This is a genomic window from Rhizobium sp. Nf11,1 (assembly GCF_050587665.1).
GTDB lineage: Bacteria > Pseudomonadota > Alphaproteobacteria > Rhizobiales > Rhizobiaceae > Rhizobium.
This window is the reverse complement of record NZ_JBOBHU010000011.1, coordinates 113167-170837: the sequence shown is the minus strand read 5'-3', so window position 1 is coordinate 170837 and position 57671 is coordinate 113167. Positions and strand designations below refer to the sequence as shown.

The 57671-nt window shown below is 62.6% G+C and carries 46 protein-coding genes, 2 pseudogenes and 1 riboswitch (2 of these 49 only partly in view); of the genes and pseudogenes, 24 read left to right on the top strand and 24 right to left on the bottom strand.

What is annotated here, in order from left to right; all coding sequences use genetic code 11:
- Positions 1–402, bottom strand: the 5' portion of a protein-coding gene (gene hutC, locus ACQ7C1_RS18095; protein ID WP_085780927.1) for a histidine utilization repressor. 354 nt of this gene lie to the left of the window's left edge; only the first 402 of its 756 coding nucleotides appear in the window; its start codon is at positions 400–402; the stop codon falls past the left edge of the window.
- Positions 403–594: 192 nt separating this feature from the next.
- Here hutC and ACQ7C1_RS18090 point away from each other — a divergent pair, with 192 nt between their 5' ends.
- The 5 genes from ACQ7C1_RS18090 to ACQ7C1_RS18070 all read left to right on the top strand — a co-directional run bounded on the left by ACQ7C1_RS18090 (position 595) and on the right by ACQ7C1_RS18070 (position 5276).
- Positions 595–1437 carry a transporter substrate-binding domain-containing protein gene (locus ACQ7C1_RS18090; RefSeq protein ID WP_085780928.1) on the top strand — a complete coding sequence of 281 codons (843 nt, stop codon included), beginning with the start codon at positions 595–597 and terminating at the stop codon, positions 1435–1437.
- A gap of 105 nt (positions 1438–1542) precedes the next feature.
- Positions 1543–2268, top strand: coding sequence for an ABC transporter permease (locus tag ACQ7C1_RS18085; RefSeq protein ID WP_097598838.1), 726 nt, complete (start codon positions 1543–1545; stop codon positions 2266–2268).
- 10 nt (positions 2269–2278) lie between these two features.
- Complete coding sequence (locus ACQ7C1_RS18080; RefSeq protein ID WP_430959281.1) at positions 2279–2983, top strand: ABC transporter permease; 705 nt, start codon at positions 2279–2281, stop codon at positions 2981–2983.
- 26 nt (positions 2984–3009) lie between these two features.
- Complete coding sequence (locus tag ACQ7C1_RS18075; protein WP_430959280.1) at positions 3010–3786, top strand: ABC transporter ATP-binding protein; 777 nt, start codon at positions 3010–3012, stop codon at positions 3784–3786.
- Entirely contained in the window at positions 3783–5276 is a 1494-nt protein-coding gene (locus ACQ7C1_RS18070; protein WP_430959279.1) for an HAL/PAL/TAL family ammonia-lyase, read from the top strand. The genes ACQ7C1_RS18075 and ACQ7C1_RS18070 overlap by 4 nt, the downstream gene beginning before the upstream one ends.
- 13 nt (positions 5277–5289) lie before the next feature.
- Here ACQ7C1_RS18070 and ACQ7C1_RS18065 read toward each other — a convergent pair whose 3' ends face one another.
- Positions 5290–5832 (bottom strand): hypothetical protein, encoded by a 543-nt coding sequence (locus ACQ7C1_RS18065; RefSeq protein WP_430959278.1) that lies wholly within the window; start codon positions 5830–5832, stop codon positions 5290–5292.
- Between the two features lie 165 nt (positions 5833–5997).
- Between ACQ7C1_RS18065 and ACQ7C1_RS18060 the strand changes: the two genes are divergently transcribed.
- The gene (locus tag ACQ7C1_RS18060; protein WP_430959277.1) at positions 5998–6735 is read left to right on the top strand and encodes a phosphatase PAP2 family protein; all 738 of its coding nucleotides are present in this window, start codon (positions 5998–6000) and stop codon (positions 6733–6735) included.
- A gap of 81 nt (positions 6736–6816) precedes the next feature.
- On the opposite strand, the gene ACQ7C1_RS18055 is transcribed toward ACQ7C1_RS18060, so the two are convergent.
- The 4 genes from ACQ7C1_RS18055 to ACQ7C1_RS18040 form a co-directional block, all read right to left on the bottom strand.
- Entirely contained in the window at positions 6817–9378 is a 2562-nt protein-coding gene (locus ACQ7C1_RS18055; RefSeq protein ID WP_430959276.1) for a GcvT family protein, read from the bottom strand.
- A gap of 267 nt (positions 9379–9645) precedes the next feature.
- A complete protein-coding gene (locus ACQ7C1_RS18050; protein ID WP_430959275.1) occupies positions 9646–9885 on the bottom strand; it encodes a hypothetical protein in 240 nt (79 codons plus the stop codon).
- 11 nt (positions 9886–9896) lie between these two features.
- Positions 9897–10157: a hypothetical protein gene (locus ACQ7C1_RS18045; RefSeq protein WP_430959274.1), complete on the bottom strand. Its 261-nt coding sequence runs from the start codon at positions 10155–10157 to the stop codon at positions 9897–9899.
- Positions 10158–10493, bottom strand: coding sequence for a helix-turn-helix domain-containing protein (locus ACQ7C1_RS18040; protein ID WP_430959273.1), 336 nt, complete (start codon positions 10491–10493; stop codon positions 10158–10160).
- Between the two features lie 240 nt (positions 10494–10733).
- Here ACQ7C1_RS18040 and ACQ7C1_RS18035 point away from each other — a divergent pair.
- Positions 10734–11794, top strand: a pseudogene (locus ACQ7C1_RS18035) (class I SAM-dependent methyltransferase).
- A gap of 14 nt (positions 11795–11808) precedes the next feature.
- Here the strand turns inward: ACQ7C1_RS18035 and ACQ7C1_RS18030 are convergent.
- Entirely contained in the window at positions 11809–12651 is an 843-nt protein-coding gene (locus tag ACQ7C1_RS18030) for an AraC family ligand binding domain-containing protein (RefSeq protein ID WP_430959272.1), read from the bottom strand.
- A 244-nt stretch (positions 12652–12895) separates the two neighbouring features.
- Here ACQ7C1_RS18030 and ACQ7C1_RS18025 point away from each other — a divergent pair, with 244 nt between their 5' ends.
- The 6 genes from ACQ7C1_RS18025 (at position 12896) to ACQ7C1_RS18000 (ending at position 21946) form a co-directional block, all read left to right on the top strand.
- A complete protein-coding gene (locus ACQ7C1_RS18025; protein WP_430959271.1) occupies positions 12896–14362 on the top strand; it encodes an alpha-glucosidase/alpha-galactosidase in 1467 nt (488 codons plus the stop codon).
- A 121-nt stretch (positions 14363–14483) separates the two neighbouring features.
- The gene (locus tag ACQ7C1_RS18020) at positions 14484–16571 is read left to right on the top strand and encodes an ABC transporter substrate-binding protein (RefSeq protein WP_097598856.1); all 2088 of its coding nucleotides are present in this window, start codon (positions 14484–14486) and stop codon (positions 16569–16571) included.
- A 158-nt stretch (positions 16572–16729) separates the two neighbouring features.
- Positions 16730–17737 (top strand): ABC transporter permease, encoded by a 1008-nt coding sequence (locus ACQ7C1_RS18015; protein WP_430959270.1) that lies wholly within the window; start codon positions 16730–16732, stop codon positions 17735–17737.
- A gap of 1 nt (position 17738) precedes the next feature.
- Positions 17739–18875, top strand: coding sequence for an ABC transporter permease (locus ACQ7C1_RS18010; protein ID WP_183704557.1), 1137 nt, complete (start codon positions 17739–17741; stop codon positions 18873–18875).
- 10 nt (positions 18876–18885) lie between these two features.
- Positions 18886–20553, top strand: coding sequence for an ABC transporter ATP-binding protein (locus ACQ7C1_RS18005; RefSeq protein WP_430959269.1), 1668 nt, complete (start codon positions 18886–18888; stop codon positions 20551–20553).
- 22 nt (positions 20554–20575) lie between these two features.
- On the top strand, positions 20576–21946 hold the full coding sequence (locus tag ACQ7C1_RS18000) for an alpha-glucosidase/alpha-galactosidase (protein ID WP_430959268.1): 1371 nt from the start codon (positions 20576–20578) through the stop codon (positions 21944–21946).
- Positions 21947–22069: 123 nt separating this feature from the next.
- On the opposite strand, the gene ACQ7C1_RS17995 is transcribed toward ACQ7C1_RS18000, so the two are convergent.
- A complete protein-coding gene (locus tag ACQ7C1_RS17995; RefSeq protein ID WP_430959267.1) occupies positions 22070–23083 on the bottom strand; it encodes a methyltransferase in 1014 nt (337 codons plus the stop codon).
- Positions 23084–23283: 200 nt separating this feature from the next.
- On the opposite strand from ACQ7C1_RS17995, the pseudogene ACQ7C1_RS17990 reads away from it, so the two are divergent.
- Positions 23284–23679 (top strand): annotated as a pseudogene (locus tag ACQ7C1_RS17990) (enolase C-terminal domain-like protein); the annotation flags it as partial.
- Positions 23680–23739: 60 nt separating this feature from the next.
- Here the strand turns inward: ACQ7C1_RS17990 and ACQ7C1_RS17985 are convergent.
- Positions 23740–24039: a hypothetical protein gene (locus ACQ7C1_RS17985; protein WP_064695736.1), complete on the bottom strand. Its 300-nt coding sequence runs from the start codon at positions 24037–24039 to the stop codon at positions 23740–23742.
- A gap of 233 nt (positions 24040–24272) precedes the next feature.
- Between ACQ7C1_RS17985 and ACQ7C1_RS17980 the strand changes: the two genes are divergently transcribed.
- Positions 24273–26390 carry a carboxy terminal-processing peptidase gene (locus tag ACQ7C1_RS17980; RefSeq protein WP_430959266.1) on the top strand — a complete coding sequence of 706 codons (2118 nt, stop codon included), beginning with the start codon at positions 24273–24275 and terminating at the stop codon, positions 26388–26390.
- Between the two features lie 185 nt (positions 26391–26575).
- On the opposite strand, the gene ACQ7C1_RS17975 is transcribed toward ACQ7C1_RS17980, so the two are convergent.
- The 7 genes from ACQ7C1_RS17975 to ACQ7C1_RS17945 all read right to left on the bottom strand — a co-directional run bounded on the left by ACQ7C1_RS17975 (position 26576) and on the right by ACQ7C1_RS17945 (position 33145).
- The gene (locus tag ACQ7C1_RS17975; RefSeq protein WP_097598873.1) at positions 26576–26929 is read right to left on the bottom strand and encodes a cupin domain-containing protein; all 354 of its coding nucleotides are present in this window, start codon (positions 26927–26929) and stop codon (positions 26576–26578) included.
- On the bottom strand, positions 26922–27590 hold the full coding sequence (locus ACQ7C1_RS17970; RefSeq protein WP_097598874.1) for a cysteine hydrolase family protein: 669 nt from the start codon (positions 27588–27590) through the stop codon (positions 26922–26924). The genes ACQ7C1_RS17975 and ACQ7C1_RS17970 overlap by 8 nt, the downstream gene beginning before the upstream one ends.
- A complete protein-coding gene (locus ACQ7C1_RS17965; RefSeq protein ID WP_430959265.1) occupies positions 27590–29140 on the bottom strand; it encodes an ABC transporter ATP-binding protein in 1551 nt (516 codons plus the stop codon). The genes ACQ7C1_RS17970 and ACQ7C1_RS17965 overlap by 1 nt, the downstream gene beginning before the upstream one ends.
- Positions 29137–29838, bottom strand: a complete 702-nt coding sequence (gene biuH, locus ACQ7C1_RS17960) for a biuret amidohydrolase (RefSeq protein WP_088682443.1) — start codon at positions 29836–29838, stop codon at positions 29137–29139. Before biuH ends, ACQ7C1_RS17965 begins: the two co-directional genes overlap by 4 nt.
- Positions 29839–29939: 101 nt before the next feature.
- Complete coding sequence (locus ACQ7C1_RS17955; protein ID WP_221139141.1) at positions 29940–30866, bottom strand: ABC transporter permease; 927 nt, start codon at positions 30864–30866, stop codon at positions 29940–29942.
- A complete protein-coding gene (locus tag ACQ7C1_RS17950; protein WP_430959264.1) occupies positions 30866–31996 on the bottom strand; it encodes an ABC transporter permease in 1131 nt (376 codons plus the stop codon). The genes ACQ7C1_RS17955 and ACQ7C1_RS17950 overlap by 1 nt, the downstream gene beginning before the upstream one ends.
- Positions 31997–32017: 21 nt before the next feature.
- The gene (locus ACQ7C1_RS17945) at positions 32018–33145 is read right to left on the bottom strand and encodes a BMP family ABC transporter substrate-binding protein (protein WP_430959263.1); all 1128 of its coding nucleotides are present in this window, start codon (positions 33143–33145) and stop codon (positions 32018–32020) included.
- 338 nt (positions 33146–33483) lie between these two features.
- Here ACQ7C1_RS17945 and ACQ7C1_RS17940 point away from each other — a divergent pair, with 338 nt between their 5' ends.
- Complete coding sequence (locus tag ACQ7C1_RS17940; RefSeq protein WP_221112809.1) at positions 33484–34176, top strand: GntR family transcriptional regulator; 693 nt, start codon at positions 33484–33486, stop codon at positions 34174–34176.
- Positions 34177–34425: 249 nt separating this feature from the next.
- Here ACQ7C1_RS17940 and atzF read toward each other — a convergent pair whose 3' ends face one another.
- Genes atzF through ACQ7C1_RS17905 form a run of 7 tightly spaced genes read right to left on the bottom strand, consistent with a single transcriptional unit; the run spans position 34426 to position 44033 of the window.
- Positions 34426–36237 carry an allophanate hydrolase gene (gene atzF / locus ACQ7C1_RS17935; RefSeq protein ID WP_430959262.1) on the bottom strand — a complete coding sequence of 604 codons (1812 nt, stop codon included), beginning with the start codon at positions 36235–36237 and terminating at the stop codon, positions 34426–34428.
- Between the two features lie 3 nt (positions 36238–36240).
- Positions 36241–39780: an urea carboxylase gene (gene uca, locus ACQ7C1_RS17930; protein ID WP_430959261.1), complete on the bottom strand. Its 3540-nt coding sequence runs from the start codon at positions 39778–39780 to the stop codon at positions 36241–36243.
- 2 nt (positions 39781–39782) lie between these two features.
- Positions 39783–40433 carry an urea amidolyase associated protein UAAP2 gene (locus ACQ7C1_RS17925; RefSeq protein WP_430959260.1) on the bottom strand — a complete coding sequence of 217 codons (651 nt, stop codon included), beginning with the start codon at positions 40431–40433 and terminating at the stop codon, positions 39783–39785.
- A 10-nt stretch (positions 40434–40443) separates the two neighbouring features.
- Entirely contained in the window at positions 40444–41265 is an 822-nt protein-coding gene (locus ACQ7C1_RS17920; protein ID WP_430959259.1) for an urea amidolyase associated protein UAAP1, read from the bottom strand.
- Entirely contained in the window at positions 41262–42086 is an 825-nt protein-coding gene (locus ACQ7C1_RS17915; RefSeq protein ID WP_430959258.1) for an ABC transporter ATP-binding protein, read from the bottom strand. The genes ACQ7C1_RS17920 and ACQ7C1_RS17915 overlap by 4 nt, the downstream gene beginning before the upstream one ends.
- Positions 42083–42901, bottom strand: coding sequence for an ABC transporter permease (locus ACQ7C1_RS17910; protein WP_430959257.1), 819 nt, complete (start codon positions 42899–42901; stop codon positions 42083–42085). Before ACQ7C1_RS17910 ends, ACQ7C1_RS17915 begins: the two co-directional genes overlap by 4 nt.
- A gap of 58 nt (positions 42902–42959) precedes the next feature.
- A complete protein-coding gene (locus ACQ7C1_RS17905) occupies positions 42960–44033 on the bottom strand; it encodes a putative urea ABC transporter substrate-binding protein (RefSeq protein WP_097598886.1) in 1074 nt (357 codons plus the stop codon).
- 74 nt (positions 44034–44107) lie between these two features.
- A riboswitch (guanidine-I (ykkC/yxkD leader) is annotated at positions 44108–44219 on the bottom strand.
- Positions 44220–44540: 321 nt separating this feature from the next.
- On the opposite strand from ACQ7C1_RS17905, the gene ACQ7C1_RS17900 reads away from it, so the two are divergent.
- Both ACQ7C1_RS17900 and ACQ7C1_RS17895 read left to right on the top strand, forming a co-directional pair.
- Entirely contained in the window at positions 44541–47129 is a 2589-nt protein-coding gene (locus ACQ7C1_RS17900) for a caspase family protein (RefSeq protein WP_430959256.1), read from the top strand.
- A gap of 23 nt (positions 47130–47152) precedes the next feature.
- Positions 47153–47812 carry a tail fiber domain-containing protein gene (locus tag ACQ7C1_RS17895; protein WP_430959255.1) on the top strand — a complete coding sequence of 220 codons (660 nt, stop codon included), beginning with the start codon at positions 47153–47155 and terminating at the stop codon, positions 47810–47812.
- A gap of 70 nt (positions 47813–47882) precedes the next feature.
- On the opposite strand, the gene ACQ7C1_RS17890 is transcribed toward ACQ7C1_RS17895, so the two are convergent.
- Entirely contained in the window at positions 47883–49487 is a 1605-nt protein-coding gene (locus ACQ7C1_RS17890; RefSeq protein ID WP_430959254.1) for a hypothetical protein, read from the bottom strand.
- Positions 49488–49734: 247 nt separating this feature from the next.
- Here ACQ7C1_RS17890 and ACQ7C1_RS17885 point away from each other — a divergent pair, with 247 nt between their 5' ends.
- The 6 genes from ACQ7C1_RS17885 to ACQ7C1_RS17860 form a co-directional block, all read left to right on the top strand.
- Positions 49735–50325 (top strand): hypothetical protein, encoded by a 591-nt coding sequence (locus tag ACQ7C1_RS17885; RefSeq protein WP_430959253.1) that lies wholly within the window; start codon positions 49735–49737, stop codon positions 50323–50325.
- Positions 50326–50550: 225 nt separating this feature from the next.
- Entirely contained in the window at positions 50551–50928 is a 378-nt protein-coding gene (locus tag ACQ7C1_RS17880) for a hypothetical protein (RefSeq protein ID WP_430959252.1), read from the top strand.
- A gap of 199 nt (positions 50929–51127) precedes the next feature.
- Complete coding sequence (locus tag ACQ7C1_RS17875; RefSeq protein WP_430959251.1) at positions 51128–53089, top strand: DUF4384 domain-containing protein; 1962 nt, start codon at positions 51128–51130, stop codon at positions 53087–53089.
- 22 nt (positions 53090–53111) lie between these two features.
- Positions 53112–54728 carry a caspase family protein gene (locus ACQ7C1_RS17870; protein ID WP_430959250.1) on the top strand — a complete coding sequence of 539 codons (1617 nt, stop codon included), beginning with the start codon at positions 53112–53114 and terminating at the stop codon, positions 54726–54728.
- Positions 54725–57271 carry a trypsin-like serine protease gene (locus ACQ7C1_RS17865; RefSeq protein ID WP_430959249.1) on the top strand — a complete coding sequence of 849 codons (2547 nt, stop codon included), beginning with the start codon at positions 54725–54727 and terminating at the stop codon, positions 57269–57271. The genes ACQ7C1_RS17870 and ACQ7C1_RS17865 overlap by 4 nt, the downstream gene beginning before the upstream one ends.
- A 14-nt stretch (positions 57272–57285) precedes the next feature.
- A protein-coding gene (locus tag ACQ7C1_RS17860) for a serpin family protein (RefSeq protein ID WP_430959329.1) crosses the window boundary here: on the top strand, positions 57286–57671 show its 5' end (the start). It continues 796 nt past the right edge of the window; only the first 386 of its 1182 coding nucleotides appear in the window; its start codon is at positions 57286–57288; its stop codon lies off the right edge, out of view.

Genomic DNA, 57671 nt, shown 5'->3' with positions numbered 1-57671 from the left:
CGCGCCGATTTCAAGTTCCAAGCTGTCGGCGATCTCGGGAGAGGCGGTTTCCTGGGCAAGAATGACGACAGACGCCTCATGAACATGGCCACGTTCGGCGATCTCCTCGGCGATGTTGCGCACCTCGAACAGCGCCGAATAGCCCTTGCGCTCGGCGACGAAGGAGCCGACACCCTGGATGCGGACGAGTTCGCCCTCGTTGGCAAGTTCGCGCAGCGCCCGGTTGGCGGTCATCTTGCTGACGCCGAGCTCGACGACCAGTTCGTTTTCCGAGGGAACGCGGTATTTCGGCGGCCATTCACCACTGTGGATGCGGTCGAGGATCACCTGTTTGACGCCGGCATAGAGCGGCGTGCTGTCATTTCCTGCCAGGTCGCGTTTCATCTCGTCGGAACGCTTCATTGCCTATTCCTTTTGCACGGATGCAATTCGCCATATAAATCGACTTTTCTCTTGCATATCACAAATTTTTTCATATGGTACCATATACAACCTCCCGAACAGTCCTCGATGAAAAAATAGGACGGAACGGGCAAGCCGGCGGAGATCGGCGGTGCCGCAAGGTCTGTTTCAACTCCAGAGGAGAATTCATCGATGAAATTAAGCGCAATCCTTTTTTGCGGCGTCGCCGCCTTTTCCGCTTTCGCAGCTCCGGCTTTTTCCAAGGACTGGACGAAGGCGACCATCACCCTTGAGGGCGCTTATGCGCCTTGGAATCTCACCAATGCCGACGGTACGCTTGGTGGCTTCGAGCCTGAGCTTGCCAAGGTGCTCTGCGAGCGCGCCAAGATCGAATGCACGCTGGTTGCCTCCGATTGGGACGGTATGATCCCGGCGCTCAACGCCGGCAAGTTCGACGTCATCATGGATGCGTTGTCGATTACCGAAGAGCGGCGGAAGATTATTGATTTCACCATTCCCTATGCCGCGACTCCCGCCGCTTTCGCCACGGCCAAGGATAGCCCGCTCGCCAATGCCGCCGGCACCGGCGCCACGATCAAGATGACGCCCGGCCAGACCGGCGTGAAGGAGATCGACGCGCTGAAGGAACTCTTCAAGGGCAAGACCATCGGCATCCAGGCGGCGACCGTCTATGCCAAGTTCGTCTATGACAATTTCGGCGATATCGCCGAGATCCGTGAATACAAGACCGGCGCCGATCGCGACCTCGACCTGCAGAACGGCCGCATCGACCTCGGCTTCGACGACGCCGTCTATTTCGCCAATGCCTTTGAGGCAGCCAATGGCGCGCTTGCTTTCACCGGCCCGGAGATCGTCGGCTCGATCTGGGGCGAAGGCGAAGGCCTCGGCATCCGCAAGGCCGATACCGAGTTGCGTGACAAGTTCAACGAGGCGATCAAGTCGACGCTGGCCGACGGCACGGTTAAGAACCTTTCGATGAAATGGTTCAAGGTCGACGTCAGCCCGCAGCAATAAGCCTTACGGCCTCTTGGCCGCAGGTGCGGTCTCCGGCTTTAACGCCGGAGACCGCGTGTTATTCTCAAATCCATAAGACACTGCCGCGGACGGGGAACGGACGATATGGCAAGCTTGGAACTGCTCGGCTTCGGTTCAACCGGATGGGGCGCGCTGCTCATTCTCGCCGCCTTGATGACGCTCGCCGTCACGGCGACGGCGCTGGCGATCGGCGCTGTGCTGGGCGCGATCGTCGCCTTCGCGAAACTCTCCGGCAATCCGCTCCTCATCACGCTCGGCAATGTCTATACCACCGTGTTTCGCGGCGTGCCGGAACTGCTGATCATCTATCTCATCTATTTCGGCGGCTCCTCGGCCGTCACCTCGATCGGCAAGGCGATGGGCTACGAGGGTTTCCTCGGCCTACCGTCCTTTGCCGCCGGCGCGCTTGCCGTCGGCATCATCTCCGGCTCCTATCAGGCGGAAGTGTTCCGCGGCGCCTTCCTCGCCATTTCCAAGGGCGAACTCGAAGCCGCCTCGGCGATCGGCATGCACCGCGGGCTGCGCTTTCGCCGCATCATCATGCCGCAGGTGCTTCGCTTCGCCATTCCGGGCCTCGGCAATGTCTGGCAGCTCAGTCTCAAGGATTCGGCGCTGATCTCCGTCACAGGCCTTGCCGAGCTGATGCGCACCAGCCAGGTGGCGGCGGGCTCGACGCGGCAGTATTTCCTGTTCTTCATCGCCGGCGGCGCGCTCTACCTGATCCTGACCAGCCTTTCGGACCGCATCTTCAACGGCGCCGAACGCCGCGCCAATCGCAGCATGCCGGCATCGGCCATGGGCCAGGCGTAAGGAGGCGAAGATGGATTTCGCCTTTCTCGCCTCGACCATGGTCACATTGCTGAAAGCCGTGCCGACGACGCTGATCCTGTTTTCGCTGTCGATCTTCTTCGGCGGCCTGCTGGCCCTCGTCATTGTCTGGATGCGGGTCAGCGGCAACCGCCTGCTTTCGGGCTTCGCCAAAGGTTATATCTTCGTCTTCCGCGGCTCGCCGCTGTTGATCCAGATGTTCCTGGTCTTCTACGGCCTCGGCCAGTTCGGCGTCATCCGCTATTCCTTCCTCTGGCCGTTCCTGCGCGAGCCGATGGTCTGCGCCATCCTGTCCTTGGCGCTCTGCACTGCCGGCTATACGGCGGAGATCTTCCGCGGCGGCATCCGTGCCGTGTCGCCGAAGGAGATCGAGGCGGCGCGCTCGATTGGCATGTCTGGTTTCCTGCTGGTGCGCCGCATCCTGGCGCCGATCGCCTTCCGCCACGCGCTGCCGGCCTATTCCACCGAGATCGTGCTGATGATGAAATCGACGGCGCTCGCAAGCCTCGTCACCGTCTGGGAGGTCACCGGCGTCGCCCAGCGGCTGATCGCGCAGACCTACCGGACGATGGAGGTCTTCCTCTGCGCGGCGATCATCTATCTCGTTCTGAACTTCATCATCCTGCAGGGCATGGCCCTGCTTGAATATTCGCTCTCCCGACACCGCCGAGCGGCCCCGCAGCCGCTGAAGGCATAGGCGTTTTTGACCTGATTGGAGCAACCATGCCAGGCGTCACCCGACTTTCGGTTCGCAACATCCGCAAGAGCTTCGGCACCCATGAAGTGCTGCGCGGCATTTCCCTCGATGCCGAGGACGGCGACGTGATTTCGCTGCTCGGCGCCTCCGGCTCGGGCAAATCGACCTTCCTGCGCTGCATCAACCTGCTCGAAACCGCCAGCGATGGCGAAATCTGGGTCGACGGCGAGCATATCGAGATGGTCCACAAAAACGGCAAGACAAGGCCGGCGAGCCAGAAGCAGGTCGACCATCTCCGCTCCGAACTCGGCATGGTGTTCCAGTCCTTCAACCTCTGGTCCCACATGACCATCCTGCAGAATGTCATCGAGGGACCCATCCATGTGCTGAAGCGGCCGCGCGCCGAATGTATCGCCGAGGCCGAGGCGCTGCTCGAAAAGGTCGGCATCGCAGACAAACGCCATGCCTATCCCGCCCATCTCTCCGGCGGCCAGCAGCAGCGCGCCGCCATCGCCCGCGCGCTTGCGATGAAGCCGAAGGTCATGCTCTTCGACGAGCCGACTTCGGCGCTGGATCCGGAGCTGGTCGGCGAAGTCCTGCGCGTCATGCGCGCGCTTGCCGAGGAGGGTATGACCATGCTCGTCGTCACCCATGAGATGAGCTTTGCCCGCAACGTCTCGAACCGCGTCGTCTTCATGCGCGAAGGGCTGATCGAAAGCAGCGGCACGCCGGACGAGATGTTTGCCGGCGGCGCCACACCCGCCTTCCGCCAGTTCATCGGTCATTTCGGAACGGGTCGATGACGGTCGTCCTCGATAAGGTGCTGGGCTGGCGCGATGTTGCGCGCGTCGGGGCAGGGGAGGCGCTTGCGCTGTCGCCGGCTGCCTGGGCGCGGGTCGAAAGGGCAAGCCGGATCGTCGCGCGCATCGTCGAAACCGGCGTGCGCGCCTATGGCGTCAACACCGGCGTCGGGGCGCTGGCCGATACGGTGGTCGACCGCGCCTCGCAGAGCCTGCTGTCGCGCAGCATCGTGCTCAGCCATGCCTGTGGCGTCGGACCGCTTCTGCCCGCCCGCGAGGTGCGCGCCATCATCGCGGCCGAGATCGCCAATTTTGCCCACGGCCATTCCGGCGTGCGGCGTGAGATCGTCCAGCATCTTGCGGCCCTGTTGGAGCATGATTGCATTCCGGACGTGCCATCCAAGGGCTCGGCCGGTTATCTCACCCATAATGCCCATACCGCGCTCGTCCTGATCGGCGAAGGCAGCGCGACGCTTGCCGGACGGCGTATGAGCGGCGGCGAAGCGCTTGCGGCGATCGGGCTTGCCCCGCTGGTACTCGGCGCCAAGGAGGGTTTGAGCCTCGTCAACGGGACGGCCTGCTCCACGGGCTTGACCTCAGTGGCACTCTGGCGCGCCGAGCGGTTGCTCGACTGGGCCGATGCCATCGCGGCGCTGACGCTGGAAGCGGCTGGCTGCCAGATCGCCGCCTTCGACGAAGCCGTGCTGGCGCTTCGGCCATCTGCGGGAATTGAGAAAGTAGGCGCTGCGCTGCGCGCACGGCTCCAGGGCAGCGGTCTCATCGCCGCCGCCTTTAGCCGGCGCACCCAGGATGCGCTGAGCCTTCGTTCGGTGCCGCATGCCCACGGCGCCGCCCGTGATGTCTTCGACAATTCCGCCCGCATCGCCGATCAGGAGCTCGCTTCGGTAACGGACAATCCCGCCGTTTCAGGCACTCCGGAAGAACCCGTCGTCTCCTCCGAGGCGCATGCGGTCGCCCCGGCGCTCGGGCAGGCGGCCGACAGCCTCGCCGTTGCAATGGCGCAGCTCTGTGCGATCAGCGAGAGGCGCATGGACCGGCTGGTCAATCCACTGGTGAGCGGCCTGCCGCCGTTTCTGGCGAGCGATGCCGGCAGCCATTCCGGCTTCATGATCGCCCAGTATACCGCAGCGGCCCTCAGCAATGAAAATCGCCGCCTCGCCGCGCCCGCAGCGCTTGACGGCGGGCTGACCTCCGGCCTGCAGGAGGATTTCCTCGCGCATCCGACGGCTGCCGCCGGCAAGCTGCTCGCGGTCATCGACAATGCCGAATATATCCTGGCGATCGAGCTGATGGCTGCCGCCCAGGCGCATGATTTCCTGGCGGCGACGGCGCCCCGGGCGGCAGGCACGGATCTTGTCTATCAGGCCGTGCGGGAGCGTATCTCCCATTATGGCGACGAGCGGCCACTCAACGGCGATATCGAGGCCGTGCGCAGCCTGATCCGCGAGATAGCGCCGCCAGCGATGAATTGAATCGGGCGGACCGTCAGAACGGCTTGCTGGTTTCGGAATCCTGCTTCGGCTTCCCGCCGGCTTCAAGGCGTTTGAGGCATTTGCGATAGGTCGGGTAGAGCTGGTCAACCCGCGAGAGCGGCAGCGTCCAGTCGCCTTCGTCGCCGGCAAAGGTCAGTTGCACGTCAGGGGTTCCTGAAAAGGAATTCTTGATGATCTTCTTCAGTCCGCCGCTACCCTTGCTGCCTACGGGCCAGAGGCGAAGCGTGGTCTTGTCGAAGAACTCGGCGGCGATGACTTTCGTCATCATGCGATCGGTCAGCGTCACCTCGGTCGTGGTGCCAGCCGGAATGTCCCAGCTGTTCTTCGACACCAGCCAGAAGGTTTCGATGGCGCTCTGGCGGAACTCGACGGTCTTGCCGATCTCGCTGTCCCACAGCAGCCGGCAATAGGGAGGGCTCTCACTCGCATAGCCAACCGACCATTGTCTTGCGCCGCCCATCCATTCGGTCTCGCCAAGGGCTGTGACCGGCTGCAGCATGGCTGCCATCAAAACAGTCGCCGTCAGAATTTTCATCGTCGAAACCTCTCCAACGCAATCCCCCAGCCATAGCAAAAGAAGGTTGAGCGTTTGCTACCGCGGGTCCCCCGGCGGTCGCTAAATGCCGCAAGGCCTTGAATCCCGGGGGCGTATTGCCAATGTGGCAGGGGATCGACATGACGAAGGGAGTTGGCGACAGGCATGAGTGACGTTCAACGACGCAGGATTTGGGCTAGGCTCAACGCATATGAGCCGCTGGCACTGATCACGGTGGCATCGATCGCCGGCGGCCTCTTCCTGCTGCAGCGGCTGACGAGCGAGGTTATCGAGGGCGAGACTCTCCGCTTCGACGAGTCGATCCTGCTGGCGCTGCGACATCAGGGCGATCTCAGCATGCCGATCGGTCCCGCCTGGCTGACGCACGCCGTCGGCGACATCACCAGCCTCGGCGGCATCACCGTTCTGTCGCTGATGACTGTCCTCATCACCGTCTATCTCTTGCTCGACCGGCGCTGGCCGATCGCGATCTTCGTCTTTTCCTCGGTGCTGTCAGGGTGGCTGGCGAGTACGCTTTTGAAGATCCTCGTCGCGCGGCCGCGCCCCGATGTCGTGCCGCACCTCGTCGAGGTGAGCGATCTCAGTTTTCCCTCCGGCCATGCCATGGTCTCGGCGGTGACCTATCTGACGCTCGGGGCGCTGCTGGCGCGCACACAACGTTATCCCTCGACGCGGATTTTCGTCATGGGCGCCGGCGTCTTCCTGGCCGTCATCATCGGTTTGAGCCGGATCTACCTCGGCGTTCATTATCCGACGGACGTTTTCGCCGGATGGTGCGCCGGCGCGCTCTGGGCGCTCGGCTGCTGGCTGGTCTCGAAACAGTTCATTTCAAGCCGTCCCGTCGACGATAGCGTCGAAACTGCCGCTGGCGACAGCAAATAGCATTCAGCAAAATTCTGCTACAGCCGCTCAGCCTCATGCGTGTGGCACCGCGTGCCTGCGGCGCCACACGTGCTTGAGTGATTAGGTGCGCGGCTTCAGATTCTCCGGGTCATAGATCGGCTTGTAGCCGACGCCGACGACTTCCACCGGATAGCTCTCGGCAAAATACTCGACCTCAAGCTTGCGTCCGACCTGGCAATGCGACCACGGCAGATAGGCGAGGGCGATGTTCTTGCCGACCGTCGGGCCGTAGGCGATCGAGGTCGTGTAGGACCGGCGGCCAAGCTCGTCGACCAGAACCTCTCCCGTGGCGGGATCGACGACCGGCAGGTTGCCGACGGGATAGCGCTTCACGCCTGTTTTGTCGGTATTCTCGGTCATGACGAGCGTGCAGAGCATGGCCGGCTGGTGCTCGCGCGCTTTGTATTCCAGATGCTTTTCCTTGCCGCGGAAATCGGCTTCCTTGACCTTCGGGCGGGCGAGATCGGCTTCGATCAGGTTGTACTGGGTCAGGAGGTCGGCGTTCTGCAGGCGCAGGCTCTTCTCCATGCGGCGCGAGTTCGCATAGGTCTCGACGCCGAAAGCCATCACGCCGGTCGAGCGCAGCGCATCCCAGACGGCGAGGCCGTCTTCGTACTTCATGTGCAATTCCCAGCCCTGCTCGCCGACATAGGAGATGCGGAAGGCGGTGACTGTCTTGCCTGATATTTCGATCGGCTTGATCGCCGCAAAGGAGAAGTTTTCCTGATCGAGCCCGGCCGGATCGGCTACGACCGTCTTCAGCGTCTCGCGCGCGTTCGGACCCCAGATGCCGATCGTCACGAATTTCTCCGAGACATCGGTGACGGTCACGTCAAGGCCGCGGTCTTGAGCGACGCGCTTCATATAGTGCAGATCGCGCGGGCCGGCATCGGCGCCGTTGACGAGACGGCAGCGGTCGGCCATGCGGAACACGGTGAAATCTGCGCGCACCATGCCTTCGTCGTCGAGGAAGTGGGTGTAGATACCCTTTCCGATGTTGGCATCGCCGCCGATCTTGGCGGCGCACAGCCACTCCATCAGCTCGACATGATCAGGCCCCTCGATATCGACCATGTGGAAATGGCTGAGATTGACGATGCCGCAATCCTCGCTCATCGCCAGGTGTTCGGCATTCGAGACGCGCCAGAAATGACGGTTGTCCCATTCGTTCTCGCGAACCGGGACGCGGTCGGCGTATTTCTCCAGAAGGTGCTCGTTGGCGGCGTAGCCGTGCGCACGCTCCCAGCCGCCCAGTTCCATGAAGTAGCCGCCAAGCTCCTTTTCGCGCTCGTAGAAGGGCGAGCGCTTGATGTTGCGGCCGGATGCATAGGGTTCGCGGGTGTGAACCGCCGGGAAGTAGATCTTCTGGGCGGCTTCGAAGCAGCGGCCTTCGATAAATTCTTCCGTCAGCTGATGCGGATAGAAGCGGGCATAGTCGATGCTGTTGTGATCGATTTCGGTACGGCCATCGGTCATCCAGTCGGCGATCAGCTTGCCATAGCCCGGGCCGTCCTTGACCCAGATGGCAACGCAATACCAGAGACCGCGCACCTTCTGGCTCTCGCCGCAGGATGGGCCGCCGGCGGCGGAAACCTGCAGCAGGCCGTTGAAGGAGTGACCTTCGTTATAGCCAAGTTCGCCGAGGATCGGTGTCAGTTCCATGGCGCGCTCGAGTGGCTCGAGGATCTGTTCCATCTCGAGGTCGCGCTGCGACGGCGAAAGGCGTGCTTCGTGTTTTTCGAGAAGTTCGCGCGGATGGCACATGCGCGGATTGGTGGCTTCGTAATAGCCCCACTCGATCTGACCACCCTCGGTCGTCGCCGGGTCGCCGGTGTCGCGCATGTAGGCGGAGTTGCCCTGGTCCCGCAGCAGCGGGAAGCCGATTTCCTTGCCGGTGCCTTCGAACTCGTTATAGGGACCGAAGAAGGTGAGCGGATGGTCGACCGGCATGACCGGCAGGTCTTCGCCGACCATCTCGGCGATAAGGCGGCCCCAGAGGCCGGCGCAGACGATGACGTGGTCGGCCATGATGGTGCCGCGATGGGTGACGACGCCCTTGATGCGGCCGCCTTCGACGATCAGCGACTTCGCCGGGGTGTTGCCGAACACCTTGAGCTTGCCTGCCTTTTCGGCGGCGTCGACCAGCTTGCCGGCAACGGTCTGTGAGCGCGGAATGACGAGGCCGGCATCCGGATCGAAAAGGCCGCCCATCACCTGATCTTCCTCGATCAGCGGGAACTTCTCCTTGATCTCGGCGGGGCTGACATAATGGGCGCGGGTGCCGAAAGCGCGTGCCGAGGAAAGCTTGCGCTTGATTTCCTCCATCCAGGCGTGGTCGCCGGTTCGCGCCACTTCGAGGCCGCCGATGCGGGCGTAGTGGCCCATCTTCTCATAGAAATCGATCGAATATTGCGTCGTCCAGACCGACAGATAGTCGTGGCTCGTCGTGTAACAGAAGTCCGAGGCATGCGCTGTCGAGCCGATGTCGGTCGGTATGCCCGACTTGTCGATGCCGACGATATCGTCCCATCCGCGCTCGACAAGATGATGAGCGATGGAGGCGCCGACGATGCCGCCGAGCCCGATGATGACGACCTTTGCCTTTTCCGGAAATGCTGCCACGTGCTGTTCCTTCTATTTCCGCACGAATTAAAACTACCGAGCCGCGCTTGGCTTACGCTTCGCGTGAGATGCAGGAGTCATGTCAGCCTTGTGAGCGTGTCACATTTGCCGAAGCTGCAAAACCCCAGACCTCTCCCTCCCGAAGCTGGATAAGCCATTATGCATAAGGCTCACAATCGTCATTGGTCCTACGCCGTCGAGTAACGGCGTAATTGCGCCAGTCCGGATCGGGCTGAGGTTATTCCAGACAGAGTTCGCACGCCCCCATTACGGAGCTGAAATCGCCTGGAGCCGGTCAATGTCCCCCAGCACGATATCTTCGGAAACAGGTTCGCGATTGTGCAGTCGGAACCATTCGGCGGCGTCACGCACGCGATCTCCGTGCGGCGAGGGATAGGCCCCGAGCCGGAGAACCCACTCGCGCACGGTCTCGCGCTCCATCCGCCCGGCCCGATATCGCTCGCAGACGGTTTTCGCCGAGGCGACGAGATCATTGATGCTTTTCACCGGGCTGCCCCTCAATGCACGGAAGGTTCTTCATCGTCGAGGAAGGAGCGGATGCCGTCCCGCTCCACGACCGCCAGGAATTCGTCGAAGGCCTCGCGATCGGTCGCAAAGGGCTCCTCCCAGCGGATCAGATCCTCCGCCTGGGTGACGACTTCCATCGTCCAGTCTTCATTGCTGCCGGCGGCTCGAAAGATATCGACGAGCACCGTAACCCCGTCTTCGGTAAATTCCCCCGCCAATTCGGAGTGCTCAAGCTTCTGTTTCTTTGCCATTCAACCGCCAGCGCCGGGAGGGGCGTCGTTTTTGAGATGTTCTTCGTATTGGACCGTCTCGGTCTCGTCAGTGTCTATAGAAGCCGATGCAGATCTTGCCAAGCGAACGCCGGCGCCGCCACCATTCTCCGGGATGAAAAGCACGCCCGCATCTTCCAGGCTGCGTTTCATATCACGCAAGGCCTGGTCATCAGGGGAAAGTTTTCCAGCCTCGTAACCGGCAATCGTCGCCTTGGCGATCCTGGAGGCTGAAGACAGATCCTCCTCGGACCACGCGAGAAGAGCACGTGCCGCGCGGCACTGAGATGGAGATAGATTAAAGTCATTATCTGGCATTGAATCACCGATGGTCGTCTCGGTCAGCAACTATGAGAGATGTAACCGCCGGAGAAGAAAGCAAGCGAATGTGGTGGTGACGCGGAACGGCGCACGCTGTCCGCCTCTGAGGGGTGGGTCGCGTGCGTTCGTGATACCCGATCGGACCGCGCTACCCTCATTGGGCGATAGGAAGGTTGATTGACTGAATATCATGAGAGTCTAATTTAAGCCGCTTTATCACGCACCCGGGAGGCAACAATGCGTGAGCCGGATATGCAGAAACTCGATGCGCTGGTCGGTCGTCTCGTTGGAGACGTCGGCGCCGCCATGTCAGGTGCCTTGGTCGTGCTGGGCGACAAGGTGGGGTTGTTCAAGGCGATGGCCGACGGGACACCTTTGAGCGTCGAGCAGCTCGCCGCGAAAACCGGCGTGAAGGAGCGCTACCTCCGGGAATGGCTGAGCGCCCAGGCTGCCGCCGATTATGTCACTTACGATGAAAAAACAGATCGTTTCAGCCTGACCGCGGAACAGGCGATGGTTTTTGCCGAGGAAAACAGCCCCGCCTTCTTCGTCGGCGCCTTCGAGGTCGTGCAATCCATGTGGATGGACGAGGCGAAGGTCGCCGAAGCTTTCCGCACCGGCACGGGCCTCGGCTGGCATGAGCACAGCACCTGCCTATTCCGCGGAACCGAGCGCTTCTTTCGCCCGGGCTACAACAGCCATCTGGTGAATGAATGGATTCCGGCTCTTGCCGGGATGGAGGAAAAGCTCAAGGCAGGCGCCAGGGTTGCCGACGTCGGCTGCGGTCACGGCGCCTCGACCATCTTGATGGCGCAGGCATATCCCGCCTCGCGTTTCACCGGCTTCGATTATCACGGCCCTTCGATCGAAAGGGCAAAGGCCGCCGCTAAAGACGCTGGCGTCGCCGATCGCGTGACGTTCGAGCAGGGCAAGGCGGCCGAATTTCCCGGGAGCGGCTATGATATGGTCGCCATGTTCGACTGCCTTCACGATATGGGCGATCCGGTCGGCGCCGGTCGGCACGTCAAGGATACGCTTGCCCCGGACGGCACTTGGCTGATTGTCGAACCCTTTGCCCACGACCATCTGAAGGACAACCTCAATCCGGTGGGCCGCGTCTATTACGGCGCCTCGACGATGATCTGCACACCGGCATCGCTCTCACAGGAGGTGGGGCTGGGCTCGGCGCTCAGGCAGGAGAGATGAGGCTGCGAAAGGTGGCGCTGGACGCCGGATTCACGCATTTCCGCCGCGCCACCGAAACGCCGTTCAACATGGTGTTCGAGGTGCGGGCCTGAACGAACGACGCCGGCTATTTCGGCTTTCCGATGCTGGCATACATGCCGGTCGTGCGGAATTCGGTGGGATTGGTGCCGTAGACGCGGCGGAAGACCTTCGAGAAATAGTTGGCGTCCTCGAAGCCGCACATGATGGCGACTTCCTTGACCGGCAGGAAGTCCGCCTTGGTCAGAAGCTTGACGGCGCGCTGCAGGCGCTGCTGCAGCACGAATTCGGCCGGCGGCATGCCTTCGCTCTCGGCGAAGCTGCGCGAGAAATGCGCGCGGCTGAGGCCGACGATGGCGGCAAGTTCGCCGACAGGCAGCGGTTTGTCGAGATTGGCGTTGATATGGTCGATGACCGGCTGCATCACGCTGAGCTCGGCGGCAAAGGCCGGCGAGCCGAAGACGTCGTCATAGAGCGCCATCGCCGCTTCGTAGGCGATCGCCGAGGCCGCCCCCGGCGACGTCGCGCCTTTGACGAGGCGCAGGCTGCAATCGGCCAGGTGATCGATCGTCGCAGGCTGCAGCTTCAGCACCGGGCCGGCGGTCGACAGCACCAGCTGGTGAATGCGCAGCGTTTCCTCGCCGTTCATCGAGATCCAGAAATATTCCCAACGCTCGCCCTTCTCCAGCCAATAGCGGTGGTTGTGGGGGACGAGCACCAGCAGCGTGTCGCCGCCTTGGAGGCGGTAATTGCGGTTCTGGTAGCGCAGCCGGCCGGTGCCGCTGATCGTGTGCTGCAGCACGGTGAAGGGCGTCTGGCCGCGCCGGCGGCCGTCCCAGTCGTAGGTCTCGTTCTCACGCACTTCATAGCCGGCGCTGGTCGGCATGGCGTGCAATCGCTGCCGGCCGCGGGGCAGCGAAACCGTCCTCATCGCCTGTCCGTTGGCAATCAAATCCTGCAGCACAAAATTACCCCTGAAAGCATAATCCTTCTCTGGTCGCCCTGCCGATTTCGGGCATAATCCCGCTCGACAAGAAAGAAGAGACCGCGGCCGATGGAGCGGCCGGGAGGAAAACAGGCAGTTTTACGGCTTTTTCAACCACATGCGCCGGCATGCGGTCTGCTCCTCCGTATCAATCTTTTCTCTAGCATTCGATTGGGTCGAGGTGAAGATCATGAGTTTCAAAATCGCTATCATCGGTGCGGGCAGCGTCGGTTTTACCAAGAAGCTGTTCACCGATATTTTGTGCGTTCCGGAGTTTCGCGACATCGAATGCGCGCTGACCGATATCAGCGAACATAATCTGGAAATGATCAAGGCGATTCTCGACCGGGTCGTCGAGGCAAACAAGCTGCCGACCAAGGTGACGGCAACGACCGACCGGCGCAAGGCGCTGGAAGGCGCGCGCTACATCATCAGCTGCGTCAGGGTCGGCGGGCTCGAAGCCTATGCCGACGATATCAGGATCCCGCTGAAATACGGCATCGACCAGTGCGTCGGCGATACGATCTGCGCCGGCGGCATCCTTTATGGCCAGCGCAACATTCCCGTCATCCTCGACTTCTGCAAGGATATAAGAGAGGTCGCCGAACCCGGCGCCAAGTTCCTCAACTACGCCAATCCGATGGCGATGAACACCTGGGCGGCGATCGAATACGGCAAGGTCGACACCGTCGGTCTCTGCCATGGCGTCCAGCACGGCGCCGAACAGATCGCCGAGGTGCTCGGCGCCAAGTCGGTGCGCGAGCTCGATTACATCTGCTCCGGCATCAACCACCAGACCTGGTTCATCGATCTGCGCCTCAACGGCCGCAAGATCGGCAAGGACGAGCTGGTCGCCGCCTTCGAGGCGCATCCCGTCTATTCGCAGCAGGAGAAATTGCGCATCGACGTGCTGAAGCGGTTCGGGGTCTATTCTACCGAAAGCAACGGCCACCTCTCGGAATACCTGCCCTGGTACCGCAAGCGGCCGGAAGAGATCACCCGTTGGATCGATATGTCCGACTGGATCCACGGCGAGACCGGCGGCTACCTCCGGCACTCGACGGAAACCCGCAACTGGTTCGAGACGGAATTCCCGCAATTCCTGGAATCCGCCTCCAAGCCGATCGATCCCGCCAAACGCTCGAACGAACATGCCAGCCACATTCTGGAGGGGCTGGAAACGAACCGGGTCTATCGCGGCCATTTCAACGTCAAGAACAACGGCGTCATCACCAACCTGCCGTCTGATGCGATCATCGAATCGCCCGGCTTCGTCGATCGCTTCGGCATCAACATGGTTTCGGGCGTCACCCTGCCGGAGGCTTGTGCGGCGACCTGCATCGCCTCGATCAACGTCCAGCGCATGTCGGTACATGCGGCGGTCTCGGGCGATATCGACCTCTTGAAGCTTGCCGTGCTGCACGATCCGCTGGTCGGTGCCGTCTCGACGCCCGAGGAGGTCTGGCAGATGGTCGACGAGATGGTCGTTGCCCAGGCGCGCTGGCTGCCGCAATATGCCGATGCCGTGCCGGCCGCCAAGGAGCGGCTGTCGAAATCGAAGGTGCAGACCCGCGACTGGGCGGGCGCCGCCCGCCGCAACGTCCGCTCGATCGAGGAGCTGCGCGCCGAAAAGGCGGCTCTGAAACAGGCCGTGTAAATTCGTGAAAGACGGGTCGTCATGGGTTTCCGGGAGGGAGGTCCATGACATCAGACCCGCCTTCACATCGTGCGAGGAAAAGGAGCCGCCTAATTCGCGCTCCGGAACAGAGGGAGAAACGATGATGAATTTCCGCAACGCAAGCATTCTCGCCGGACTGGCGCTCGGCGTCTCGGTCATGGCGTTGAACGCCTATGCCTCCGAGCCGACCGTTCCGCCGGTGCCGCCGAACTTTCCGGCCGAAGGCAAGATCAATTATGTCGCGCGCGACTCCATTCTGGAGTTCAAGGCGCTGCCCGAATATCACGAGCCCGACTGGGTCACCAAGAATTTCGTCTCCACCGGCAAGCTACCGCCCGTCAAGGACCGGCTGCCGAAGGAACCGCTGGTCTTCAAAACAGGCAATATGCCCGACGGCATCGGCGTTTACGGCGATACGATGCGTCACGTCATCGGCGGCCGGCCTGAGGGCTGGAACTATGGTGCCGGCCAGACGCAGGGCTGGGGCGGCATCGATATCGGTCTCTCCGAATGCCTGACGCGCACCGCACCGCTCTTCCAGGTGGAAGCCAAGGATACGGAGCCGCTGCCGAACCTTGCCAAGAGCTGGGACTGGTCGGAGGACGGCCATAAGCTGACCATGCACCTGATCGAAGGCGCCAAGTGGTCCGACGGCGCGCCGTTCAACGCCGACGACATCATGTTCTACTGGGAAGACGAGGTCATCGATCCCAATGTCTCGCCGCTTGGCGGCGGCGCTTCGCCTGAGGCCTTCGGTGTCGGCACGACGCTGAAGAAGATCGACGATTACACCGTCGAATGGACCTTCAAGGAAGCCTTCCCGAAGCAATATCTCTACACCATGTCCTACCCGAACTTCTGCCCGGGTCCGTCGCATATCCTGAAACCCCAGCATCCGAAATATTCGAAGAACACCTACGACCAGTTCAAGAACGCCTTCCCGCCGGAGTTCATGAACATGCCCGTGATGGGCGCCTGGGTGCCTGTGGAATATCGCCCCGACGACATCATCGTCCTGCGCCGCAACCCCTACTACTGGAAGACCGACGAGAAGGGCAATCAGCTGCCCTATCTCAACGAGCTGCACTACAAGCTCTCGACCTGGGCCGACCGTGACGTTCAGGCGGTGGCCGGATCCGCCGATTTCTCCAACCTCGAGCAGCCGGAAAACTTCGTCGCTTCGCTGAAGCGCGCCGCCGAAAAAACCGCGCCCGCCCGCCTGGCCTTCGGACCGCGCCTGATCGGCTATAACTTGCGCATGAACTTCTCCGCCAATGGCTGGGGCAACCCGGACGAGCGTGGCCAGGCGATCCGCGAGCTCAACCGCAATGAGGATTTCCGCAAGGCCGTCACCATGGCGCTGGATCGCAAGGCGATCGGCGACTCACTGGTCAAGGGGCCGTTTACGGCGATCTATCCGGGCGGACTTTCCTCCGGCACCAGCTTCTACGACCGCAACTCCACCGTCTACTATCCCTATGACCTGAAAGGCGCCAAGGCGGAACTCGCCAAAGCCGGCCTCAAGGACACCGATGGCAATGGCATCGTCAACTTCCCCGCTGGTACGGCGGGCGGCAAGGATGTCGAAATCGTCATGCTGATCAACAATCAGTACACGACCGACAAGAGCCTTGCCGAAGGTGTCGTCGGCCAGATGGAGAAGCTCGGGCTGAAGATCGTCCTCAATGCGCTCGATGGCGCCAAGCGTGATGATGCCCATTATGCCGGCCGCTTCGACTGGCTGATCCAGCGCAACACGACGGAGCTGTCTTCGGTGGTGCAGAATACCGAGCAGCTTGCCCCCGTCGGTCCGCGCACCAGCTGGCACCATCGCGCCGGCAAGGATGACCAGCTCGATCTGATGCCCTTCGAAACGCAGCTCGTCGACGTCGTCAACAAGTTCAGGACGAGCCAGGACAACGACGAGCGCGTCGGTCTGATGAAGCAGTATCAGAAGATCTCGACGGAACACGTCAACACGGTCGGCCTGACGGAATATCCGGGCGCCCTGATCATCAACAAGCGCTTCTCGAACGTGCCGCAGGGGACGCCGATCATGATGTTCAACTGGGCTGAAGATTCGGTGATCCGCGAACGCCTCTGGGTGGCTGCCGACAAGCAGGGCAAATACGAGCTGTTCCCCGAGCAGCTGCCCGGCAAGCCCGGCGACAAGGGCCCGATCAACTGATGTGAAACAAAAGCGCCTCGCAGATCGTGCGACGCGCTGGAGAGTTCCCTCCCAGCTGAAACGAGATCCAGGCCGCGCGTGACGCGCGGCCTGATATGACCAACGAGCCGGCCGCGCTGACAAGGAGCGACTGGCGGCAGAGAGAAGCGAACCGTTCGATGTTACGATTCCTGCTCGTGCGCATAGCCTCCGCGATCCCCGTTCTCTTCATCCTGAGCGTGGTGACCTTCGCGATCATCCAGGCGCCGCCCGGCGACTATGCCGATTACATAAGATCGCAGCTGATCAATCAGGGTGGCGCATCCTACGCCCAGGCCGAGGCGCAGGCGCAGGCCTACCGCGTCGAGCACGGCCTCGACAAGCCGATGGTCGTCCAATACGTCAACTGGATCGGCGGCATCGTCACACGCGGCGATTTCGGCTACAGCATGTTCTACAACAAGCCGGTCGCCGACGTCGTCGGCGAGCGCCTGCCGCGCACTTTGCTGCTGGCGCTCGTCTGCCATATCTTCGCCTCGGTGCTCGGCATCGGCTTCGGAATCTGGGCGGCGACGCGGCAATATAGCTGGATCGACAGCACGCTGTCGGCAGTCTCCTTCCTCGGCATGACGGTGCCGCGTTTCCTGATGGCGCTGATCATCGTCTATCTCCTGGTTTTCCAGTTCAACGTGACCGAGATCGGCAGCTTCTTCTCGCCGCAATATGGAGGGGCGCCGTGGTCCTGGGCGAAATTCGTCGATCTCGTCAGCCATGTCTGGCCGGTTGTCGCGATCGCCACTTTCGGCGGGCTCGCCTATAACATGCGCGTCATGCGCGGCAATCTGCTCGACACGCTGAATGCGCAATATGTCGAGACGGCAAAGGCCAAGGGTCTTTCCGGCGGCGCGGTGGTGATGCGCCATGCAGTGCCGAACGCGCTGCATCCCCTCGTCATGTATCAGGGGGTGGTGCTGCCCTACATGCTGACCGGCGAGATCGAAACCGCGATCATCTTCGCGCTGCCGACCGTCGGCCCGGCGATCGTCGGCTCGATGGCGATCGGCGACGTCTATGTCACGGCCACCTTCATGATGGTTCTGTCGGCAACGCTGATCGTCGGCAACATCATCGCCGACATGCTGCTCGCTCTGCTCGATCCGCGCGTACGCCAGTTCGGAGGAGCCTGAGATGCTTGCTTTCGATTCTTCCGACACGCCACCAACAACCGAACCTGCGATCAGGAAGCCGTCACACGGCAACGAAAGTTACCTTGCGCTCGTCTGGCGCCGGTTGCGGCGCTCCTGGACCGGCATGGCCGGGTTGGTGCTCGTCGGGCTTTTGATCATCATGGCGGTCTTTGCCGATTTTTTCGCGCCAATGGATCCGAAGGCGACCGATGTCGGCTTCGCGCCGCCGCAGGTGATGAGCTTCCACGACAAGGACGGAAATTTCGTCTTCCGGCCGCGCGTCTATGCGCTGTCGGATTCCGAGGAGCTCGATCCGGTCACCTTTCAGCCGATCGTCGGCATGGATTACGACAATCCGCGGCTGCTCGGCTTCTTCGTCGAAGGTGCTGAGTACAAGCTGTTCGGCCTCATTCCAGCGAACCGGCACTTCTTCGGTTCGACGGATGGCCAGCCGGTGCATTTCCTCGGCACCGACAAGTTCGGCCGCGACGTGCTGTCGCGCGCCATTATCGGCTCGCGGATTTCGCTGATGATCGCGCTGACAGTGGTCTTCATCGTCACACTCATCGGTACGACGGTGGGCATGGTCTCGGGTTATTTCGGCGGCACCTTCGATATCTGGCTGCAGCGCTTCGTCGAACTGGTGCTCGCCTTCCCACAGCTGCCGCTCTATCTCGCATTGACCTCGCTGATTCCGGTGACGGCGCCGACCAATGTCTTCCTCGCCTTCGTGATCGTCGTGATGTCGGCGCTCGGCTGGGCGCAGATGTCGCGCGAGGTGCGCGGCAAGACCCTGGCCCTTGCCCGCATCGATTATGTCCGGGCGGCGATGGCCGTCGGCGCGACCGACCGGCGCATCATCATCCAGCATATCCTGCCCAACGTGATGAGCCACGTCATCGTCGCGGTGACGCTGCACATACCGAGCGTCGTTCTGTTGGAATCCTTCCTCGGTTTCCTCGGCTTCGCCGTCAAACCGCCGCTGATCTCCTGGGGGCTGATGTTGCAGGATACGGCGACCTATTCGGTCATCGGTTCCTATCCCTGGATTCTCTCTCCCGTCGGCTTCGTGCTCGTCACCGTTTTCGCCTTCAATGCGCTCGGCGACGGACTGCGCGATGCGGTCGATCCTTATTGAGGTGATTGATATGGCTCTTGCACTGGTCAATTCCTTCGCCCCGCCCGTCCGCCACGATCATGACGGCCGCTCGGAAACCCCGATCATCGACGCCCGCAACGTGGCGGTGAATTTCAAGGTCGAGGACGGCATGGTCGAAGCCGTCAAGGACGTCTCCTTCCAGCTCTATCGCGGCGAGACGATCGCCATCGTCGGCGAATCCGGCTCCGGCAAATCGGTGACGGCGCGCACGGTGATGGGGCTGCTGTCGAAGCGCGCCGTCGTCTCCGATAAATCGACGGTCTCCTATGACGGCAGCAACATCCTGAAGTTTTCCGAGCGGGCGCGCCGCAAGCTGCGCGGCGACCGTATCTCGATGATCTTCCAGGAGCCGATGAGCTCGCTGAACCCGATCTATACGATCGGCAGCCAGATCGTCGAGGCAATCCGCGCCCATCGCCGGATGAGCCGGAAAGATGCGGAAAGGCGGGCGCTCGAGCTGCTCGAACATGTGCAGATCCCCGATCCGGCGGCAAGACTCCGGCAATATCCGCATCAGCTTTCCGGCGGCCAGCGCCAGCGTGTGATGATCGCCATGGCGCTCGCCAATGATCCCGACGTCCTGATCGCCGATGAGCCGACGACGGCGCTCGACGTCACCGTGCAGGCGCAGATCCTGAACCTCATCCGCAACCTGCAGAAAGAGCTGGGGATGGCCGTCATCCTCATCACCCATGATCTGACTGTCGTGCGGCAGTTCTCCGACTACGTCTATGTGATGCAGCATGGCGAGGTGCGCGAACACAACGTCACCGAGGCGCTCTTTGCCAATCCGCAGCATCCCTACACCCGGCATCTGCTCGCCTCCGAGCCTCGTGGACAAGCCAATCCGCTGCCGGAGGGCTCCGACATCATCCTCGATGCCAAGGGCGTGCGGGTCGGCTTCATGCTGCGTCACGGCACCTTCCTCAAGCCCGAGATGCGCGAGCTTGTCGCCGTCGACAGCCTGAGCCTGACGCTGCGCCGTCACGAGACGCTCGGCCTCGTCGGCGAATCCGGCTCCGGCAAGACCACCTTCGGCCAGGCGATCTTGCGGCTGAACACGCCGCAGGCGGGCGAGATCCATTTCGACCGCCAGCCGATCCACGGGCTTTCCAGGGCCGAGATGCGGCCCCTGCGCGCCCGCATGCAGGTGGTGTTCCAGGACCCGTTCTCCTCGCTCAATCCGCGCATGACGATCGGCCAGATCATCGAGGAAGGCCTTGTCGTCAACCGGCTCGGCGCGACGCGGGCCGAACGGCAGGACCGGGTGCGCGAGGCGCTTGTTGCCGCCGGCATGCCCGGCAATATCCTGTCGCGTTTCCCGCATGAATTTTCCGGCGGCCAGCGACAGCGCATCGCGATCGCCCGCGCCATAGCGCTGGAGCCGGAATTCATCCTGCTCGACGAGCCGACATCGGCGCTCGACCTTTCAGTCCAGGCCCAGATCATCGAGCTCCTGCGCAAATTGCAGGACGAGCGGGGCTTGAGTTACCTCTTTATCTCCCACGACCTCAAGGTCGTCCGCGCTCTCTGCCATCGAGTCATCGTGATGCAGCATGGCAAGATCATGGAAGAGGGGCCCGTCGACGAAGTTCTCACCAATCCCAAGACCGCCTACACCGAACGGCTCGTCAAGGCCGCTTTCGAGGTAGCATGATTATCGAATGCCGGAGGCTATAATGGCAGGAAATCCCAAGATCACTTTCATCGGAGCAGGCTCCACCGTCTTCATGAAGAACATCATCGGCGACGTGCTTCAGCGTCCCGCTCTGTCGGGCGCGACCATCGCCCTGATGGACCTCAATCCGCAGCGGCTGGAAGAAAGCGCCATCGTCGTCAACAAGCTAATCTCGACGTTCGGCGTCAAGGCCAAGGCCGAGACCTATTCCGACCAGCGCAAGGCGCTTTCAGGCGCCGATTTCGTCGTCGTCGCCTTCCAGATCGGCGGCTACGAGCCCTGCACGGTCACCGATTTCGAGGTGCCGAAGAAATACGGGCTGCGCCAGACGATCGCCGATACGCTCGGCGTCGGCGGCATCATGCGGGGCTTGCGCACCGTGCCGCATCTCTGGAAGGTCTGCGAGGACATGCTCGCCGTCTGCCCCGAGGCGATCATGCTGCAATATGTCAACCCGATGGCGATCAACACCTGGGCGATATCGGAGAAATATCCGACGATCCGTCAGGTCGGCCTCTGCCATTCGGTGCAGGGCACGGCGATGGAGCTGGCGCACGATCTCGATATTCCCTACGAGGAAATCCGCTATCGCGCCGCCGGCATCAACCACATGGCCTTCTATCTCAAATTCGAGCATCGCCAGGCCGATGGCTCGTACCGCAACCTCTATCCCGATCTCCTGCGCGCCTATCGCGAGGGCAGGGCGCCGAAGCCCGGCTGGAACCCGCGCTGCCCGAACAAGGTGCGCTACGAGATGCTGACGCGGCTCGGCTATTTCGTCACCGAAAGCTCCGAGCATTTCGCCGAATACACGCCCTATTTCATCAAGGAGGGCCGCGAGGACCTGATCGAGAAATTCGGCATTCCGCTCGATGAATATCCGAAGCGCTGCATCGAGCAGATCGAGCGCTGGAAGGGCCAGGCCGAGGCCTATCGCAGCGCCGACAAGATCGAGGTCAAGCCGTCGAAGGAATATGCCTCCTCGATCATCAACTCGGTCTGGACCGGCGAACCCTCGGTGATCTACGGCAATGTCCGCAACAATGGCTGCATCACCTCGCTGCCGGAAAATTGCGCCGCTGAAGTGCCCTGCCTCGTCGACGCCTCCGGCATCCAGCCGACCTTCATCGGCGACCTGCCGCCGCAGCTGACAGCGCTGATGCGCACCAACATCAACGTCCAGGAACTGACGGTGCAGGCGCTGATGACGGAAAATCGCGAGCACATCTATCACGCCGCGATGATGGACCCCCATACGGCGGCCGAACTCGACCTCGACCAGATCTGGTCGCTGGTCGACGACCTGCTCGCCGCTCACGGGGACTGGCTGCCCGAATGGGCCCGCACCAACCGAAAAGTCCAGGCCGCCTGATCCCCTCTCCCGGGTGAGGCGTCGAGAAGCCCCGCGGTCGCAACAACCGCGGGGCTTTTCGTGAAAAACCTGTTGCGGACGCGAGTCGCCGCGGCAAAAAAGGTTGATCGAGCGTTGGGGCGCTCAGCTGGGCTTGAATCCGATGACCATCGAATCCGGCCCCAGCAATGGCTCGACGCGCGTGGACACGAAACCGGCGTCGCGCATCCAGGCTTGGCAGTCGGCTCCGGTGTAGTCGAACCCTCCGCGGGTCTCGATCAGCATGTTCAGGCTCATCAGCAGGCCGAAGGCGTTGCTGCGGCGCTCATCGTCGATGACGGCGTCGTAGACGATCAGGGCGCCGCCGTTCGGCAGCGCGGCGAAGGCTTTTTCCAGCAGCATCCTCTTCTCGGCAAGATCCCAATCGTGGAGGATATGCCCCATCACGATCACATCCGCATTCGGCATCGGGCTGTCGAAGAAATTACCCTGTTGGAAGCGGATGCGGTCGGCAAGGCCATGCCGGGCGACGAACTCCTCAAATATAGGCTGCGCGGCGGGCAGGTCGAAGCCGAGGGCATGGAGATGCGGATGGGCTCGGGCGATCACCACCGGTACCATGCCTTGCGCCGCGCCGACATCGGCGAAGCTCGTGTATTTCGACCAGTCGAACTTCTCGGCGATCGCCTGCGCCGCGCCGGCGCTGATCCCGCTCATCGCCTCGAGGAACCCCCGCAGCCGTGCCGGATCCGCGTATATCGCAGCAAAGAGGTCCTCGCTGTGCTTGGCTTCGTTCTGCGGCTCTCCGGTCTGCAGGGCTTCGGTAAGCGAGCCCCAGAAACCATATAGCCGGGCATTGGCCATTTCGAGGATGCCGCCGATATAGGATGGCTTCGCCTTGTCGAGGAAGAGGTCCGCATCGGTGGCATTGCGATAGCGGCCGTCCTCGCGTTCGAGCAGCTTCAGGGCCACCAGGGCGTCGAGGAAGTCGCGGGCCGAACGGGGATGCAGTTTCAGCCTGGCCTGAAGGTCGGTCAGGTCGGCCGGGCCGGCTGCGAGCTCGGTGAAGACGCCGAGCTCGACCGCGCTGAGCAGGGCTTTGGAGGCCCAGAACCCCATGCCAAGCTGCATGATGTTGTCCGGCGTCGTTGCGCCCATCGCTCGTCTCCTCGTAGATCGTGTCGTCGAACGGCACCTGGGATTGGTGCGTAACCGAAGTGGTCCGACGGCGCTGCGAAGCAGAACGTCCCGTCTCGTCGCGGCACTCAGGACGAAAAATAGAGCGTTTTACGATGGGGTACAATTAACCAAGAATCACTAGCCAAGAGTCCGGCTGAGCGGTGATCCCGACACCTGACTACGTCAGGCACAATTTCAAGGAACTAATCGAGACGCAGGCGGTCCGCGTCATCGGGCCCGATCCAGCCGACATTGGCGGAATGGCCGAGCTCAAATGGGTCGCCGAGCACGCCCACATGCACTCGATCCTGATGGCACCGCATGGCGTCGCTAATGGCCTGCTGGGACTCGGCGCGCTGATCAATGTCTGCGCCACGTTGCCGGCAAATTACGTCGCCTTCGAATATCCGACCGCTTCGGACCCCTGGTGGGAGGACCTTGTAATCGGCTTGCCGCCGCAGATCGTGCAGGACAGCATGGTGGACCTACTAGAAGCGCCCGGGCTGGGTCTCGACATCGACGCTGAGGCGGCCGGGAGATATCTCAGGGAAGAGGATGCCGGCTTTTTCGACTGAACCTTCCTCCACCCGCAGTACGATCCGCCGACCCCGGGGAAACAGGGCCGGCGCGAGGCTTCAAATCCCCGATCCGTCGAGCTGCTCGTCGTCGTCGCCTTCCCAGGGCGAGGGCATCGAGGTGCGGTTGGCCGAGGGCATCGGCATCCAGCATTTCAACTCCGGCTCGGCATATTCGATGATGTGCCCGGGCGAAGAATCCGAGGCGCGCCAGCCTTCTCCGCCGAACTGATCGCCATGCGACCAGTAGGCGAGGTCGACTTCCGCCGGCCCCTGTTCGGATGCTCGGATCGTCACCAGGATGCGGCTGCCGTCTCTCGGTGCGCTTGCCATCTGGCGCCAGCGGTCTTGCTCGTCCATCATGTTCCTCCTGCCTTGCTGCTGCTCAACTGTCGCCTCGCCGCCGAAAGCGGTCAACCCAAACTTTGCGAGCGCCCGTGGGTGCGATTTGTGCCCGCCACCGCAATACTCGTCGCCGGATCGTTTTTTCTGGCTTCGTGGGCCAACAATTCTCCCCTGCTTGCCAAAAAACCACAATTGCCTCACTTAGTTCATACATCCACCCTCGGCATTAAGAATTGGATCAAGACTGAATGCGCATAGCCTATGTTTTTCTCGGTGCATTTCTTGCACTCGCCCCGTCCGCCTATGCCGAGGTCGCAGCGCCACCCGTCTTGAAGCCGCTGACGCGGCAGGCCCAGGCGGCTGAATTGAGCGCGCAATTTCTGTCGCGATACAGCTACAAGCCGGTTCCGCTCGACGATGCTCTCTCGGCGAGGGTGATGGATCAGTTCATCAAGTCGCTTGATCCCGACCGCATGCTCTTCCTGCAGGCCGACATCGACAAGTTCATGGCTGACCGCAACGAGATCGACGACGCCATCGAGCGGCAGGACCTGAAGATCCCCTTTGCCATCTTCAACGCCTATGAACGGCGCGTCGTCGACCGCATGACCTATGCGCGCAGCCTGCTCAAGCAGGGCTTCGACTTCAGCGGCAAGGAAGATTATGCAGTGCTGCGCGACAAGGCGCCCTGGCCGCAGTCGGAAGCCGAAAGCAACGATCTCTGGCGCAAGCGCGTCAAAAACGATTGGCTGCGGTTGAAGCTCGGCGGCAAGGACGATGCGGCCATTCGCGAGACGCTCGACAAACGCTATGAGAACACGCTCGAGCGCGCTTACAAGTTCAAGAGCGACGACGTCTTCCAGTCCTTCATGGACGCCTATTCGAATTCGATCGACCCGCACACGGATTATTTCGGTGCGACTGCTTCGGCCGATTTCAACGTCTCGATGAAGCTGTCGCTGTTCGGCATCGGCGCGGTTCTGCAGGAGCGGGACGATTATACGACGATCCGCGAACTCGTGCCCGGGGGGCCGGCGCAGCTCTCCGGCAAGCTCGCCGTCGGCGACCGCATCACCGGCGTCGGCCAGGGCAAGGACGGGCCGATCAAGGAAGTGGTGGGCACCCGTCTCGATGAGGTCGTGCAGATGATCCGCGGCAAGAAAGGCTCGGTGGTGCGGCTCGACATCCTGCCGGCCGATGCCGGCGCCGACGGCGTGCATCGCGTCGTCAGCCTGGTGCGCGACAAGATCAGCCTCGACAAGCAGGCCGCCAGGAAGACCGTGCTGTCGGTGAAGGCGGGCGAGACCACGCGCAAGATCGGCATCATCACCCTGCCGGTCTTTTATGAGGATTTTGAAGCCAAGAACAAGGGCGACAAGGATTACAAGAGCGCCAGCCGCGATGTCGCCAAGCTTCTCGGCGAACTGAGCGAGGAAAAGGTCGACGGCGTTCTCATCGATCTTCGCAACAATGGCGGCGGTTCGCTTGATGAGGCGATCGATCTCACCGGCCTCTTCATCGGCAAGGGCCCGGTCGTTCAGCAGCGCGCCGGCAACGGCAAGATTGAGGTCAAGAGCGCCGACCTTAAAACGCCTGCCTGGACGGGCCCATTGGGCGTTCTGATCAACCGCGGCTCGGCTTCGGCTTCGGAGATTTTTGCCGCGGCAATCCAGGATTACGGCCGCGGCGTGATCATCGGCGAGCCCAGTTTCGGCAAGGGCACGGTTCAGACGGTCGTCGATCTCGACCAGGTGGTCCACAACAGCAAACCCGAATTCGGCGAGCTGAAGGTGACGATCGCCCAGTTTTTCCGGATCAACGGCGGCACGACGCAGCTGCGCGGCGTTACCCCCGATATCAGCCTGCCGGGACTGTCGGATCTGGCGAACTTCGGCGAGACCAGTTATGACAATGCCCTGCCATGGGCGGAGATCAAGCCGGCGAAATATGCGCCGGAAGGTGATGTTACGGCATTGCTGCCGGCTTTGCAGAGCCGCCATGAAACGCGGATCAAGGGCGATCAGGATTTCCAGCGTCTGCTGCAGGACATCGCCGATCTGAAGGCGCAGCGCGAGAAGGGCGTCGTTTCCCTGAACGAAGCCGAACGCCGCAAGGAAGCGGCCGCCCGGGAAGCACGGTTCAAGGCGCGCGCCGAAGCCGGCGATGGCGACGATCTTGCCGGCGACGACGGCCTGCAGGCGGATGAGCGCAGCCTGAGCGCCGATATCGCCATGGAAAATGCCCGCAAGAAGGCGAAGGACGTCCTGCTCGACGAGGCCGCCGCCATTGTCGGGGACGAGGCGGATTTGCAGGGCGGCGCTGTAGAGGCAGCCACGAAGCCGTCGGGAAAGGCGGAGCAGAAATAGGCGGCGCCGATAAACTGCACTATGTCGTTTGGAATGCCCTAACCGTTGATGATGCGAGATGTCCGTTTAACGACAGTTCGAATCCGCTCAACTGCAAGTCATTCTAAGGGGGCTGGAACTGGAAGCGGAAGTTTTATCAACTCCATCGATCTGCCAATCCCGGCCGCGCGGTGGTATCGTTTGCTTCATACTGTTTTCTCTTCCAGTATTCTGACGGGCCGGTCCCACTGGATGAGGACGACGCAGCCGGTTTCGCTCCAGACCGAGTGCTCGGTGCCGGGCCCGTTGACAATGTAGCTGCCGCGGCCGTAATCGCCCGCTTCATCCGATTGCACGCCGTCGAGCACGAGAATTGTTTCGAGCCCATCATGCCGGTGGCGGGGAACGCCGGCGCCGGCTTCATATTTCAGCAGCGCTACTCCTGGCTGATCACCCTCAAAGGGTCGGATCCAGTGGATCGTCACCTGATCGCGGAAGGGGCCGAACTCGAGATCCTTCCAGCCACCTGAGGTCAGCAATTCGCGGGTTGTTTCAGGCATGGGCGATGCTTTCCAATATGGCGTCGACATGAGCCGTCCAGCCGACGATTGCACCCTGGGCGCGGATCATGGCGATGGCTGCGGCCTTGAACTCCGGAAAATAGCTTTCCGTGGCCTCCTCGGCGAGCAGGCATTCATAGCCGCGGTCGTTGGCCTCACGCATGGTGGTCTGCACGCAGACTTCGGTCGTCACGCCTGCGAAAACCAGCTGTTTGATACCTTTCTGCTGCAGCACTTCGCCGAGCTTGGTCGCATAGAAGGCGCCCTTGCCCGGTTTTTCGATGACGACCTCGCCTTTGACCGGAGCAAGCTCCGGCAGAATTGCTGTGCCGGGCTCGCCGGAGATCAGGATGCGGCCCATGGGGCCTTCGTCGCCGATCCTGAGTGTCGGATTGCCGCGGTCGCGTTTCGCCGGCGGCAGATCCGAAAGATCGGGCCGATGGCATTCCATCGTGTGAATGACCGGCAGCCCGGCATAACGAAAGCCTTGGATGAGTCGTTTGACATCGGGCACGATCCTGGTGATGCGGCTGACATCATTGCCGAGGCTGGCGCCGAAGCCGCCGGGCTCGGCGAAATCACGCTGCATGTCGATGACGATCAGGGCGAGCTGGTCGTGCTTCACCGGAAAGGCGAAGGGTTCTGCCTTGATCTCCGCCATCAGTGATGCCCCGCCATATGGGCGCCGATCACGCCGATGTCGGCTGAGCGGGCCGGCGTTTCGTAGACCAGCCTACCTTCGGAAATCACCATGATGCGATCGGACATCTCCAGCAGCTCGTCGAGGTCCTCGGAGAGCAGCAACACGGCAGCGCCAGCATTGCGCGCTTTCATGATGCGGGCGCGGATTTCGGCGACGGCCGAGAAATCCAGGCCGAAGCACGGGTTCGAGACGATGAGCAGATCCACCTTGCCGGTGAGTTCACGGGCAAGCACGGCGCGCTGCACATTGCCGCCGGAAAGTGCCGCGATCGGCGAGGCAGACGAGGCTGTCTTCACCTTGAAATCGAAAATCAGCGCCGCGGCGCGCTTCCTCATCTTGCCCTTGTTCAGCCAGATCGCGTCCTTTCCATCTGCCTTGAGGTCAAACGTTCGAAAGGCGAGATTTTCGCTGACCGTCATGCGCGGCGCACAGGCATTCTGCAGCGGCTCCTCGGGAATAAAACGGACATTGTTCTTGCGCGTCTCGGGCCGTGTCGCGCGGTAGGCGTCGCCGTTGACGATAACGCGGCCGGTCTCCGTTGGGCGCTGGCCGGCGAGGATTTCGGTCAATTCCTTCTGGCCATTTCCTGATATCCCGGCGATGCCGACGATCTCGCCGGCGTGAACCATGAGCTCGTCGATTTCGATGGTCTTGAGACCCGAGCGGTCAGGCGCCTTGACCTGCTCGACCTTGAGGACCGGCTTGACGCTCTGCGGGGTGGGAACGCGGCTGTCGAGCTCGGCGAGCTTGACGTCGCCGATCATCATCGTCGCCATCTCGGCCGTGGAGACTTCCCCAACTTTTCCAGAGCCGACAAGCTTGCCGCGCCGCAGAATCGATACGGCATTGGCAAATTTCGTCACCTCATGGAACTTGTGGGAGATCATCAGCACGGTCAGTTCGCCGCGCTCCGTCATTCCGCGCACCAGGCCGAGCATCTCGTCGGCTTCTGCGGGCGTCAGCACCGAGGTCGGCTCGTCGAGGACCAGAAAGGAGCGGCCGAGATAGAGCTGCTTGACGATCTCGAGCTTCTGTTTCTCGCCGGCGGCCAGTTCGCTCACCGGGCGATCCAGCGGGATCTGGAAGGGCATGCGCTCCATGAAGGCGGCGAGATCCTTCCGCTCCTTCGCCCATTTGATGACAGCAGGGACTTCGGCGCGGCTGATGACGAGGTTTTCGGCACCCGTTAGCGACGGGACCAGCGTGAAGTGCTGATAGACCATGCCGAGGCCATAGGTCGCCGCGTCCCTTGGCGATGCGATCGCCACTTCGCGGCCATCGATGGAGAGCGAGCCCGCTGTCGCGTGATAGAAACCCATGATGCATTTGACGAGCGTCGACTTGCCGGCGCCGTTCTCGCCGAGCAGCGCATGGAAACTACCGGCTGGCACCTTGATCGAGACATGGTCAAGCGCGGTGAAGCTGCCGAAGCGCATTGTCATGTCCATAGTATCGATGCCGACGGCCTTGCCGGCCTGCGGGAGTGGCGTGTCGCGGATCGTGCTCATGGCAGCTGGCTCACGAGCGTTGCGGAATTGGAGACGGAGCCGAAGACGCCGCCCTGCATCTTCACCATCTTGATGGCAGCGAGATGATTGCCGTAATCGGTCGCGCCGCAGCAGTCTTCCAGCAGCAGGCATTCGAAGCCCCGGTCGTTCGCCTCGCGCATCGTGGTTGAAACGCAGACGTCGGTGGTGATCCCGGTGAGGATGATGTTCTCGATGCGCTTCTGGTTGAGGATCAGCTCCAGGTCGGTGGCGCAAAACGAGCCCTTGCCGGGCTTATCGATGATCGTCTCGCCTTCGATCGGGTAGAGTTCAGGAATGATGTCCCAGCCGGGTTCGCCGCGTGTGAGGATGCGTCCGCACGGGCCAGGATCGCCGATGCCTGCGCCAATGCGCTGTGAACGCCAGCGCTTGTTGGCCGGCAGGTCGGCGAGATCGGGGCGATGACCCTCGCGGGTGTGGATGATGTGATAGCCCTTGGCGCGCATGGCGGCCAGCACGCGCTTGATCGGTTCGATCGGCGCCTGAACCAGCGACAGATCGTAACCCATGTGGTCGACATAACCGCCCTTGCCGCAGAAATCGGTCTGCATGTCGATGATGATGAGGGCGGTATTGTCCGGCCGCAGGGCGCCGTTATAGGGCCAGGGATAGGGATCGGCGTCGATATAATGTCCTTTGGTCTCGACCATGGCGTCCATCGTCTTCTTCTCCTATTCAGCCGCAAGTTTGAATTTTTGCCGCCGGTTCGACCGTTTCGATCCGTTCAATGCGCCGCGGTTGGACATCAGCTGCTCCCGCCTCACTTCGTCAGCGAGAGCGCCCCCGGCGCACCGGCAAGCGAACGTGTCGGTGAGGAGGTCGCGATCATGATGACGAGGGTGAGCACGTAGGGCGCGGCATAGAAGAGATAATAGCCCTGGGTCACACCGATCGATTGCAACGCCGGCCCGAGCGCACCGGCGCCGCCGAATAGCAGCGCGGCGAGGAAGCAGCCGATTGGGTTCCAGCGGGCGAAGATGACGAGTGCGACGGCCATCAAGCCTTGGCCTGAAGAAATGCCCTCGTTCCACGATCCGGGATAATAGAGCGACAGGTAGGCGCCGCCGATCGCCGCCAGCGACCCGCCGACGGCAGTGGCCAGCAGGCGCACCCGATCGGGATTGATGCCCATGGCGCGCGCCGCATCCGTGCTGTCACCGACGACGCGCAGGATGAGGCCCAGCCGCGTATTCCGGAAGGCCCACCAGAGGGTGAAGGCCAGCAAGGCCCCCAGGATGAAGAGAACATTGATGTTCAGCGCTGCCTGGATCTGCGGCAGGCTCGACCAGAAACCGAAGGGAATCGACGGCAGATGCGGCGCTGCAGGCTGAATGAAGGACTTGCCGAGGAAGAAGGCGAGGCCCAGGCCGAACTGCATCATGGCGATGCCGATCGCGATGTCGTTCACCTTCGGCCATTTGCAGATCCAGCCGTGAACGAGACCGAAGATGGCGCCGGTCGCCATGGCGGCGAGCACGCCGAGCCAGGGCGAGTTGGTCATGACGGCCACGGCGTAGGCCGTCATCGCGCCGAAGACGAGCGTCCCTTCCAGGCCGAGATTGATGCGGCCGGAGCGCTCGGTGATCGTCTCGCCGAGGCTGACGAAGATGAAGGGGGTGGATACGCGGATGGCGCCCGCCAGGATCGCGAGCGGCACGCCCCAGATGCCGATGCCCGTCTCTTCCATCAGAGGCTCCTTTTCCAGAGGTCGGGATTGAAGATCTTGAAGCGCCCGTAGAAGGTCTCGCAGAAGAGGATGATGATGAAGAGCGTACCCTGCAGCACCAGCACGGTGGCATCGGGCAGGCCCATGCGGCGCTGGATGAGGCCGCCGGAAGCATCGATGCCCCCGAGCAGGATCGCCACCGGGATGATCGCCAGCGGATTGTGGCGGGCGAGGAAGGCGACGAGGATGCCGGTATAGCCATAACCCGCGGCGAGCGAGGCATTGGCGCTCCCCTGGACGGCCACGACCTCGATCATGCCGGCAAGACCTGCGAAACTGCCGGCAATCGCGGAAAAGCCTGCGATCAGCCTTCCGACCGGCAGACCTTGGATCTGGGCGGCGCGCACGTTACCGCCGGCGATGCGGGCGGCGAAACCGAAGCTCGTCACCTCGATCAATATCCAGGAGAGGATGCAGGCGAGCATGCCGATCACGAGGCCCCAATGCACATCCATGCCGGGAATGTTGCCCAGCATGTATTCGGTTGGCAGCGGCTTGGTCGAGGGTTTGTTGAGACTGGCCGGATCGCGTAGCGGCCCCTCGACGAACTGGTTCATCAGGGCAATGGCGATATAGGAGAGCAGCAGCGAAGAAATGGTTTCGTTGACGCCGCGGTAATGGCGCAGGAAGCCGGCAAAGCCGATCCAGATGCCGCCGACGACCATGGCGGCAATCGCCATCAGAACAAGAGTGGGAAACACGGGGGCCGCGCCGACAAGCGGCATGGCCATGGCTGCGGCGGCAACGCCGCCCAGCACGACCGCTCCTTCCCCGCCGATGATGACGAGGCCGAGGCGGGCGGGCAGGGCGACGCAGAGTGCCGTCAGGAGAAGGGGTGCGGCACGGCTTAAGCTGTTCTGCACCGAAAACCAGCTGCCGAAGCCGCCGGTATACATGAGCTGGAAGAGCATGGCCGGCGATTTGCCGATCGCCAGGATGAAGAGGGAGAAGAGCCCGAGCCCGATGAGGATGGCCGCAAGGCCGATGACCACAGGTTCGGCCCTGCGTGCGATCCATTCGAGCACGGGGCGTAGCGCGGCTGGGTTGTCGGAAGCGACTGATATTGCGGGATCATTGGCCTGAACGGTCATGGCGCTTCTCCCTCACGCGGTTTACGCCGTGGACCCGACGACGCCCTCGACCAGATAGTTCATGCTTTCGAGCTCGATCGCGTCTTCGGCGTAGCTCTTGTCGGCCGCGACGACGGTGTTGCCCTTGTTATCCTTCAGCGGCCCCTTGAAGACCGAGAAGCCGCCCTTCATCATTTCGGCATGCGTCGCCTCGAATGCCTTGCGGCCCGCTTCGGAAACGCCGGAGCCGAGCGCGCTCATCTTGACGAAACCGTCCTTCAGGCCGCCACGCACGAAATTGCCGAGCTTTTCGCCGGCCTGCGCCTTCTTGACGAAGTCGCCATAGACATTGCCCCAGGCCCATTCAGCGCCCGTGAGGTATTTCTCCGGCGCAAGAGGGCTCTGATTGGCGTGGTAGCCGCAGACGAAGGCGCCGCGGCCGGCGGCGGTTTCCACGACCACCTTTGGACTGTCGACATGGCAGGTGATGACGTCCGCGCCCTGATCGACCAGCGCGTTGGTGGCTTCCGCCTCCTTGACCGCAAGCGACCATTCGCCGGTGAAAATCACCTGGCAGGTAATGGTCGGATCGACTGCGCGTGCGCCGAGCAGGAAGGCATTGATGTTCTGCAGCACCTGCGGGATCGGCTTGGCGGCGACAAAGCCGATCTTCTTGCTCTTCGTCGCATGGCCGGCCGCGATGCCGTTCAGATACTGGCCCTGGAAAATATAGCCGAAATAGGAGCCGGTATTGGCCGGATGCTTGCCCTCCTGCCAGAGCCCGCCGCAATGGCGGAACTGGATGTCCGGATATTTGGTGGCCATGGCCAGCATATGCGGATCGAAATAGCCGAAGGAGGTCGGGAAGAGCAGGGTGGCGCCATCGAGATTGATCATCGATTCCATCGTCTTCTGAACGTCCACCGTCTCGGGCACGTTCTCTTCCTCGACGACGGTGACGCCGGGCACCGCCTTGACGGCGGCAGCACCCTCTGCATGCGCCTGGTTGTAGCCATAGTCATCCTTGGGACCGACATAGACGAAGCCGACGGTCAGGGCCGTCTGCGCGAGCGCGCGGGAGGAGAGGAGACCAGGCGCCGCGCCGACGAGAGTGGCGGCGGCGGAAGCCTGAAGAAAATGACGTCGTTTCATGGAAAGGAGTCTGGTCATCGGAATGCTCCCCTGACGGCGGTTTTGCCGTTTTCGATTGGTTACAGAAAAGTGTATGCAATGGTCGTGCCAGATTTTATTATACTGATTTCACGAGTGAAATTGTCACGCCTGCGGCCGATATCCAAGAAGTGCATGCAATTTCATCTTGAGATTAGCTGAAAAAATATGCATAGCCTATAAAATCGTCCGACATCTCGGTCGTTGGGTTGGAAGTGGTGGGAATCCGATGGTGCAGAATACATTTTTGCTAGATACATCAATCATATATACTGATGTTTGACTTTGCCAGCTTGAGCGGGCATGTGTATGCAATCATAAAAATGTAGAATCATTCCTTGAAGCAAATCAGGCGCAGAGAAATCATCAGAGCGGGGACGACCGTCGAGCAGATGGTGCGGGCGATCGCGGACATGATCGTGACCGGACAGATGCTGCCGGGCGAGAAGCTTGATGAGGTCTCGCTGGCTGCTCGTTTCGAAGTGTCGCGCACACCGGTGCGCGAGGCGCTCCGTGAACTCGGGGCGATGGGGCTTGTCGACCGGGAGCCGAACCGCAGCGCCGTCGTCACCACCGTGACCGAAACCTATCTGCATTCGATGTTCGAGGCGATGGCGGAACTTGAAGCGATCTGCGCCAGGCTCTCGGCCGAGCGTATGACAGTCGACGAGCGGCGCACGCTGGAGTTGGAGCATAAGGCCTCAATGGGGCTCGTGCATGCCGGCGCGGAAGAGGAGTATTCGGCGCATAACACGGAATTCCACACCCGCCTTTATCGCGGGGCGCATAATGATCACATCTTTGAGATGGTGACGCAGACACGGGCACGGCTCGCCCCATTTCGGCGGGCGCAGTTTCGGCTGCCCGGTCGCTTGGCAAGGTCCTACGAGGAACACGGTCGGATCGTGATGGCCGTCATGCGAGCGGATGGCATCGCTGCCGCACAGGCAGCTTATTCCCACGTTGTGATGGTCAGCGATGCCAGCGCGGTGTTTGCAACAACCGGAGAGCCGAGCGCGCGAGGCACCTGAAATCTTGCATGTCGTCTGCGACAAGCGGACAGCGATGGCCGCCGCAACTGCAGCGGCTGGCCTTTGTCCATAACGCAGCGAACTTCTTGTTCGCGATCGTCCTCAGGCGTCGAAGCAAAAATTATAGCAAATGCGATATCGTCTCGACCCCGACTTGTCATGAAATCCTGCGGTGGCCGAACCGCCTTGAAGCACTTCGTGCCTCAAGGCCCGCAAGTATCGCCAGCAGGATTTTTTTGAGACGATGCTTCATGCTTTTTTCATTTGATCTGAGACGTAGGCGCGCCAGCCCCCCAATTCCGTGATTTCGCGCGCGCCTTCGATGGCATGAGCCTCGCAGAGAAAACCGGGAATCTGGGAACCGTCATCGAGCGTGACCTTGCCGATGCCGAGCGGGGCCGGGATGTTCTGGACAAAGCGCCCGAAAGCCTCCGGAGTGACTTTCCACACCTCGACTTCGAGACCCTTGCCGTCAAAACCGGGTTCACGGATCAGGCCTGGCTTCGGCGGGACGGTGCCCGGCAGAACGAAGAGGCGGTAATCCGGTGCAGTACGGCAGGATTTGATGCGCCTGCCGCCCGGTCGCGTCAATTCGTGGTTGAGAGGCATGCCGCTCAGATGCGCCCCGACGACGACAATTGGCACCAAGCCGTCATCTTCCGACGGCACGCGGATCGCCTCGGGGATTGCCGAGAGGCGGTCCTTGCCCATGCCGGCGTTCGCGGCACGGTGCATGGCATCGGCGAAGGGGCCGAGAGCGTCGTCGGTAAAGGCCGGACCAATCAGAGTCACGCCGGCCGGGAGATGACCGTCGGCGTCGAAGCCGACTGGAACGGCGATCGCGGCGCAGCCGAGAAGATTGGCGAAGTTGGTGTACCGGCCGAAATGGCCGTTTTTCACAATCGGATCCGCCATCATCTCGTCGACCGTGTAGGTGGTCGGCGAGGTCGGCAGCATCAGGATATCAGCCTTTTCCCATTCCTTCACGGTCTTCTGACGCAGCGCCTCGAGCTTGTATCTGCCTTCGAAAGCGGCGACGGCGTCATAGGCTTTCGCGCCCTCGATAATGGTGCGAACCGTCGGATCGAAGTCCGGGCCATTCGTGGCCAGAAAATCCTTCACCGCCGCCAGCCGCTCGGCGACCCAGGGACCGTTGTAGAGCAGCTCTGCTGCCTGCCGAAATGGTGCATAGTCGAAGGGAACGATGGTGGCACCGAGCGCGCGCGCCCTTTCGATCGCGGCGTCATAGAGAGCTTCGACTTGCCTGTTGCCGAAGAATTCCCGCTCGGCTCCGTCGAGCACACCGATCCGCAGACCGGAGGCTGGCAGGCTGGCCGGAACCGCCTTGCGCGAGAAGGGATCGGCGGCATCGTAACCTTCCATCACCTTGCGGATCGCGACGCCGTCGCCGACCGTCGGGGCAAAGATGGTGACGACATCGACGCTGCGGCAGGCCGGCACGACCCCGACATTTGGCACCAGCCCCGGAGTCGGTTTGATGCCGACGAGATTGTTGAAAGCCGCCGGCACGCGACCGGAGCCGGCCGTGTCAGTGCCAAGCGCGAAGCTTGCCAGGCCCGAGGCGACGGCAACCGCCGAGCCGGAACTCGAGCCGCCCGACACATAGTTCTTGTCGAAGACCGAGCGTGGGGCTCCGTAGGGCGAGCGCGTGCCGTTAAGACCGGTGGCGAACTGGTCGAGATTGGTCTTGCCGATGACGATCGCGCCTGCAGCCCGCAGCCTCGCGACGACGGTTGCGTCCGTCTCCGGCCGGTAGGAAAAGGCAGGGCAGGCGGCTGTCGTCGGCAGTCCCGCCACGTCGATATTGTCTTTCACCGCGAAGGGAATGCCCCAAAGCGGCAGGCTGTTGGGATCAGGCGCCCGTTCCATCAGAGCTCGTGCCTCGGCCCGCAAGGCTTCATCAGGCGCCGGCGTGATGAAGATAGCGGGATCCGTCGCGTCATTGCGACGGGCAATGACGATCTCGATAATATCGAGCGGGCTTTTGCCTGCCTCATAGGCTGCGCGAAGGCTGGTCAGATCAAGAATGGTCGGCAGCATGGGTCAGCACTCCTCAAGAACAACAATGATATCGCCCGCTTTGACGTTTCGTCCGGGCCCGGCGCGCAGATCGCGGACACGGCCTGGCGCATGTGCGGTGACGTTGATTTCCATTTTCATGGATTCGATGATGGCAAGCGTGTCGCCGGCCGCGACCGGTGCGCCCGGCTCGACCAGCAGTTTCCAGATATTGCCGGGTACGGCGCTTGCAACGCCGAAGCAGCCTTCAGGGATGTCTCCAGCCGGGCTTTCGCCGGTGCCTTCGTCGGTAACGAAGCTGTCGAGACCGGCCTCCTTCCAGCGCTGGCGTTCGGCGTCGAAGGCGGCCTGCTGGCGTGCCTTGAAGGCCGCGATCGAGGCGGCATTCGCCTGCAATTCCTGCTCATAGGCGGCGTAGGAAAATTCCGTCTCCTCGATCTTGACGGGATAACCGCCATGCGGAAAGGCGCTGCGGGCTTCCGCCAATTCCTGATGGCTGACCGGGAAGAAGCGGATCTGATCGAAAAAGTCGAGCAGCCACGGCTTGCCCTTGGCAAAGACCGGCGTCTGGCGCCAGGTATTCCAGACTTGGATGGTGCGCCCGAAGAGCTGGTAGCCGCCGGGTCCTTCCATGCCGTAGATGCACATATAGGCCCCGCCGATGCCGACGGCATTTTCAGGCGTCCAGGTGCGGGCGGGATTGTACTTCGTCGTTACCAGCCGATGGCGCGGATCGACCGGGGTCGCCACCGGTGCGCCGAGATAGACGTCGCCGAGGCCGAGCACGAGGTAGCTCGCATCGAAGACGACGTCGCGCACGGCCTGTTCGTCTGCCAGCCCGTTGATGCGGCGGATGAACTCGATGTTGTCAGGGCACCAAGGCGCATTCGGCCGCACGAGTTCCTGATATTTGCGCATCGCAAGTTCCGCGTCCGGGTCGTTCCAGGAAAGCGGCAGATGCACGATGCGGCTCGGCACGGTGACGTCCTGGGCCGCCGGCAGGCTCGCTTCGATTTCGGCCAGCAGGCCGAGCAGGCGCTTGCGGGTTACCGTCGTGCCGTCATAATGGATCTGCAGCGAGCGGATGCCGGGCGTGAGATCGACGATGCCGGGCAGACGGGCCTGCGAGACGGCCTTCATGAGCAGATGCACCCTCAGCCGCAGGGCGATATCGAGCGTCATCGGCCCGTATTCGACCAACAGGTTGTCATCGCCCTGGCGGCGATAAACGACGGAGACAGGCCCGTTGTCACGTTTACCGACGATAGGCGAGCCGGCATCCTGTTTCGCCCGATGCACCGCCGGGCCGGCGATGGGATCTTCGGACCGAGCGACGGGATGAAAGCGGATGCGATCACCCGGCTTGAACTGGCCCATCTTCCATTGTTCGTCTCGGGCGATCACCGCCGGGCAGACGAAGCCGCCGAGGCTCGGGCCGTCAGGCCCCAGAATGATCGGCATGTCGCCGGTGAAATCGATGGCTCCGATCGCATAGGCATTGTCATGCAGGTTGGAGGGATGAAGGCCAGCCTCGCCGCCATCGCTGCGCGCCCATTTCGGCGCGGGACCGATCAGCCGAACGCCGGTGCGGGCGCTGTTGAAATGCACCTCGTAGCTGGTCGAAAACAACATCTCGATATCGCCGTCCTGAAAGAAATCAGGCGCGCCATGCGGGCCGTAGACGACGCCAACCTGCCATTCGCGCGTCAGCTCTGCCGGCTCCGTCGCCGGCTTCGGCACTTCGGCCGCCGCCTGACGGGCAAGATGCAGCACATGGCCGGTCTTCAAGGTGCCGGTGGCGTTGCCGCCGAACTGGCCAAGACCGAAGGTGGCGCGCGAGCCGAGCACGACGGGGGCGGCAAAACCGCCGGCCACGGCGAGGTAAGCCCTCTGCCCCGGTCCATCGATGCTGCCGATGACGAGGGTCTGGCCGGCACGAATGGTCACGGCCATGCCATGCGGCAATCTCACCCCGTCGACGCTCATCGCCATCCCGGCACCGGCAAGCGCGACCACTATGTCGGTATGGAATTTCAGCACCGGGCCGGAAACCGTCAGCTCCAGGGCTGCGACCTTGTCGCCATTGCCGACGAGACGGTTGGCGTGGCGGAAGGAACGCTCATCCATCGGCCCGCTCGGCGGCACGCCGACATGCCAGAGGCCAAGCCGGCCCGGCAATTCCTGAATGCTCGATTGCGCGCCCGGCGCAATCACCTCGATGACATCAGGCACGAAGGAAAAGTCGCGCAGCGCCGTTGTCGCCACCTTGCCGCTCGCCAGAAGTTCGGAGCTGGCTATGGCCCTGAGATAGTCGAGATTGGTTTCGATGCCCGATATCGATGTTTCGCCAAGTGCCGCCTTGAGTTTTTCGATCGCCGCCGGGCGGTCCTGGGCTGACACGATCACCTTGGCGAGCATCGGATCGTAGAAGGGCGTGACCTCGGCGCCGGTCTCGATCCAACCGTCGATGCGCCCATATTGCGGGAAGGACACCTCCGTCAGCAGCCCGGCGCTCGGGCGGAAATCGGCATGCGGCATCTCGGCATAGACACGTACTTCAATCGCCGCTCCCTTCGGCTGCAGGGCCTCGGCGCCCGAGAGTACGTCCTCGCCGGCCGCCTGACGGATCATCCATTCGACGAGATCGATGCCGAACACAGCTTCGGTGACGGGATGTTCGACCTGCAGGCGGGTGTTGACCTCAAGGAAGTAGAATTCATCGCGCTGGGGATCGTAGATGAATTCCACGGTGCCGGCGGACTCGTAGGAGACCACGGCACCAAGATCGACGGCCGACTTATGCAGGCGGGCGCGGGTCGCGGCCGAAAGTCCGGGGGCCGGGGTCTCCTCGACCACCTTCTGGTTCCGCCGCTGCAGCGAGCAATCGCGCTCGCCGAGCGCGATGACCTTGCCTTGGCCGTTGCCGAAGATCTGCACTTCGACGTGCCGTGCCTCGGCCACGAAACGCTCGATATAGACGCGTGCATCGCCGAAGCTTGCCCGCGCCGTACGCTGCACGCTTTCGAAGGACGCCTTCAGGCTTTCGGCATCGGCACAGAGCTGCATGCCGATGCCGCCGCCGCCGGCCGTGCTTTTCAGCATCACGGGATAGCCGATTTCTTCGGCCGCAGCGAGCGCTTCATCGGCGCTCGAAAGCAGGCTCGTGCCGGGCAACAGCGGCACGCCGCTCGCCTTGGCGAGTTCGCGGGCCGTATGCTTCAGGCCAAAGGCAGAGAGGTGCTCGGGCCGGGGGCCGATGAAGGTGATGCCTTCGGCGGCAAGGCGCTCGGCAAAACCGATATTTTCCGACAGGAAGCCGTAGCCCGGATGCACCGCCTCGGCCCCCGTCGCCTTGCAGGCGGCAATGACGGCGTCGACATTCAAATAGCTTTCGCTGGCCGGCGCCGGCCCGAGACGGATCGCCTCATCCGCCATCATCGCGGGCTTGGCGAAGCGGTCGGCATCGGAATAGACCGCGACGGAGGCAATGCCCATCCGTCGCAGCGTCTTGATAACCCGCACGGCGATTTCGCCCCGGTTGGCGATCAGGACTTTCTTGAACATGCTCAGGCCTCGCCGTCCCAGATCAGCACCCGGATCGGCGTCGGATCGAAGCCGTTACAGGGGTTGTTGATCTGCGGGCAATTGGAGATGACGCAGAGCACGTCCATTTCCGCGACCAGTTCGACATAGTCGCCAGGCGCCGAAATACCGTCGACGATGGTCATCTCGCCATTCGGCTTGATCGGCACGTTCATGAAGAAATTGATGTTGGGCACGATGTCGCGTTTGCCCATGCCGTGTTTGCTGACCTCGAGGACGAAGTTGTCGCGGCAGGCATGCAGGTATTTCGTGCCATGGCCGAAGCGCACCGTATTGCTCTCGCAGGAACAGGCGCCGGCAGACGTGTCATGGCGGCCGCAGCTGTCAGCCGTCATGGTCAGCATCACATTGCCTTCATTCGATATGATCTTCGTGCCGATGCCGATATAGGCAGCGCCCTGCATGCGCATCGTATCCTGATTGGAATAGCGCTCGGCGAAATCGTCGGCACGATAGAAGAGCGTGTCGATCGCCTGCTGGCCAAGACTGTCCTCGATGCGGATCGTCTGGCCCTTGCGCACGACGCCGGACCATGGGGCTTCGGCCGGAATGAAATGATCCTGCACAGCATTCTGAACAGTACGGGCAAGAGAGGTCTGGATGAAATCGGACATCGTCTTCTCCTCAGGCCTGCATCAGGGCGTTGTTCTCGAAACCGCGCACGGCTTCGGCCGTTGCCGCGCGGCAAAGATCATCGGCAGCCGGGACTGCCGCCTTGTAGCGGGTGATGACGACGGGCTTCGGCTGGTAGGTCTGATCCGGGTCAAGCGGATGCGGGCAGGTGGAAAAGCCGACCAGCATGTCCATCTCGGCACGCAGTTCGACATAATCGCCGCTGTTGGAGCGTTTGCCCTGCCAGCCGAAACCACCGGCCTCGGCCAGGCGGACCGGTGCGAAGAGGTTGAGGATGCCGGGTATATCGCGCCTGTCGAGGCCGAGCTTGACTGCGACGAGGATGAGATTGTCGCGGGTGTTGCGCGTTTTTTCGCCGGGATATTTCGCGGCGTTCGACGCCGCCGTCGAGCCGCCCATCAGGCAGTCATGGGCGCCGGAGCTGTCCTCGATTATCGAGAACATGACGCGGCCCATGTCGGAAAAGATCACACGCCCTTTGCCGAGCGCCGTCGTCCACTGGACCTTGGCGGTATCGACGAGATTGATCCGCTCGCTCGCATCCTCGGCATTCCAGGCGACGAGCGCCACGGTGGAATTGCCCTCGCCCTGGTCGACGCGGATCGCCTCGCCGCGCCAGAGTTTCGTCGACCAGTACCAGCCGCCCGGTATGGTCTCCTGATGAATGATCGCGGCGGCATCGATGGCCGGTGCCGGCAGCGGGCTTGGGCCGGGCAGGGCTTTGGGCGCAAATTCCAGACCCTTTTTCTGGTGCTCCTCGTAACGCGCGCGATTGGCGGCAATTTCTTCGGGCGATCGCCTCACATGCATCATAGCGTCTCTCCTGATGATGCCAGGTCGTCCCGGCTGCGCCCCAGGGAAGCGACCGGGCCGTCCCGGTCGGGGCTGAAGATCGATGGCTGCCCGGCAAGGCGCGGCGGCCAGATGGCAATATCCTTGGTGATGGTGGCGCCGTAACGCTCCTTCTCCTCCGGCCGGTCGCGGCGGCGTTCGAAGGCGACGACGCGGCTTGCGAGCGTGAACGCCTCGCGCATGTCATGGGTAACCATGACGACGGTCATCTGCGTTTCATGCCAGAGTCGCTTCATCAGCGTGTGGATTTCGGCGCGAATACCGGGATCGAGCGCGCCGAAGGGTTCATCGAGCAGCAGCACCTTCGGCTTCATGATGAGCGCCTGGGCGAGCGCCAGGCGCTGTTGCATGCCGCCGGAAAGCTGGGCCGGATATTTGTTCTCTGAACCGGCGAGCCCGACCTCGGCAATCAACTGGCGCGCTTCTTCGATCGCATTGCGGCGTGCGGCGCCGAAGAGCCTGGCCTTGTGGCGCGCAGCGGAAAATTCCTTGCCGAGCAGCACATTGCCGAGCACCGTCAGGTGCGGAAATACGGAATAGCGCTGGAAGACGACGCCACGGTCCGGACCTGGTTCCGACGGCAGAGGCTCGCCGTCGAGCAGGATCTTGCCCTTTGTCGGCTGCTCCTGTCCGAGCAGCATCCGTAGGAAGGTGGTCTTGCCGCAGCCGGAGGGCCCGACAAGGGCGACGAAGGCACGCGAGGCGACGGTCAGGGACACATTTTCGAGCACGATCTGGTCGCCATATTCCTTCCAGACCCTTTCGATCTTCAACTCGCTCATGCCTGCTTCTCCAGCTCCGACCAGGGGAAGACGGCGATGCGCAGGCGATCGAGCAGGGCGTTCATGACCACGGCAAGCAGGGTGATCCAGACGACATAGGGGAAGATGATATCCATCGAGAGATAGCGGCGGACGAGGAAGATGCGGTAGCCGAGGCCTGAATCCGACGAGATCGCCTCGGCTGCGATCAGGAACAGCCAGGCCGGGCCGAGCTGCAGTCTGAGGCAGGTGATCAGCCGCGGCAGGATTTGCGGCAGCACGACGCGCAGTCCGATCTGCCAGGAGGAGCCGCCGAGCGTCTCGGCCTTGACGATCTGTTCGCGCGGCAATTCCACCGCCTTCAGCGCCAGATCGCGGATCATCGTCGGCGCGACGCCGATGACGATGAGGGCGATCTTCGACGTCTCGCCAAGTCCCATGACGATGAAGAGGATCGGCAGCAGCGCCAGCGGCGGCACCATGGAAATGACGGCGATGAAAGGAGCGAGCAGCGCCCTGAGATAGGGCAGCATGCCGATCAGCATGCCGATAACGAGCGCCACCGCAGTCGAAATACTGAGGCCGGAGAGCAGGCGGATGAGGCTCGCGCCCGTGTCCGACCAGAGCAGAAATTCACCGGTACGCGGGTCGGCGACGAAGGCCAGACGATTGATCGCGTCGGCAAAGCCGGCAAGGCTCGGCAGAAGCTTGTCATTGGCGTTATCCGCCAGTCGCGCGGCCGAGCCGAAGGCATAGGCAAGGGCAAGCAGCACGAAGGGCAGCATCGTCAAGGCGAACTGGGCGCCCCGGCTCGGCCTCGTGTTGATCCAACGCATGGGAAATGCTCCGCTGATGAAGGGGAGGAAGCGCGGGCAGACCGCGCCCCCGTTGCGATCAGAGCGAACCGTCGGCGGCGGCCTTCATATAGGCCTCGGTGAAGCGCAGCTTCACGTTGCCAGTATCGCCCAACACCTTGCCATCAGGCATTTCGATGCCGATAACGTCGGCGGATGGCGCGCCATTACCGAGCAGTCCCTTCTCGAAGAGGAAGTTGCGCACCAGATCCATGGTCTTCGGCAGATTGGGCGAAGCGGTGAAGGCAACGGCATCGGCCGGCTGGTCGAAGAGCTTGGTGGCGGCAAGCTGGGCTTCGAAGCCGGCGAGATCGGTGCCCGACGCCGAGCCCATGGCCTCGCGGGCGGCCTTGCCCTCGGCGCTGTCTGCCCGCAGCAGAGCTGCCGTCTCATACCAGATGCCGGCAAGCGCCTTGCCGAAATTCGGATTGTCTTTCAGCACGCTGCTATTGGCGACCATCAGATCGATGATTTCGCCCGGCACTTGCGAGCTGTCGAAAACCTTCTTGGCCGAGGGATCTTCGAGGATGGTGGAAACCAGCGGATTCCAGGTGACGACGGCTGTGACATCAGGTGTCTTATAGGCCGCGACCATGTCGGCATCGGAGGTGTTGACGACCTTCACGTCGCGCTCCGCCAGCTTGATGCTTTCGAGCGCGCGGGCGAGCAGATAGTGCGAGACGGAGAACTCGACGAGGTTGACGTTCTGGCCCTTGATATCGGCAAGGCTCGCCTTGTCCTTCAGGATCACGGCGTCATTGCCGTTCGAAAAGTCGCCGACGATCACGGCCGTCGTGTCGACGCCGCCGGCGGCCGGGATCGACAGGCCATCCATGTTGGTCAGCGTCACCGCATCGAAGGCGCCGGCCGTGTACTGGTTCATCGATTCCACATAGTCATTGAACTGGGTGACCTCGATCTTGATGCCGTATTTGTCGGCCCATTTCTTGACGATGCCGTGGTCGGCCGCGTAGCCCCAGGGCATCCAGCCGACATAGATGGACCAGGCCACCTTGAATTCGCTCTTCTGTTCTGCCTCTGCGACGGAAGCAGGCCCTAGCATCAGCGATACCGCCAGCGCTGTGGTCGAAACAATCTTCGAAAAAGTCTGCATTGAAATTCCCCTTCTGCTTTTCTTCAAAAGGGATCGGCAAAGACCATCGTGCCACCAATCCCTTGGCTTACGAGGTCTCCCGGGCTTTTGTCCCGCCGTGCACCCGACGGGATTTCTCCTCCGCCGGTGGTGGCTCTCGGACCAGCCGCGCTTCAGAAAAGCGCCGGAACCCTAGCCACCAACTCAGCACATTCTTTGCAAGAGGTGTGCCAGCTTATAAATCTTTGATTTTTCTAGCCCCCGTTCCTTGGTTGCATGTTACTGTGTGCACTTCGCGGCATTTGCTAAATTTTTGAGCAGTGATCAGCGAAGCCATCCGATCGACCTCGTCCTTTCGATTGACCGGCACATTCGCGCCCGCACGTGGCTACGGACCCTTGACGATACATTTGTTGGAAGCCCTCCAATTGCCTTGGAAGTAACCAAACTTGCTTTTTTACAGTCGCAGGAATATTTTTATTCGGTCGGTCAATAAATCATCCAACCAGTACTATCTGCGGTGGAGCTATGCCCGAGTTTCACGGAAAGAACCGCTTTGCGGCTATATTGCTGATCTTCCTGACGGCATTGGTCTTTCTCGGGTTTGAACAACCCGCTGCCGCCGCATCCGGTGATCAGGATGGCCGGCGGGTTGCATTGATCGTCGGCAACTCCGTCTACAAGACGCTGCCCTCATTGCCCAATCCCGCAAACGATGTCCAGGAAGTCGCCAACACGCTGCGCAGGGCCGGGTTCGATGTGACGATCGGGATCAATGTCGACCGCATCGGACTTGAGAATACGGTGCGCAGTTTTCTGCGCTCGACCCATAATGCCGAGGCCGGTCTCATCTATTATTCCGGCCACGGCATCCAGGTCGGCGGCCAGAATTTCATCGTGCCGGTCGATGCCACGCTGGAAACGCCCTATGACGTCGAGACGCAGACCATGCCGCTCGACCTCATCCTGAACCATCTCAAGCAGAACTCGCGCGTGCAGCTGATCTTTCTCGATGCCTGCCGCAACAACCCGTTCAATACGCAGAAATTCTGGATGGCGGAAAAGCTGGAACCGGTCGGCGCGACGCGCGGGCTGGCGCGCATCGACAGCGATCTCGGCAGCCTGATCGCCTTCTCGACGGAGCCGGGCCAGGTGGCGCTCGACGGCGAGGGGGCGCTCAGCCCCTATTCCGAATCCTTCATCAAGCGCGCCAGCGAGCCGAACAAGGAAATCCGCCAGGTCCTGACCGATGTGCGCCGCGACGTGATCGCCATGACCAATGGCAAGCAGGTCCCCTGGGAAAATTCCTCGCTGATGGACAGCTTCTATTTCATCCCGGCCCCGCCGCCGCCGAGCGTCGAACCGATGCAGCAGGTGAGCGTGCCGGAGGGGGCGGCCGCGACCCAGCTGCCGATCGCTCCGCCGCATGACGAAACCGGCTCGGCGCTGCTTGTCACGCTCAACCAGCTTCCCCAGACCGGCAAGCTCAGTTTCGACGGCAAGCCGGTGGAGCAGGGTGCCAAGCTGCCGGCCGCGGCGCTGACGGCGCTGAGCTATGATTCATCGGGCGTTGCCGCCGGAACGGTCGGCCTGATCGGCTATACGGTCAGCGATCCCTATGGCCAGGCGACGCAGGGCGTCGTCGCCATCACCGTCTCGGCCGATGCCGGCGCCAAGCTCGCCCAACTCGAGCAGGAGAAGCAGGCGCGGCTTGCCGATGCCGGCGCCTATCTGAAATCGCTGCCGCGCGACGTCGACACGACGATCGGCGTCGGTCCCGTCGAAGCCCGTCTGCCTGAAGTACCGGCATCGGCCGCGGAGATGACCTTCAAGGTCGCGGCCCTGCCCGACAAGGGGACACTGCGTGCCGGCGACCGGGTGATCGGCCCCGGCCACATGCTTGAAGCCGCCGATATTCCGGCGCTTTCCTACGAGCCGCAGATCGGCACCGAAAACCAGCCTTTCGCCCTGACGCTGCAGGCCGCCAATGACGACCTGCCGGCCGCCACCGTCACCTTCAAACCGACGCTTGACGCCTGCGATAGCGCAGCCGCCGCCCCCCTCGATCTGCAGGGCGTGACCGCGGGCAAGCTGCCGAACGAAATCGATCCGGCCGTCGCGCTACCTGCCTGCGATGATGCGGTGAAGGCCTATCCCGGGATTGCCCGCTTCGTCTATCAGCTCGGCCGCGCCCAGCTTGCCAACCGCGACGCCAAGACGGCCTTTGCGACGATCAAGAAGGCGATGGATGCCGGCCATATCAGGGCGATTTCCGAACTCGCTTCGCTCTATCTCGTCGGAGCCTCCGTCCCGGCAAATCTCGGCAAATCGAGCGAGATCGCCGCGATCGGTGCGAAGAAGGGGGATCCCTACGCGCTCTATGCCTATGGCAAAAGCTTGTTTTATGGACGCGGTGTGAAAGCCGACACCGAGGAAGGCCTGAAGCTTATGCTCCAGGCAGCCGACCTCGGCCACACCTATGCAATGAACGAACTGGGCTACATCTTCTCGAACGGCGTCAACGTCCCAGCCGATATGGAACGCGGCATTCGCTTTTACGAGTCAGGTCTCAAGAGAGACGACATCTATTCGATGAACAGCCTCGGGATGATCTATCGCGCCGGCAAAGGCGTGCCGCAGGACCTCGAGAAGGCGCTGGAGCTTTTCAAGAAGGCGGCGGACGGCGGCCAGCCTTATGCGCCGCGCAACATCGGCATTATGTACAGAGACGGGTTGGGGGTACCTAAGGACGAGGCTGCAGCCCTCTCCTGGCTGGAAATGGGCGCCGAGCGCGGCGATTATTGGAGCGCGTTCGAACGGGCCAAAATGGCCAAGGCCGACGGTTCGGATGCCGACAGCCTGGTGACCGCCGCTCACTACTTCGCTCTTGCAAGCGCGCTCAACCGCCCCGGAACCGGCGATCCCAAAAAGCAGTCCGACAAGGAGCTCGCATCCTTGGCGGAGCCTGCCAAAAAGAAGGCCGCAGAAGCGTTTTCGGCCGAATTGACTGCACAGGAACTGAAGGCTCTGCCGAAGACGAAGTCGCTGAACGAGAAGCTGACGCTTCTTGCGAAGGCGACCTGGGCAAAGCGAAATCCGCGATATGATCTTTTTTAAACGGTGATCCGGGGGCGCCTGACATGACCAGCAAAGTCTTCATCCGTGTACTGCTCTGCTCGACCTTCATTTCAGGCTCCGGCGTCGTGCTGCAGGGCTGTATCTTCGACCCCGGCGGCAGGACGCTCTTCGCCAATCAGGAGCCGGCGCAGCCGGCGCGCAAAAAGACGCCGACCGTGAAAAGGGTCGTCGCAAAAAGTAATGACCAGGAGTCGACTTTTGCGCGTTCGGATAAAGATTCCAGCTCAGGCAGCTCGTCCGGAATGGGCGGCGGCGGTTCCGGCAGTGATAGTTCCGGCAGCGACTCCGGCGACAGCGGTCCCAGCGATCCCGGTGGGTGGAATTCGTCGGATCGGCGTCTGAAGACGGATATTCGTCGCCTCGGCATTTCCCCTGCCGGCATCCCGATCTATGCATTCCGCTACATCTGGGGCGGACCGCTCTTTGTCGGCACGATGGCGCAGGATCTGCTGCTGATCAGGCCGGATGTCCTATCTCAGGATGCAACCGGATACTACACGGTGGACTACGCCAAGCTCGATATCAGAATGATTTCGATACCGGATGAGCTTTCGCTGGCCTCACCAGCGGCAGCCGCTGCAGTCGCGGCGATTTCGGTCGACGCTGCAAAGGCGCGGCCCGCGATCGGACTTCCGAATTTCGTGTTGGAAGAGGTTCAGTGACAATCTGATCCGGACGCCCTTGCTGGACGCAACGCATGTTTGCGCCCAGCTATAAAACCCGCCCCGCCCTTCAGCCGTCCAGCCCCTTGAAGCGCACCGGCTGGTAGCCGCGCAGCAGCAGGATTCCGAGTGAATAGGTGTTGCGGCAGACGCGGCCCTTGCACGCGTTCGGCGTCGCCTCCATCACCTCCACCTTGCGGTCCTCGGTGAAGCGCATGAACAGCATCACATGCGAACCCGGCCGGTTCAGCGCGTCGCCCGGCTGCAGCGACCAGGGATCGGAAAGCCGCCTCGTAATGCTCGGGATCGCCCGCGTCGAGACATGCATCTTCAGCCCCCAGGCTTCGCTGACGAAACCGGAGCAGTCGACGCCGAGAATATTGGATTGCGGCGCGCTCTTGGTGCAGACGTTGCCGGCCGTCTGGCCGTCGACGACACCCTCGGTGAAGTCCTCGAGCGGCGTCTTGCAGCCCCAGCAATATGGCACGCCCTTCACCGTCTGGCCGCGTTTGCCGAACAGGTAGAATGGCCGGCGCAGGCGGTTCATGTTGACGCAAGCCGGCCCCGGGTCCTTGCCATAGGCCGCCGGCGTCACCAGCCAGTTCAGCGTCTCGAAGCCGATCGCCCGCTCGATAACGTCGCCGCGCGATTTCGGCAGGATGGCGACCTTAGGTCCCTTTCCGGGTTTGGCCGCAATTGCTGGCTTCGCCGGCCTGGCGACGGCAAGCTTGCGGCCCGGCTCGCGCCCCTCGAGTTTCAGCACCTGCGCCCGGCTTTCCCCAGAGCGCAGAAACAGCACGTCGCCGCGCGGGCCGATCGCCACGAAGCGCCGCGAGAAGACCGTGCCGGGTTCGATCGGCAGGTCGTAAACGCGCTCCAGCACGCCGTTCGGCCTGAAGCGCACCACCAGCATGCCCGTCCGTTCCGGCCGGTCGGCAGGCACGAGCTCGACCAGCGCATAGGGTCTGCCCGTCGTGTCGATGTCGAGCAGTTCGACGGTGCCGATGCGGTTTTCCCCGGTGAGCTGAAGCGAGAGGAAATTCTCCTCCGAGCTCGCGCGCCGCAGCAGGATCTCCGCCTTGTCGTTTGCCGCCGAGACTTCTGCAACGATATCGCCGAGCCCGCGGCTCGGCACGTATTGGACCACCGGCGGGCGGGCTGGCGGCCGGCTGGTGCTACGGCCGATCTCGTCGATGATGCTGTTCAGCGGGCCGGGCGGCACCGAGCCCATCGAGGCAAAGACCGAGCGGGTGTAATCGTCGGCATCGCCGCCGTCGATGGCGCGAAGGGTCTGCGAGCGGCCATCGGCGCCGGTGGCGCGCTCGAGCGGCACGATCCCGTCGGACCAGAGGTAGAGTTCGTTATGGACGACGGCGAGATCCTCCGGCGCCGTATTCTCCGGCAGCGGCAGGATCTCGGGATCGGCCTGCGAGCGTTCGCCGTCGACGGCGAGCACGCGGCCATTGTTCTGGTCGAGGATGTAGACGGTACCGTCGTCGCCGACGGTGATCGCCGCCGGTCCGGACGCCTCGACCTCCTCATTGGCGGAAATGATGCCGACCGAACGGGCGCCGTCGCCGCTCGGAAGCTCGATCATCACAGTGTCTTTGGCGAGGACAGGCCAGGCGATTGCGATCGCTGCGGCCATCAGAATATGCGAGCTGAAACTGCGCATTGCCGTGAACCCCGAAACAGGATCATTTTGGCCATGGGGCCTCAATCTGAAGCCTGTTCACAATTAGAGAGCGAGAGAATGATGTCGTCGGAAAACCGTTCACAACTTTCGGCATCATGCCCCAAGTCCTTAAAATGTTAGGATAGAAGCGGCTCGTCAGCAAGGCGTTGCTTTCCAAACGATTTGGAGATCGGCGTCGGCAATAGTACAAGTTTATCGTCTTGAAGTTTTACTGGCAGGGAAGCCTATGCTGGACTGGAACGGTGACGAACTGGCGCTCGATGTCAGCCTGCTGGAGCAGGTGCGCGCGGCAAGGATCGGGTTTTCCGACCGCGTCTGCGCCGCCTCGGCCAGCAAGGATGAGAAACATCTGGCGCAGTTGCGCTCGGAGCCCACCTATCTGATGGCCGAATTTCTCTATTCGATGAAGGTCTTCGGCATCAACACGGCCGAAGATGTCGAGCGATTCGCCGATCTGCACAATGATTACGTCGTGTCGCTCACCCGCGATCCGGCCAAGCTGCAGCGCCTCGGCCTTTCGCAGGAGCGCGCGCTCGCCTCGATGTTCACCGCCGACACCAAGCCGCGGCTGATCCAGAACTGGGCTGAAAAAGCAGGCGCCATCGACCAGTCCAATCTCGCCCGTTTCCTGGTCGCCGTCATGTCGAGCGAGACCTGCCGCAAGACGCTGATCGATTTCGAGACGGCCGGCTTCATGCAGCGCAAACGCTCGCCCTATGGCACGATGGTGGTCTGGTCGACCGGCAGGATCGAGGAAATCTTCGGCGAGATGCTGCGCAATCTCCGGCTCAGCCTGCAGCAGCTGAAGATCCTCTGACCTCTCTCCAGCCGATTTCACCCCTCCCAATCGATTGGCGCCGAGCGCCGTTGCCTTCCAGCCGGCCTCTCCCTATTGTCGGTTTAGAGCAATTCCAGCAAAAGTGTGCAGCGGTTTTGCGCTCGGAATTGTGTGAAAACATAGAGATAGAGCAATTCCGTGACTCGAAGAAAACGGAACTGCTCTAGTCGCGCGATGGCGCCCCCTTGGACGGATGTGACGACGATGAAGAAATCCCGGCTCATAAGCTTGTCGATCGGCCTGGCTCTGACGCTTGCGATGCCCGGGCTCGGGTTTGCCGGGCCTGTCGAGGATGCGCTGGCGGCGCGAAACCCGACGCTTGCGGCGCTGCGCCAGCACGATGAAAAGGCCTTTGCCGCCGCCGTTGCTATCATCGCCGACCATGAACGCGCCGAGGGGCTGACACCCGGCCAGGGCAAGCTGCCGGAGACGACCTCGCCCGGCCGCGACATGGGCTCGGGCTCCGGCAAGGAATTCACAGCGGACAATCCGGATATTCTCTGGCTCTACAATTCCTCGCCGGAGGGAATGAGCGACCTGATCTCGATTCTGAAATCCGCCGGCCAGAAGCCGAAGAACTAACCAGCCTTCTCAAGGATAAACATAGCTGGATTATACCGGCCGCGAGTCTTATCGCGTCTCTGCCTTGGCGCAATCTTCGCGGCTCCAAATAATTTGTAACCCTCCCTCAAGCAAGACAGCCAAAGCCATCCCAATTTCGCCGGTCAGTGCTATTCTCATCTTCAGCACAGTGTGAGATTGTTCGAAGGGGGAGGTTCCGATGCTCAGCCGCAAAGCCATCCTAGCCGCAGCCACGTGTCTTTCGCTTTTTTCGCCGATCCCCGAGGTCGGGGCGCAGAACGAACGCACGCTGACGGAAGCGCCGGCTCAGAGCGGGCCGGTCAGCATCACCTTCGACCGCGCCGAGGCGAAATATGCCATCGGCGAAGTCGTCGGCCTCTTCATCCAGTCGACTGAGAACGCCTATGTTACGGTGCTGAACGTCTCGCCGAACGGCTCCGTCACCAAGCTCTTCCCGAACAAGTATCAGACCGATGCCCTCGTTGCCGCCGGCAAGCGCGTGCAGGTGCCGGATCCGGCAAGCGGCGCCAGGCTGCAGGTGTCCGGCCCGGTCGGGCAGGAACAGATCAAGGTCTTCTATTCCTCCAAGCCGCTGACGATCTTCGCCGATCTCGGCAGCAGCGGCAGCGGCATGTTCCGCTCGATCGACGGCGGCATGGATGCCGTCTCCCGCAGCCTCGAAGAAGCCCGCAGCCTCGGCACCAAGATCAGCAGCAAGACGCTGACGCTGACCACCGTCGACAGCACGGCGGCCCTGCCGCCTTCCGCCGTGCCGCCCGTCGCCGCCGTTCCCGCCGCAAAACCCGCGCCGGTCGAACAGGCGGCAAAGCCGCCCGTTGCACCGAAACCGCCGGCCGCTCCCAAACCGAAACCGACCGTCAAACCCGATGTCGCCAAAAAGCCTGAGGTGATCGAAAAGCCGAAGCCGGCGCCCAAACCCGTCGAACAGGCGACCACACAGCCGCCGAAGAAATACAAGATCGTCACCAATCTGGCGCCCGGCCAGGAGCTCGCCGCCGACGAGCTGCAGCTGATCGGCCCCGCCGACACCACCGGCTCCACCCGCCCCAGCCAATATAAACAACCGAGCCAATATCAGCAGCCGTACAAGCAGCCGGCCCAGTCTGCCCAGACCAATATGCCGAAGCTGCCGATGCCGCAGATCAAGATGCCGCAATTCAAGCTTCCCGGCGGTTTCAGCATCAAGATGCCGCCGCTGAGCTTCGGCCGTTCCGCCGAACCCGGCCAGGCCGGCGAGGAGATCGAGGTTGCCAATGCCGATACGCCGGCCTGCAACGCCCTGCTCGACAAGCTGAACACCGCCGTTGCCGCCAAGGACATCACCGCTGCCGCTTCCGAGGCCGATGCCATCGCCGTCAGCGCCGAGTGCGGCCAGTTTCAGGTGAACGCCCAGCGCCGCGTCGCGGCCCTCAGGCTCGCCGCCGCCCAGGAAATGATGGCTGCCGACAAGCCGGTCGCCGAGTATGAGCCGCTGCTCGTCGCCGCCGACAGCCCGCAGGTGCTCTGGCAGGCCTCCGCCACGCTCGGCGAGATCTATTTCTCCGCCCGCCGCTTTGCCGATGCCGCCGCCGATTACCAGCAGGCGATCGAAATCATCAAGAACGAGACCCGCACGCCGAAGGCGCCGCCGGCCGACACGATCTCCGATCTCATCCAACGCGCCGCCCAGGCCCGGATTCTTGCCGCCAACCCGACCAGTGACAACCCGCAGGGCAGCTTCGTGCCGGCCGAGAAGGATCACCGCAGCGGCGTGCTCGGCGGCATCTATTCGGAAAATGTGCGCGGCATCGTGCCGGTCTCCATCCCGGTGCCGATCACCTTCGATTTCGACAAGTCGACCTTCACCTCGATCGGCACCGAAGCCGCTGAGGAATTGCTGGAAGCGCTGAAGGAGCAGAAGCCCGGCCGCATCATCCTCATCGGCCATACGGATCGCAAGGGCGGCGACGATTATAATCAGAAGCTTTCCGAGCGCCGCGCCCAGGCCGTTGCCGATTTCCTGAAAAACCACGGCATCGACGCCACGATCGACGCCGAAGGCCGCGGCGCCTCCGAGCCGGTTGACGTGACCGCCACCGCCAACCTCACCGAAGACGATATCGACGCGCTCAACCGACGCGTCGAATGGCGCCGCGAATAGAGGGGGCGAGGGGGAACCGGCCATGTCCACATTCGCTCCCATGGCCGCCGCACTCGCCCTTCTTGCCCTGGCGGGCACCGATGGCCTTGCCAGGACGATCGAAGCTCCCGAGCGCGGCACGGTCAGAGCCGTTCTGATCGGCATTGATCTCTATCGCAATGTTCCGCCGCTGCACGGCGCCGTCGCCGATGCCGAGGATCTTTCCCTGTCGCTGCGCTCGCTCGGCGTTAAGGACATGACGCTCTTGAAGAACGGCGCCGCCGATCGCCAGGGCATCTTCGATGCGATCGGCGCCGTCACGGAAAGGGCAGGCGAGGGCGATCTCGTCGTGCTCGGCATAGCCGGCCACGGATCGAGCGAGCCGGAGCGCGTCAAGGGCTCCAAACCGAGCGGCCGCGACGAGGTCTATGTGCTGGCCGGCTTCGATACGAGGCTGCCGGGATCGCGCGAGCGCATCTTCGGCGACGAATTCAAGGTGCTGATCCACAAGCTGGAGCAAAAAGGCGCCGAGGTCCTGTTCATCGCCGATACCTGCCATGCCGGCGGCATGACCCGCAATGTGGATCCGCGCGGCGCCGAGATCACCTGGCGCCAGGCGCCGTCCTATACGATCGAGGAGGATGACCTCGCGCCGATTTCGACGACATCAGATGCCCTCTCCACCGGCTTCGATTACAAGCGGCTGACCTTCCTCGCCGCCGTCGACGACAACACCAAATCGCCGGAAATCTCGATTCCCGGCATAGCTCAGAAGCGCGGGGCGCTGAGCTATGCCACCGCCCGCGCCTTCGAAGGGGCGGCCGACCGCAACGCCGATGGCGCCGTGACCCGCCGCGAGCTGTTCGAATATGTGCGCCAGTCGGTCTATCAGTTCACCGACCAGCGGCAGAACATCTTCACGCAAAGCTCGCCTGGGGCGGATCTCGACCACGCCGTCGTCTATGCCTATGACACGGCAGGCCCGGCGGAAGCGCAGACATCGAACGTGCCGCCACCGCCGCCCGAGCCTGCCCCGATCACCGTCGCCGCCCTCGGTTCCGAGCCGGTCCTGCAGGGTATCGATCCGGCCGTCACGCCGTTCAACTTGACGGATAGCGCCCATGCCGAACTCGTCTTCGATCCGCAAAAGCGTGAAGCGATCGCCGGCGGCGATGTCGTCGCCTCCGAAGTCGGTGCCGGCGACATGCCCTTCGTCGTCGACCGGATGGCCGCGCTCGACACGCTGAAGCGGCTGTCGGAGATCAACCCGCAGACCGTGCGGGTGACACCCTCCGACAAGGTCCACCGCGACGGCGAGCGCGTCGGCGTCACGGTTTCCGATCTTGCCGGGCGCAAGCTCGTGCTGTTCGACGTCACCGGCGACGGCACGGTGCAGTTCCTCTATCCCGGCGACAGGGAAGCCGATGCCGACATGTCCGCAACCTTCGATCTCGACCTTTCCGTCGTCGCCCCCTTCGGCACCGACCTGCTCGTCGCCGTCACCGCCGATCAGCCGATGCCTGGTCTGGTCGAGTTCCTGAAACAGAACGACAGGCGCCGCACCGCCGGCAACATCGCCAGACATCTCGGCGAGCTTCTGCCCGAGGGCGCGCGCCTCGGATTTACGGTCCTCTATACCTCCGCCGGAGCCAGGCTATGAGTACGTCGATCAGCAGGGTCCTCAACATAGCGGCCGTCCTTCTGCTTCTGGCCACTCCCGCCCTGGCGCAGCAGGACACGGATTTTGCCGGCGAGGATGGCGGGCGGGTGATCGGCGGCCAGGCGGCGAAGAAAGGCGAATGGCCCTGGCAGGTGAAGATCCTGGCGCCCGATCCCGAGCAGCGCGGCCGCTTCGGCGGCCATTGCGGCGGCTCGCTGATCTCCTCGCGCTGGATCTTGACCGCCGCCCATTGCGTCACCAGCGGCCGTTCCGGCAAGCAGGATCTCTTCGCCCGCGACCTCCTGATCGTCGAGGGAAAGCAGAAGGTCGACAAGGTGATCTCGGTCGACGGGCCTGACAAGCCGGGCCTCTCCGTCGAAGATGTGATCATCCACGAGGATTTCGACCGCAAGGTCTTCGCCAACGACATCGCCCTCATCAAGCTCGCCGAACCCGCCGTTTCGAAACCGGCGATCCTCGCCTCGGCCTCGGACGAGGCCGTCGAAAGCCCCGGCCACACCGCCGTCGTCACCGGCTGGGGCTACACAAAGGCCGATCACGGCTGGGATGACAAATACCTGCCGACCGAACTGCAGGAGGTCGAGCTGCCGCTCGTCTCGCGCGAGGATTGCCGCGCCGCCTACCGCGAAAGCTCGATGCGCATGAACCCGATCGACGAGCGCAATGTCTGCGCCGGTTATGCCGAGGGCGGCAAGGACGCCTGCCAGGGTGACAGTGGCGGACCGCTGGTCGCGCAGCGCCCCGACAAGCGCTGGATTCAGCTCGGCATCGTCAGCTGGGGCGCCGGCTGCGCCGAGGCCGAACATTACGGCGTCTACACCCGCGTCGCCGCCTTCCGCGACTGGATCGCCGAGAAGACAGATGGCGACGTGCCGAACGCGCCCAACACCTCAGGCGCTTCCGCCGGCGACCAGGTGGCGGCGATCGGCACCAAGCGCCGCCCTGCGGTGAGCGACCCGACGGCCGGGACGACGCAGAAACAGGCGCCGGCCGATGAGATCGAGGCCAACCTTACGATCACGACGCCGCCCGACGCCACGAAGGCGCCTGCGGTAACGACGGAGACTCCGCCAGCCGCTTCGCCCGAGGGCAACCAGCCAGGGGTTCAAGCGCCGGCTGCCGAGCTGCCGATCACCGTGCGTTCTCCCGGCGACCGCGCGCTTCTGATCGGCATCGACGACTATGAAATGCGCGAGGCGAAGCTGACGGGCTCGGTCGACGATGTGAAGGCGATGCAGCTCTTCCTCGTCAAGACGGTCGGCTACCGTCCCGAACAGATCCACACGCTCACCAACCGCAAGGCCAGCCGCGCGGCGATCCTTGCCGAAATCGACGACTGGCTGGTGCGCCAGTCGCAAGCCGGCAGCCGCGTCTTTCTCTATTTCAGCGGCCAGGGCTCCGAGGAAATGGGCGCCGAGGCGACGACGAGCCCGACGCTGGTTGCCGCCGATGCCAAGCTGGTGCGCGAGGGAGCCAAGGTCACCGTCACCAACCAGATCCGCGAGACCGAAATCGCCGCCCGGCTGAACAGCCTCAAGGACCGCCGTGTCACGCTGCTGATCGATGCCTGCCATGTCGGTCCCGGCAGCCGCAGCGCGGTGGCCGCACCCGCCGGCGGCACGGTGCGCTGTCTCGGCCCGGCTTTGGCGTCGCTGCAGCCGCCGAACCGCTCCGGCAAGGAAGCCAAGTTCTCCTTCGGCGGCGAAACGGCGATGGTCTGGTCGGCCGTCAACGCAGGGCAATGGGCGCTGGTCGATACTGAGGCCAAGCCGCCGCTCGGCGTCTTCACCCGGCGCTTCATCGAAGGCGTGCAGGAAGGGGTGGCGCGCGCTTCCGACAAGCCTGAGGTCAGCAACGCCGCCCTGCTCGATTATGTCAGGCGCAAGTCCGACGAATATTGCCGGGCGCATTCCGAGGATTGCCGCTTCACGCCGGTGCCGCAATTCTACGGCCTGCCGGATGCCCTCGGCCGCGACGTCATCACCGGCGAGGAGGCAAAGACGCCGGTCGCCGCCGTCGAAAACACGTTGAAGACCGACAATGAGGCGGGTGTTGCCGTCGACGTGCTGCCCGGCACCTCGGTCAGCATCGGCGACAAGGTGGCGATGCGCGTCTCCACCAAGAAATCAGGCTATCTGATCCTCGTCGATATCGACGCCGCCGGCAAGCTGACGCAGCTCTATCCGAACAAGCGCTCGATGGGCCTGAAACCGACGGCCAAGGGCGGCGACAACAGGCTCGATCCGGCGCGGCCGGTGGTCGTGCCCGATGCCCGCAATCCCTATATCGGATTCGAATATGTGGTGGAGGGGCCGGCCGGCGTCGGCATGGTCGTCGCCATCCTCAGCGACAAGCCGATCGAAGTGCTCGACCTGCCTGATGTGCCGACACCGCTCGTCGGCCAGCGCGCCGCCTTCAACTATGTCTACGACCTCGCCCGCAGCCTCAGGATCGTCGGCGACGACGAGACCGGCGTCCAGGGCAAATGGTCGTTCGATTCCAAATTCTATCGCATCCGCTGAAAGAGGAGCGAATGATGTCGAAATCCATTCTGCTGGCGGGCCTTGCCGCTTCCCTGATGGCGCTGGCGCCCGCCCATGCGGGCGATGCCACTGACACCAGGGCGGTGCTTGCCGCCCAGGCCGGGCTTGCCGTCGATCTGATCGACCGCACTCTGGCGAAGGAGGGGGCGGCCAACATCATGGTGTCGCCGGCAAGCCTTGCTGCCGCGCTCGGTCTCGCAGGCCTCGGCGCCTCGGACGCGGGCAAGGCGGCCATCGCCAGGGGCCTGGGTTTCGGCGATGCGGTCAAGGGGCCGGAGAAGGTGCTGGACGAGATGAACCCGAAGACGCCGCCAGCGGCCGACGCGCCGCTCGCGTCAGGCGTTGCGATCGTCTTCGACGACAAGCTGGCGCTCGTTCC

Coding starts and splice junctions, on each gene's coding strand:
- ACQ7C1_RS18090 (WP_085780928.1), top strand. CDS start 595: ATGAAATTAAGCGCAATCCTTTTTTGCGGCGTCGCCGCCTTTTCCGCT.
- ACQ7C1_RS18085 (WP_097598838.1), top strand. CDS start 1,543: ATGGCAAGCTTGGAACTGCTCGGCTTCGGTTCAACCGGATGGGGCGCG.
- ACQ7C1_RS18080 (WP_430959281.1), top strand. CDS start 2,279: ATGGATTTCGCCTTTCTCGCCTCGACCATGGTCACATTGCTGAAAGCC.
- ACQ7C1_RS18075 (WP_430959280.1), top strand. CDS start 3,010: ATGCCAGGCGTCACCCGACTTTCGGTTCGCAACATCCGCAAGAGCTTC.
- ACQ7C1_RS18070 (WP_430959279.1), top strand. CDS start 3,783: ATGACGGTCGTCCTCGATAAGGTGCTGGGCTGGCGCGATGTTGCGCGC.
- ACQ7C1_RS18065 (WP_430959278.1), bottom strand. CDS start 5,832: ATGAAAATTCTGACGGCGACTGTTTTGATGGCAGCCATGCTGCAGCCG.
- ACQ7C1_RS18060 (WP_430959277.1), top strand. CDS start 5,998: ATGAGTGACGTTCAACGACGCAGGATTTGGGCTAGGCTCAACGCATAT.
- ACQ7C1_RS18045 (WP_430959274.1), bottom strand. CDS start 10,157: ATGGCAAAGAAACAGAAGCTTGAGCACTCCGAATTGGCGGGGGAATTT.
- ACQ7C1_RS18040 (WP_430959273.1), bottom strand. CDS start 10,493: ATGCCAGATAATGACTTTAATCTATCTCCATCTCAGTGCCGCGCGGCA.
- ACQ7C1_RS18030 (WP_430959272.1), bottom strand. CDS start 12,651: ATGAGGACGGTTTCGCTGCCCCGCGGCCGGCAGCGATTGCACGCCATG.
- ACQ7C1_RS18025 (WP_430959271.1), top strand. CDS start 12,896: ATGAGTTTCAAAATCGCTATCATCGGTGCGGGCAGCGTCGGTTTTACC.
- ACQ7C1_RS18020 (WP_097598856.1), top strand. CDS start 14,484: ATGATGAATTTCCGCAACGCAAGCATTCTCGCCGGACTGGCGCTCGGC.
- ACQ7C1_RS18015 (WP_430959270.1), top strand. CDS start 16,730: ATGTTACGATTCCTGCTCGTGCGCATAGCCTCCGCGATCCCCGTTCTC.
- ACQ7C1_RS18010 (WP_183704557.1), top strand. CDS start 17,739: ATGCTTGCTTTCGATTCTTCCGACACGCCACCAACAACCGAACCTGCG.
- ACQ7C1_RS18005 (WP_430959269.1), top strand. CDS start 18,886: ATGGCTCTTGCACTGGTCAATTCCTTCGCCCCGCCCGTCCGCCACGAT.
- ACQ7C1_RS18000 (WP_430959268.1), top strand. CDS start 20,576: ATGGCAGGAAATCCCAAGATCACTTTCATCGGAGCAGGCTCCACCGTC.
- ACQ7C1_RS17995 (WP_430959267.1), bottom strand. CDS start 23,083: ATGGGCGCAACGACGCCGGACAACATCATGCAGCTTGGCATGGGGTTC.
- ACQ7C1_RS17985 (WP_064695736.1), bottom strand. CDS start 24,039: ATGGACGAGCAAGACCGCTGGCGCCAGATGGCAAGCGCACCGAGAGAC.
- ACQ7C1_RS17980 (WP_430959266.1), top strand. CDS start 24,273: ATGCGCATAGCCTATGTTTTTCTCGGTGCATTTCTTGCACTCGCCCCG.
- ACQ7C1_RS17975 (WP_097598873.1), bottom strand. CDS start 26,929: ATGCCTGAAACAACCCGCGAATTGCTGACCTCAGGTGGCTGGAAGGAT.
- ACQ7C1_RS17970 (WP_097598874.1), bottom strand. CDS start 27,590: ATGGCGGAGATCAAGGCAGAACCCTTCGCCTTTCCGGTGAAGCACGAC.
- ACQ7C1_RS17965 (WP_430959265.1), bottom strand. CDS start 29,140: ATGAGCACGATCCGCGACACGCCACTCCCGCAGGCCGGCAAGGCCGTC.
- biuH (WP_088682443.1), bottom strand. CDS start 29,838: ATGGACGCCATGGTCGAGACCAAAGGACATTATATCGACGCCGATCCC.
- ACQ7C1_RS17955 (WP_221139141.1), bottom strand. CDS start 30,866: ATGGAAGAGACGGGCATCGGCATCTGGGGCGTGCCGCTCGCGATCCTG.
- ACQ7C1_RS17950 (WP_430959264.1), bottom strand. CDS start 31,996: ATGACCGTTCAGGCCAATGATCCCGCAATATCAGTCGCTTCCGACAAC.
- ACQ7C1_RS17945 (WP_430959263.1), bottom strand. CDS start 33,145: ATGACCAGACTCCTTTCCATGAAACGACGTCATTTTCTTCAGGCTTCC.
- atzF (WP_430959262.1), bottom strand. CDS start 36,237: ATGCTGCCGACCATTCTTGATCTGACCAGCCTTCGCGCAGCCTATGAG.
- uca (WP_430959261.1), bottom strand. CDS start 39,780: ATGTTCAAGAAAGTCCTGATCGCCAACCGGGGCGAAATCGCCGTGCGG.
- ACQ7C1_RS17925 (WP_430959260.1), bottom strand. CDS start 40,433: ATGTCCGATTTCATCCAGACCTCTCTTGCCCGTACTGTTCAGAATGCT.
- ACQ7C1_RS17920 (WP_430959259.1), bottom strand. CDS start 41,265: ATGATGCATGTGAGGCGATCGCCCGAAGAAATTGCCGCCAATCGCGCG.
- ACQ7C1_RS17915 (WP_430959258.1), bottom strand. CDS start 42,086: ATGAGCGAGTTGAAGATCGAAAGGGTCTGGAAGGAATATGGCGACCAG.
- ACQ7C1_RS17910 (WP_430959257.1), bottom strand. CDS start 42,901: ATGCGTTGGATCAACACGAGGCCGAGCCGGGGCGCCCAGTTCGCCTTG.
- ACQ7C1_RS17905 (WP_097598886.1), bottom strand. CDS start 44,033: ATGCAGACTTTTTCGAAGATTGTTTCGACCACAGCGCTGGCGGTATCG.
- ACQ7C1_RS17900 (WP_430959256.1), top strand. CDS start 44,541: ATGCCCGAGTTTCACGGAAAGAACCGCTTTGCGGCTATATTGCTGATC.
- ACQ7C1_RS17895 (WP_430959255.1), top strand. CDS start 47,153: ATGACCAGCAAAGTCTTCATCCGTGTACTGCTCTGCTCGACCTTCATT.
- ACQ7C1_RS17890 (WP_430959254.1), bottom strand. CDS start 49,487: ATGCGCAGTTTCAGCTCGCATATTCTGATGGCCGCAGCGATCGCAATC.
- ACQ7C1_RS17885 (WP_430959253.1), top strand. CDS start 49,735: ATGCTGGACTGGAACGGTGACGAACTGGCGCTCGATGTCAGCCTGCTG.
- ACQ7C1_RS17880 (WP_430959252.1), top strand. CDS start 50,551: ATGAAGAAATCCCGGCTCATAAGCTTGTCGATCGGCCTGGCTCTGACG.
- ACQ7C1_RS17875 (WP_430959251.1), top strand. CDS start 51,128: ATGCTCAGCCGCAAAGCCATCCTAGCCGCAGCCACGTGTCTTTCGCTT.
- ACQ7C1_RS17870 (WP_430959250.1), top strand. CDS start 53,112: ATGTCCACATTCGCTCCCATGGCCGCCGCACTCGCCCTTCTTGCCCTG.
- ACQ7C1_RS17865 (WP_430959249.1), top strand. CDS start 54,725: ATGAGTACGTCGATCAGCAGGGTCCTCAACATAGCGGCCGTCCTTCTG.